Source organism: Snodgrassella sp. B3837, assembly GCF_026535955.1.
Taxonomy (GTDB): Bacteria; Pseudomonadota; Gammaproteobacteria; order Burkholderiales; family Neisseriaceae; genus Snodgrassella; species Snodgrassella alvi_E.
This window is the reverse complement of the sequence record NZ_JAFNPI010000019.1, coordinates 121,626-179,296: the sequence shown is the minus strand read 5'-3', so window position 1 is coordinate 179,296 and position 57,671 is coordinate 121,626. Positions and strand designations below refer to the sequence as shown.

The 57,671-nt window shown below is 42.2% G+C and carries 50 protein-coding genes and 1 tRNA gene (2 of these 51 cut by a window edge); 22 read left to right on the top strand and 29 right to left on the bottom strand.

What is annotated here, in order from left to right; all coding sequences use genetic code 11:
* The 5 genes from J3U67_RS07720 to J3U67_RS07700 all read left to right on the top strand — a co-directional run.
* A protein-coding gene (locus tag J3U67_RS07720; RefSeq protein WP_267404609.1) for an SdrD B-like domain-containing protein crosses the window boundary here: on the top strand, positions 1-2,096 show its 3' portion. Its footprint begins 676 nt before the window's first position; the window shows 2,096 of its 2,772 coding nt (coding positions 677-2,772); its start codon lies beyond the left edge, outside the window; the stop codon is at positions 2,094-2,096.
* 538 nt (positions 2,097-2,634) lie between these two features.
* Entirely contained in the window at positions 2,635-3,504 is an 870-nt protein-coding gene (locus J3U67_RS07715; protein WP_267404606.1) for a L,D-transpeptidase family protein, read from the top strand.
* Between the two features lie 1,141 nt (positions 3,505-4,645).
* Positions 4,646-5,506: a rhodanese-like domain-containing protein gene (locus J3U67_RS07710; RefSeq protein ID WP_267404603.1), complete on the top strand. Its 861-nt coding sequence runs from the start codon at positions 4,646-4,648 to the stop codon at positions 5,504-5,506.
* 131 nt (positions 5,507-5,637) lie between these two features.
* A complete protein-coding gene (locus J3U67_RS07705; protein ID WP_267404601.1) occupies positions 5,638-9,339 on the top strand; it encodes an Ig-like domain-containing protein in 3,702 nt (1,233 codons plus the stop codon).
* Between the two features lie 48 nt (positions 9,340-9,387).
* The gene (locus tag J3U67_RS07700) at positions 9,388-13,059 is read left to right on the top strand and encodes an RHS repeat-associated core domain-containing protein (protein WP_267404599.1); all 3,672 of its coding nucleotides are present in this window, start codon (positions 9,388-9,390) and stop codon (positions 13,057-13,059) included.
* A 347-nt stretch (positions 13,060-13,406) separates the two neighbouring features.
* Here J3U67_RS07700 and J3U67_RS09245 read toward each other — a convergent pair whose 3' ends face one another.
* A complete protein-coding gene (locus J3U67_RS09245; protein ID WP_367645572.1) occupies positions 13,407-13,493 on the bottom strand; it encodes a hypothetical protein in 87 nt (28 codons plus the stop codon).
* Here J3U67_RS09245 and J3U67_RS07695 point away from each other — a divergent pair.
* From J3U67_RS07695 to J3U67_RS07680, 5 genes are all read left to right on the top strand, one after another.
* Positions 13,479-13,688: a hypothetical protein gene (locus J3U67_RS07695; protein WP_267391383.1), complete on the top strand. Its 210-nt coding sequence runs from the start codon at positions 13,479-13,481 to the stop codon at positions 13,686-13,688. The genes J3U67_RS09245 and J3U67_RS07695 overlap by 15 nt on opposite strands.
* A 105-nt stretch (positions 13,689-13,793) precedes the next feature.
* Positions 13,794-14,030, top strand: a complete 237-nt coding sequence (locus J3U67_RS09240; RefSeq protein WP_367645573.1) for an RHS repeat-associated core domain-containing protein — start codon at positions 13,794-13,796, stop codon at positions 14,028-14,030.
* Positions 14,031-14,041: 11 nt separating this feature from the next.
* Positions 14,042-14,233: a hypothetical protein gene (locus J3U67_RS07690; protein WP_267391382.1), complete on the top strand. Its 192-nt coding sequence runs from the start codon at positions 14,042-14,044 to the stop codon at positions 14,231-14,233.
* A gap of 113 nt (positions 14,234-14,346) precedes the next feature.
* Positions 14,347-15,207, top strand: a complete 861-nt coding sequence (locus tag J3U67_RS07685) for a lyase (RefSeq protein WP_267404597.1) — start codon at positions 14,347-14,349, stop codon at positions 15,205-15,207.
* Positions 15,208-15,592: 385 nt separating this feature from the next.
* A complete protein-coding gene (locus J3U67_RS07680; protein ID WP_267391380.1) occupies positions 15,593-15,916 on the top strand; it encodes a hypothetical protein in 324 nt (107 codons plus the stop codon).
* Between the two features lie 82 nt (positions 15,917-15,998).
* Here J3U67_RS07680 and J3U67_RS07675 read toward each other — a convergent pair whose 3' ends face one another.
* A complete protein-coding gene (locus J3U67_RS07675) occupies positions 15,999-16,748 on the bottom strand; it encodes an amino acid ABC transporter permease (protein WP_100156280.1) in 750 nt (249 codons plus the stop codon).
* A 238-nt stretch (positions 16,749-16,986) separates the two neighbouring features.
* Between J3U67_RS07675 and ribF the strand changes: the two genes are divergently transcribed.
* The 6 genes from ribF to J3U67_RS07645 all read left to right on the top strand — a co-directional run bounded on the left by ribF (position 16,987) and on the right by J3U67_RS07645 (position 23,866).
* On the top strand, positions 16,987-17,916 hold the full coding sequence (gene ribF / locus J3U67_RS07670; RefSeq protein ID WP_100139729.1) for a bifunctional riboflavin kinase/FAD synthetase: 930 nt from the start codon (positions 16,987-16,989) through the stop codon (positions 17,914-17,916).
* An 84-nt stretch (positions 17,917-18,000) separates the two neighbouring features.
* Positions 18,001-20,781, top strand: coding sequence for an isoleucine--tRNA ligase (gene ileS, locus J3U67_RS07665; RefSeq protein ID WP_267391378.1), 2,781 nt, complete (start codon positions 18,001-18,003; stop codon positions 20,779-20,781).
* A gap of 104 nt (positions 20,782-20,885) precedes the next feature.
* On the top strand, positions 20,886-21,371 hold the full coding sequence (gene lspA / locus J3U67_RS07660) for a signal peptidase II (protein WP_267391377.1): 486 nt from the start codon (positions 20,886-20,888) through the stop codon (positions 21,369-21,371).
* Between the two features lie 43 nt (positions 21,372-21,414).
* Positions 21,415-22,356 carry a 4-hydroxy-3-methylbut-2-enyl diphosphate reductase gene (ispH, locus tag J3U67_RS07655; RefSeq protein ID WP_267391376.1) on the top strand — a complete coding sequence of 314 codons (942 nt, stop codon included), beginning with the start codon at positions 21,415-21,417 and terminating at the stop codon, positions 22,354-22,356.
* Positions 22,353-23,057: an ABC transporter ATP-binding protein gene (locus J3U67_RS07650; protein WP_267391375.1), complete on the top strand. Its 705-nt coding sequence runs from the start codon at positions 22,353-22,355 to the stop codon at positions 23,055-23,057. The genes ispH and J3U67_RS07650 overlap by 4 nt, the downstream gene beginning before the upstream one ends.
* Positions 23,057-23,866: an ABC transporter permease gene (locus J3U67_RS07645; protein WP_100139733.1), complete on the top strand. Its 810-nt coding sequence runs from the start codon at positions 23,057-23,059 to the stop codon at positions 23,864-23,866. Before J3U67_RS07650 ends, J3U67_RS07645 begins: the two co-directional genes overlap by 1 nt.
* A 133-nt stretch (positions 23,867-23,999) precedes the next feature.
* Here J3U67_RS07645 and iscX read toward each other — a convergent pair whose 3' ends face one another.
* The 11 genes from iscX to J3U67_RS07590 all read right to left on the bottom strand — a co-directional run bounded on the left by iscX (position 24,000) and on the right by J3U67_RS07590 (position 31,422).
* On the bottom strand, positions 24,000-24,194 hold the full coding sequence (iscX, locus tag J3U67_RS07640) for a Fe-S cluster assembly protein IscX (RefSeq protein ID WP_100152239.1): 195 nt from the start codon (positions 24,192-24,194) through the stop codon (positions 24,000-24,002).
* An 80-nt stretch (positions 24,195-24,274) separates the two neighbouring features.
* A complete protein-coding gene (gene fdx / locus J3U67_RS07635) occupies positions 24,275-24,616 on the bottom strand; it encodes an ISC system 2Fe-2S type ferredoxin (RefSeq protein ID WP_100139735.1) in 342 nt (113 codons plus the stop codon).
* 75 nt (positions 24,617-24,691) lie between these two features.
* On the bottom strand, positions 24,692-25,318 hold the full coding sequence (locus J3U67_RS07630; RefSeq protein ID WP_267391374.1) for a glutathione S-transferase family protein: 627 nt from the start codon (positions 25,316-25,318) through the stop codon (positions 24,692-24,694).
* A gap of 53 nt (positions 25,319-25,371) precedes the next feature.
* Complete coding sequence (hscA, locus tag J3U67_RS07625; protein WP_267391373.1) at positions 25,372-27,240, bottom strand: Fe-S protein assembly chaperone HscA; 1,869 nt, start codon at positions 27,238-27,240, stop codon at positions 25,372-25,374.
* An 86-nt stretch (positions 27,241-27,326) separates the two neighbouring features.
* Positions 27,327-27,830: a Fe-S protein assembly co-chaperone HscB gene (gene hscB / locus J3U67_RS07620; RefSeq protein ID WP_267391372.1), complete on the bottom strand. Its 504-nt coding sequence runs from the start codon at positions 27,828-27,830 to the stop codon at positions 27,327-27,329.
* A gap of 157 nt (positions 27,831-27,987) precedes the next feature.
* Entirely contained in the window at positions 27,988-28,308 is a 321-nt protein-coding gene (gene iscA / locus J3U67_RS07615; protein ID WP_100139739.1) for an iron-sulfur cluster assembly protein IscA, read from the bottom strand.
* 43 nt (positions 28,309-28,351) lie between these two features.
* Positions 28,352-28,618 carry a TraR/DksA C4-type zinc finger protein gene (locus tag J3U67_RS07610; protein WP_267404594.1) on the bottom strand — a complete coding sequence of 89 codons (267 nt, stop codon included), beginning with the start codon at positions 28,616-28,618 and terminating at the stop codon, positions 28,352-28,354.
* Between the two features lies 1 nt (position 28,619).
* Positions 28,620-29,003 (bottom strand): Fe-S cluster assembly scaffold IscU, encoded by a 384-nt coding sequence (gene iscU, locus J3U67_RS07605; RefSeq protein WP_025330175.1) that lies wholly within the window; start codon positions 29,001-29,003, stop codon positions 28,620-28,622.
* Between the two features lie 135 nt (positions 29,004-29,138).
* A complete protein-coding gene (locus tag J3U67_RS07600) occupies positions 29,139-30,353 on the bottom strand; it encodes an IscS subfamily cysteine desulfurase (protein ID WP_100139741.1) in 1,215 nt (404 codons plus the stop codon).
* Positions 30,354-30,391: 38 nt separating this feature from the next.
* Positions 30,392-30,862, bottom strand: coding sequence for an Rrf2 family transcriptional regulator (locus J3U67_RS07595; protein ID WP_100139742.1), 471 nt, complete (start codon positions 30,860-30,862; stop codon positions 30,392-30,394).
* 197 nt (positions 30,863-31,059) lie between these two features.
* Complete coding sequence (locus J3U67_RS07590) at positions 31,060-31,422, bottom strand: winged helix-turn-helix transcriptional regulator (protein WP_267391363.1); 363 nt, start codon at positions 31,420-31,422, stop codon at positions 31,060-31,062.
* A 104-nt stretch (positions 31,423-31,526) separates the two neighbouring features.
* Here J3U67_RS07590 and J3U67_RS07585 point away from each other — a divergent pair, with 104 nt between their 5' ends.
* Positions 31,527-32,066, top strand: a complete 540-nt coding sequence (locus J3U67_RS07585; protein WP_267391362.1) for an NAD(P)H-dependent oxidoreductase — start codon at positions 31,527-31,529, stop codon at positions 32,064-32,066.
* A gap of 85 nt (positions 32,067-32,151) precedes the next feature.
* Here J3U67_RS07585 and pip read toward each other — a convergent pair whose 3' ends face one another.
* Positions 32,152-33,093 (bottom strand): prolyl aminopeptidase, encoded by a 942-nt coding sequence (gene pip, locus J3U67_RS07580; RefSeq protein WP_100152244.1) that lies wholly within the window; start codon positions 33,091-33,093, stop codon positions 32,152-32,154.
* A 101-nt stretch (positions 33,094-33,194) separates the two neighbouring features.
* A complete protein-coding gene (serB, locus tag J3U67_RS07575; RefSeq protein ID WP_267391360.1) occupies positions 33,195-34,037 on the bottom strand; it encodes a phosphoserine phosphatase SerB in 843 nt (280 codons plus the stop codon).
* A gap of 308 nt (positions 34,038-34,345) precedes the next feature.
* Between serB and J3U67_RS07570 the strand changes: the two genes are divergently transcribed.
* On the top strand, positions 34,346-36,391 hold the full coding sequence (locus J3U67_RS07570; protein ID WP_267404592.1) for an OPT family oligopeptide transporter: 2,046 nt from the start codon (positions 34,346-34,348) through the stop codon (positions 36,389-36,391).
* 234 nt (positions 36,392-36,625) lie between these two features.
* Here the strand turns inward: J3U67_RS07570 and J3U67_RS07565 are convergent.
* Positions 36,626-36,701, bottom strand: a tRNA-Glu gene (locus tag J3U67_RS07565).
* Positions 36,702-37,260: 559 nt separating this feature from the next.
* On the opposite strand from J3U67_RS07565, the gene J3U67_RS07560 reads away from it, so the two are divergent.
* Positions 37,261-37,491, top strand: coding sequence for a hypothetical protein (locus tag J3U67_RS07560; protein ID WP_267391299.1), 231 nt, complete (start codon positions 37,261-37,263; stop codon positions 37,489-37,491).
* Positions 37,492-38,469: 978 nt separating this feature from the next.
* Here J3U67_RS07560 and J3U67_RS07555 read toward each other — a convergent pair.
* From J3U67_RS07555 to J3U67_RS07530, 6 genes are all read right to left on the bottom strand, one after another.
* Positions 38,470-38,769, bottom strand: coding sequence for a hypothetical protein (locus tag J3U67_RS07555; protein WP_267391298.1), 300 nt, complete (start codon positions 38,767-38,769; stop codon positions 38,470-38,472).
* A 375-nt stretch (positions 38,770-39,144) separates the two neighbouring features.
* Positions 39,145-40,731: a hypothetical protein gene (locus J3U67_RS07550; protein ID WP_267404589.1), complete on the bottom strand. Its 1,587-nt coding sequence runs from the start codon at positions 40,729-40,731 to the stop codon at positions 39,145-39,147.
* A 231-nt stretch (positions 40,732-40,962) separates the two neighbouring features.
* On the bottom strand, positions 40,963-41,547 hold the full coding sequence (locus J3U67_RS07545; protein ID WP_267391295.1) for a hypothetical protein: 585 nt from the start codon (positions 41,545-41,547) through the stop codon (positions 40,963-40,965).
* Positions 41,548-41,859: 312 nt separating this feature from the next.
* Positions 41,860-43,218, bottom strand: a complete 1,359-nt coding sequence (locus tag J3U67_RS07540; RefSeq protein WP_267391294.1) for an ATP-binding protein — start codon at positions 43,216-43,218, stop codon at positions 41,860-41,862.
* Positions 43,215-43,877, bottom strand: coding sequence for a response regulator (locus tag J3U67_RS07535; RefSeq protein ID WP_267391293.1), 663 nt, complete (start codon positions 43,875-43,877; stop codon positions 43,215-43,217). Before J3U67_RS07535 ends, J3U67_RS07540 begins: the two co-directional genes overlap by 4 nt.
* A gap of 5 nt (positions 43,878-43,882) precedes the next feature.
* Positions 43,883-44,581: a VIT1/CCC1 transporter family protein gene (locus J3U67_RS07530; protein ID WP_267391292.1), complete on the bottom strand. Its 699-nt coding sequence runs from the start codon at positions 44,579-44,581 to the stop codon at positions 43,883-43,885.
* A 143-nt stretch (positions 44,582-44,724) separates the two neighbouring features.
* Between J3U67_RS07530 and J3U67_RS07525 the strand changes: the two genes are divergently transcribed.
* On the top strand, positions 44,725-46,341 hold the full coding sequence (locus tag J3U67_RS07525; protein WP_267391291.1) for a phosphoethanolamine transferase: 1,617 nt from the start codon (positions 44,725-44,727) through the stop codon (positions 46,339-46,341).
* Positions 46,342-46,369: 28 nt separating this feature from the next.
* Here J3U67_RS07525 and J3U67_RS07520 read toward each other — a convergent pair whose 3' ends face one another.
* The 3 genes from J3U67_RS07520 to J3U67_RS07510 are packed head-to-tail and all read right to left on the bottom strand — an operon-like array spanning position 46,370 to position 52,330.
* Complete coding sequence (locus J3U67_RS07520) at positions 46,370-48,607, bottom strand: DEAD/DEAH box helicase (protein WP_267391290.1); 2,238 nt, start codon at positions 48,605-48,607, stop codon at positions 46,370-46,372.
* A complete protein-coding gene (locus tag J3U67_RS07515) occupies positions 48,607-49,920 on the bottom strand; it encodes an ATP-binding protein (protein WP_267391288.1) in 1,314 nt (437 codons plus the stop codon). Before J3U67_RS07515 ends, J3U67_RS07520 begins: the two co-directional genes overlap by 1 nt.
* A 7-nt stretch (positions 49,921-49,927) precedes the next feature.
* A complete protein-coding gene (locus J3U67_RS07510; protein WP_267391286.1) occupies positions 49,928-52,330 on the bottom strand; it encodes a TerB N-terminal domain-containing protein in 2,403 nt (800 codons plus the stop codon).
* 411 nt (positions 52,331-52,741) lie between these two features.
* On the opposite strand from J3U67_RS07510, the gene J3U67_RS07505 reads away from it, so the two are divergent.
* A complete protein-coding gene (locus J3U67_RS07505; protein WP_267391284.1) occupies positions 52,742-53,644 on the top strand; it encodes a recombination-associated protein RdgC in 903 nt (300 codons plus the stop codon).
* An 89-nt stretch (positions 53,645-53,733) separates the two neighbouring features.
* Entirely contained in the window at positions 53,734-54,300 is a 567-nt protein-coding gene (gene dcd, locus J3U67_RS07500) for a dCTP deaminase (RefSeq protein ID WP_100139758.1), read from the top strand.
* Between the two features lie 46 nt (positions 54,301-54,346).
* Here dcd and J3U67_RS07495 read toward each other — a convergent pair whose 3' ends face one another.
* The 4 genes from J3U67_RS07495 to J3U67_RS07480 form a co-directional block, all read right to left on the bottom strand.
* Positions 54,347-54,691 carry a DMT family protein gene (locus J3U67_RS07495; RefSeq protein WP_100139759.1) on the bottom strand — a complete coding sequence of 115 codons (345 nt, stop codon included), beginning with the start codon at positions 54,689-54,691 and terminating at the stop codon, positions 54,347-54,349.
* Positions 54,692-55,024: 333 nt separating this feature from the next.
* On the bottom strand, positions 55,025-56,131 hold the full coding sequence (locus J3U67_RS07490; protein ID WP_267404587.1) for a class I SAM-dependent methyltransferase: 1,107 nt from the start codon (positions 56,129-56,131) through the stop codon (positions 55,025-55,027).
* Positions 56,132-56,278: 147 nt separating this feature from the next.
* A complete protein-coding gene (locus J3U67_RS07485; protein ID WP_267391281.1) occupies positions 56,279-56,971 on the bottom strand; it encodes a Bax inhibitor-1 family protein in 693 nt (230 codons plus the stop codon).
* Positions 56,972-57,181: 210 nt separating this feature from the next.
* Positions 57,182-57,671, bottom strand: partial view of a 7-carboxy-7-deazaguanine synthase QueE gene (locus J3U67_RS07480; RefSeq protein WP_267404584.1) — the 3' portion only. It continues 125 nt past the right edge of the window; the window shows 490 of its 615 coding nt (coding positions 126-615); the start codon falls outside the window, past its right edge — the gene reads right to left on this strand; it ends in the stop codon at positions 57,182-57,184.

Here is a 57,671-nt window from a genome sequence, read left to right as displayed (position 1 = left end):
CTCAGCCGAAGATTGTGGAAAATAAGAAAAATCTTTTGGTGGATTTTTCTATTCTGGGCAGCTATATCAATAATCAGCCTGCAGATAAAAGTCTATTGCTGAATTTTGGAGATATTGCTGGAGGTTCTTCTACAGTAGGCCGCTGGAATATGATTGCCACACTGTCGGGGACATTTACGGATTTTAAGGCCACGTTTACACATGCGGATACACTGGGTGGGGCAGTGACCAGTCTGTTGAAAGCCACGAATACCCACTCCTTAATTCATGATGTAAAAGCTGATTTACCGGATAGCGATGATGTCAAAGATTTTCTGGCTCGTGATGGTGATGTAGTACGTCTGTATGAATCTAGTGGCCTGAACTCAGATGTGTCTGAGCAGAGCAGTCAAGCTTTATTGCAAGCAGGTGATAAAGGCTATCAGCTTTCTTTTCCTGCTACAAAAGGATTTGTTTATGCCAAGGTGGCGGATCCTTTTCAGGGTAGCAGACAGCCAGACGATGTGGTACGTTCGGATGGTAAACACTTGCTAAGTGATAATGTCTGGTTATCCAAATCGCGTAATAAGGATATGTCTTGGTCTTATTATGTGAATGTGTTCGATTCTGATTCTACCGGTCAGTATAGTTTATTTAAGCATAATGCTACGTATGCTCAGGGGCTGATAGCCGGTACAGTCTACAATGATGTAAATGCTGATGGCCTGCTAAATCATGATGAAAAGGGTTTAAGCCATATCAAGGTTGTTTTATCAGGGCAGAATGTGGCCGGTAAGCGCATTGAACAAGTGGCCTACACTGACGAATCAGGCAGGTTTAGTTTTGATAAGTTAGCGGCCGGTGATTATTCTATCTGGGTTGACGATGTTGCAGATATGATCGACGGACCAGCTGTGGCAGGTAGTGCCGGTGGTCAGGCTCTGGCAGGTAAAATCGAGCATATTGTTCTGCAAGACAATATGCATGCTGAGAATTATCTGTTTGCTAAGCAAGCTGCGGTTCAGCCGCCTGTGGCTGGTGATGCAGATATTGCTGTGAATATTGAGACAGTAGAGTGGAATGATAAACTGCCTGCGGATACGGCACAATTTTTACTGACTGTGTCGAACCAAGGGCCGGAAACTGCACGAAATATTCATGTGCAGCCTGAATTGTCATCTGATTTGGAAATTACTGAGCAAAAAGTTTTGTCTGGCAATTTCAATTCTCTGAAGCAGCGTATCGATGCGCTTGGCGCCAATGAAGCGGTTACGATGCTATTTACTGTGCGAATGAAAAATGCTGATGGTAAGGGTGAATTTACTGCACATATCAACAGTGATTCAGCTGATCCTGATATGAGTAATAATGTTGCATCTGCTGCTGTGGCTCCAGGTAAGACAGATGTTGCAATCAGTGCTGAAGCCGTTGAATGGAATAATTCTTTAGATCAAGATACCGCTCAGTTACTCGTCACAATCAGTAATAATGGACCATTAAGTGCACGTAATGTTTATCTCCAACCTGAGTTACCAGATAATCTTGAAATTACTGCTCAGCAAGTACTGGCTGGAAATTACAATACTCAGGAAGAGCGTATCGATGATCTAGCCGCCGGAGAAAGCACCACGTTGTTACTGACGGTTAAGGTGACCGGATCCGATAAGGTAAGCCAGTTTACGGCTCGGATTAAAAGTCAGACGGAGGATGCTAATTTAAATAATAATGAGGTCAGTATTCCTGTGATGCCTGGAGCAGCTGATATTGCTTTGGAGGTTGAAAAAGTAGAGCTTACTCCGGCATTACCGGCTGACTGTGTGCAATTGCTGTTGACTATCACCAACAACGGTCCTGCGGATGCGCGCAATATTTCTCTGCAATCGCTATCCGATGATGTACAAATCACGAAACAGAAAGTAGTGATGGGCAATTATAATGAGTCTGCAAACCGGATTGATAAACTGCCTATAGGCGAAGAGACGATTGTTCTGCTGACAGTCAAAATTACCAGCGCAAGCGGTAAAGCTGATTTTAAAGCACGTGTTCAGGGGTTGTTAGCTGATCCGAATAAGACTAATAATTTAGTTACCTTTCCGGTTTCTTTAGAAAAAAAGTAAGAGACAAGCGATAACATCCTTATTAGTAGGTTTCTGGACAGCGCATCACGTTATGTGTCAGCTGAACAGGAAGTAACAAACAAAAGCATTACCAATGGCTTATAGGCTGCGGGTAATGCTTTTTTATTTCTTATTGCTAGTAATTTTTATGTGTGAAATTATCAAGAAACAACAGATGTTTGTTCAGTAGTTTTTAAATAGCAAATTGAAGCTGAAACTGCATAAAATATTAGCTAATCTGTTCTAAAAAATTAATTAGTTGCCGAATGTTAACAGTTTCTGTTTGATTAAATACAAGTTTAGCATTAAGTTATTATAGATTGCAAAAAATCAGCTAACAGGTAAGTGATTGACTATTAGAGTTTAATGCTGAATAGGATGCCAAATAAATTGATTTATTTTTACATAATATAGTAATATCAGTTGAATAAGATACTTTTAATCTTAAAGCGCTGACGAAATCATATAAATCAGTTGTTTAATAATCAGCCATCAGTTTAAACAGTCAGATTTCTGTTGAGAAAATCAAAGATAATATATGTCAAAATTAATAGGAAACCTGCTTTGCCTCTACAGCCTGATATTTTTGGTTGCTGTAGGGTTTGTTTTATTGGTTTCGGCTGTAGTGAGAAAACGCAAAAACAATTTTAAATTCAGGAATAATAAAATCTTTGGTTTTTTTGTGGGTGGCTGTTTAATTGCTTTTATTGCTGGGGTTGTGCTGGTGTTGAAGAATAATTCGCTATACATTGATTCTTTATCAGCAATTAATCAGGCATTGAATCGATACCATCATGTACAAGCAGTAGAATATCCACTTCAAACGAATCTGGCCAATTATCCAGTACGCGGGGATAATATTTATTTGCGTCTTTTTAAGCAGGAAGGGATTCTGGAAATCTGGACTCAACATAAAAATCAGCCATACAAGCTATATAAAACATGGAAAATTTGTACTTTTTCTGGTGGACTGGGACCTAAAAAAGCAGAAGGTGATGGCAAAAGTCCGGAAGGCTTTTATGCAACCCAGAAAAATCTGCTCAATCCTCATAGCCGTTATCATCTGTCTTTTAATATTGGTTTTCCAAATACTTACGATCAAGCAAATGGTTTTAGCGGTAGTTATATTATGATACATGGTAAATGTGTTTCTGCAGGTTGTTATGCCATGACAGACGCAAGTATAGAAGAAATATATACTCTCGTCAGCTTGGCATTAGACCGGGGGCAGAAGCAGATTCCGATACATATTTTTCCATTTATGATGAGTCCATCTAATATGAAAAAAAATCAGGATTCAGAATATTTTCCTTTCTGGCAACAATTGAAACCTGCATATGATATTTTTGAGACCCAGCGACGAGTACCAGATATCAGCGTTGAAAGACGGCATTACGTTGTCCAATAATTTTATTCTGTTGTTACTTTAATTCGCCTGTTTAGAAAAACATTTTCATTAGGTAACTTAATTATTATCCAGATATATTTTGGAAATTAATAACATAATTAAATTTAGCTAGTTGAAGAAGATAAAGATATAAACATCTCTAGAGGTGCAAATAATGGCACTTGAAGCAGAAATATTTATAGATAACTTCCTAATTTGTTGTATGGAAAACATAAGTATCATCTAATTACTGGTAATAAAATAAGGCTTTCTTGGCTTGGTTAAAACATTAATACAAATTATTTGCCTAAAAATATTAGGTTATGCTAATATTAAAGGTGTGCAAAAGGAAGTTATTATCTAATTTGCAAAGTTATTAACTGTTTATAAAATTTATTGGCTATATACAGTCGTATGAAATCCGGGATTCAGTATTCAGAACAAGATAGAGCGCAATCACAAAGCTCTGAAACCTTTGAATCTGAAATCCGAAAACCTTAGTTTGGTTATACATAGAGTATCTGTACAATTGCTTTATCGTGATTTGCCTTTGTGGCTCATTAATGCGAGCAGGAGAATTGATTGTTGCGAATAATGGAGCTACGCAATTAAATTAATATTTCATTGCTCTATATAGCTAATATAGAGAAACTACTAAAAATAGAAAAATTTTGAATTTAATAAATAGATTAAAAATATTTGTATTTTAACGGCAACCTTAAAATAGAGGTTGAAAGTTTTTAATGACAATTAATCTTATCTGGATTGTGTTAATAGTTAGTTAATGCTTTTGGAATAAATATTATTTGTTTATTTTATAAAATATAGCTAATTAAAAATGCTATTCGAAAATATTTAAAATTTTTCTAGGTGGTTGCTAACGTGCAATCGCTCTAATTCTGGCCACCAGTGTAGAAGTTTTACGCGATTCAGAAATAAAAGCGCTTGTATATTGAATTCAAATGATAATTATTAGTTGAATAATGATTACATATTAGCAATAAACCATTTTAACCATTGTCAAATCAAGCTAATTGGTAAGTATTAATATTTCAATTAGATGAGAAATACTATTTAGCTTGATTATTCAGCTACAACACCACGATATATCGTTGTGGCTATAATTTTTGAATGATAAATAAATAAAAATACAGATATTGCGATGCTGAAGTTATCACAGATTATTTATATCGCTGGAATTTTATTTTTTTTCAGTGTACGAATATTGGCACAGGAGCTATCTGCCTGTCTCAATGATAAACCAGATTTGGCACAACAGCCTGTAGCCGTAAACTGGCCGCAAAACCACGTTAAACAACCACTTGATCATAAATACTGGCTTAGCATAAAAGTATTAAGTCAGCCGCAATGGCAGGATGCGGTGTGGGTGGATATCAGAACTGGGGCAGTGCAAAAAGAAACAGGGCTGAAAATGCTGGCTGTACCGCTTAGTCGATTGTCTAGTGCTGATTTTTTAGCTGATAAAACCGTGATTTTGGTTGGAACTGGATTTGATGAATTACAGATAAACCAAACTATTAAAAATTTAAGAAAAAAAGGTTTTAACCACGTATATGCTTTAAGAGGAGGATTTTTTGTCTGGGAAAAAGTACAAAATCATAATAAGCCCAATCTGCAGGAAATCTCTGCACTGGAGTTTTTATCCGGTGGTCAATCCATACAATGGCAGGTGATTAGTATAGGTTTGCATTCATTACAACTGAATACTTTACCAGAACTACCTGCTAAACAATTTAGTCTTGCCCAGATATCTAGTCCAGAACTAAAGCAATACATCAGCCAAAGTGATAATCGCAATGATGCCTTTATACGCTATGTACTGGTTAGTCCAGATGAACAAACGCTTAGGCTATTGCAGCGGCAAATGAGTTTTGCAGAAAACGACCATATTGTCTGGTTGCAAGGCGGATTAGCGGCTTATCAGCAATATATACAACAACAAAATAATTTAATGAATCATGCTGGACAAAGTTTATCCAGACCATGCCGCATAACTATTTAATTTATTTAAGGAGTATTCGAACTCATGAGGGGTACACAATGAATATTTATCAATACTGGAAAAAAAGGTTTTTCGGTTTAAACATAAAAAAAGAGCCAAAACATAAAAATAAGCAGAGAAAAGCATATGCAATGGTTGTCTGTGCATTATGCACCATTGCCAGTGCGGCAAGCTATGCCGGTACCGACACAAAACTGAAAGGTGATGATAAAGTCAGTGGCGCATTACCGATTGGTTTTGAGTTTAATTATTATGGCAAAAAATATAATAAATTTTATGTAAGTACAAATGGATTACTGCAATTTTCGAATCCAAGCAGCGGTTACAATAACTCTTGCTTACCTGCAATCAATAATACACTGTTTGTATTCTGGGATGATTTAAGAACTGATGTATACGGCCAGCCTGCTGGTACCATTAAATACGAAACACAGGGTGAAGCGCCAAACAGAAAACTCATTGTGCAATGGACGAATCAGTATTTTTATAGTTCAAATCTGCCTATGGGTACCTTTGAAGCGATTCTTTATGAAGGCACAAATCAGATTAAATATCAGTATCGTACTTTAAATATTGATCTAAGCAAAGGCGAGAGTGCAACAATTGGTATTCAGGGCATCACGCCAAAGAACGTTCAAGTAGGTTGTAATAAAGCCAATATCATTAAACCAGAACAGGCTATTTTATTTACGCCTAATAATGATTTAAGTGAATATACCAAGAATGAGAATGCTGAATACAATTTTATCGATATTTCTGATTTAACGCCGGCTGCACCACAACCTGCTGCTCGTTATACAAATCAGGCACCAAGCTGGACATGGCAGAATATCAATACACTTGATACATGGGAAATTGAAATTCAGGATGCTTCTGGAAATACCGTCTATAAAAAAATACTGAATAAAGTAAATCAATATACTTATGATGCAGGTTTACAAAATGGACAGTCTTATCGCGCCCGTGTACGCGGAAGTATTAATCGAGGTGCTACCTGGGAAATGTGGTCTTCACCCTCTGAGCTCATTACCATAGATACGACCAAACCGGTTGTGGAACTGAACCAATTCAGTCGTGTTAATGACAAAGCAGTGAGAATTGGTTACAGCAGCAGTGATAATCTGAGTGGTATAGCCTCTATACATCTGCAAATTGCCAATAATCCAGATTTCAATAATCCTATTATCGATCAGGATATTAATCTGCAAAGCAATAATGTGCAGATAGATAATGTGCCTGCTGGTGGCATCTTATATGCTCGTCTGAATGGTTTGGATAAAGCAGGCAACAGCTCAGGCTATACTCAGGCATCTGCTATTACGGTTACACCTCCAGTACTTATTAGCCCCGTCACTCAGACAAAGGTTAAGAACGCAGCATTAAAAGTTCAGGGTACTGCTGAGTCTAATGCAAAAGTACAGTTGTATCTGAATGATAAACCAGTGGGTGAAAAGGTTACCGCTGATGCACAAGGCTATTTCACTCAGGATGTTCTCTTGCCGAAAGAAGGTAGTTACCGCTTACATGCTGTAGCGCAGAATGATGCTGGCAGCAGTGAGCCCAGTGCACCGGTGCAGTTTGATTTTGCTTTACCGACACCCACTGCAATCATTACTACTCCCAGTGATAATCAAACACTTGCTGCTCCGGTTGATATTCAGGTAGATGCTGCAGATGAACTTGGTATCGAAAAAGTAGATTTATTGATAGATAACAAACAGTTTGCTACTCTGTCAGAACGCCCCTATCAGGCACACTGGCCTCTGACCATGGAGGATAATGGCAGCCACAAAATCAGTGCAAAAGTGACCAATACCAGCGGCAAAACAGTGACCAGCACCCGTACGGTCAATGTCAAAATTGAACCACCGGCTCCGCCTCCCACACCTTATACCGGTAAAATTACCGCAATCAGCCCTGCGGTTAGTTATGGCCCGCAGCCAGTAACCATTAGCGGGCAGGCTGTTTATCGTGCTGAAAATACGATAGCTGCAAACGTACCGCTAAAACTGGTTTTGAATGTAAAAGGGTTTGAGCGCAGAATAGCTGTTGCCACTGATGAAAACGGCCATTTCACCTATACCTTTACCCCGCAGGAATCTGACTCGGGTACATATCAGGTTGGCATTATTCATCCGGATGAAAAAACTGTTACCAGTCAGGGCAGTTTTGATATCAACCGCATCGCATTTAATATACAAGGCTATCAGCTAAAAGCGCCGCGAACCATCACCACACCCATACAGGTTAATGCTACAGCGAGTACCGGTGCTAAAAACCTGCGCTGGGTATTGGCTGCTGAAAATCAGCCAGATGGCGTATTGCCTCAGGGCGTGAATATTGAATCTGAAGCTGTAAATATTGCCCCCGGACAGAGTCGCACGACAACAATTAAATTCACCGCAGACGATCATGCAGCCGAAAAGGGCAGCCTGTATCTGCTTGCCTATGCCGATGATTCAGGAGATCTGGTACGCGGTAAATTACAGATTAATTATGAGCTTGGTCAGCCAATGCCTGAATTGTATGCATCGCCTACCTATATACAGACCGGCTTGCAGCAAAATACCAGCTCCACAGCCAAAGTCAGCGTTGGCAATAAAGGATTGGCAGCGGCAAAAAATGTTCAGGTAGAGCTGGTAGATGAGCAGGGTAATCCCGCTCCGAGCTGGGTATTTATTGCCAGCGATAAAAATATTAATGAAATTGCGGTTGATGAAAAAGTACCGGTACAAATCATGGCTCAGCCGGACAACAGCATCCCTGACGGCATTTACAACTTTATTATCAGAGTATCCAGCAGCGGTAAAGTAGCAGGCACTATTCCGGTAAGAATTTCCGTCACCCAGAGCGGACAGGGCGTAGCTCACTTTGATGTGGCTGATATCTATACCGCCACCCTAGATGCAGACGGACAGCCCATCAAAGGCGTAAAAGGAGCAACCATCAAGTTGCAGAATGATAGTGTATTAACAGAACAATATACCTTCAATACAGACAAAGATGGTATCGCAACCTTAAACAAGCTGCCGGCAGGCATCTATCGCTATCGCGTCAGCGCACCTAATCATATGGATGCCAGCGGCCGTATAGTGGTTCAGCCTGATAGCACGACTAACCAGCATGTGTTTCTGGAGTATCAGACAATCAATGTAGAGTTTGGCGTGACTGAAACCTCCATTAAAGATGTGTATGACATTAATGTTAATGCCACCTTTAATACGCAAGTACCGGCACCTGTCATTATGCTCGAACCATTGTCTATTAATCTTGGTGCAATGCAGGTTGGAGAAGAAAAAACGGGCCAGATTACAGTCAGCAATTATGGTCTGGTACAGGCTGACCATGTGGTACTGAATTTGCCGAAAACTGATGCCCACTTCAAGTATGAATTTTTTGGTGAAGTGCCCAGTGTGCTCAAACCAAAAGAAAAGGTAGTGATTTCCTATAAAGTGACTGCTCTTGATCCGAAACAGCAGGCGCCGGCAGAAACCAGAATTGCTTCGCTATCAGACTTGCTACGTGCTGCACCAGAAGAAGACGACTGCACATCCTACGAAGCTAGCTATGAGGAATCACATCAGAGTGAGTGTCCCAGCGGTGACATTTCCAAAGGCAGCAGCAGTGGACGTTTCTATCAGTACACCGGTAAAAAATGCTCAACCAAGGGCAGTGGTATCGGCTGGGGAGGCGGCGGTTCACTTGGAGGAGTGGGCGGCGGGACTTTCGGAAATGGGGCTGGAGCGGGTTCGCCGGAGGCGATGCCAATAACGCCTGGCTGTACCCCGGATGCGCCCTGCGCTTCAGGCGGTTCGAAAGATGGTTCGTGCTAATACCAACAAATAAAACAAAATAAATAAATTAAACACAAGGGTCAAAAAATGAAAACAAACAACCGACCCGGGAACAGCCTGAAGGAGCGGCTGTTCCGGGTAATCAGCTACATACTTATGCTGGTAATGGCATTGCCGCAGATGGCTTATGCCCGCATCAGCGGCAATGACGAAAAAATATCTGGCATCAGTCATGCCAGCGTCAGACTACCGAATACCGAATATACCGAAAACACCGTAGACATGCGGGTAAAAGTATTAGGTGGAGAAGTCAAACTCAACCGCACCTGGGAAAATGGACGTTGGTATCTCAATCCAGCCTGGGCCGAACTACGCTTCGTATTAGATCCGCTCGACAGCAGCGTCAAAACCATCGATCGTGCCGGTACCCTGTATCAGCGCAGCGGCGAAGCCGACTTATATACCTACAAACAAGTATCCATCAGCAAAACCGAAACCGGCTGGCGCTGGACGGATCCAGAGGGTAACTGGATAAACTATGACAGCAAAGGCCGGCCACTGGCCTATGGCAATGCCAGCAACGTACAAGTTAGCTTTGAGCTAGATAAAGACGGGCAGCGCAAAGCCATAAAAGATAACAACGGCGAACTCGTATACAGCCTAGACTATGACAATCAGGATCACCTAATCAAAGCCACCGACCGCAGTGGCCGCAGCGTCAGCTACAACTGGTCCGGAGACCGCCTGACCCAAGTAACCGACGTCATGGGCAACGTCTGGAAATATGGTTACGACAACAACGGCCAGATAAACCGCCGCACCGATCCCGATGGTGGCGTCACCAAAATTGATTACATCGTGTCCGTACCCTCATCACAGTTTGTCATGGGCAGCGGCCGCAATGGTGGCGTAATATCACAAAGTGCCGTAGTAAGCACCGGCGCAGCCGATCATGAAAACAAACTGGCACGCGTAGGCAAAATCACCAGCAAAACCGGTGCTGTGACTGTTTATAATACCGAATACAATCGCGTCAACAAACAGTACACCATCACCGTCAACGATCCGGCCGGCCAAAAAACCGTCACCGTATTTGACAGCAATGGACGCGTACTGACCGAAAGCATAAACGGCCATCTTACCGCCCGCTATGATCGAGACAGTGCCAACAACATCGTCAAATACACCGACGAACGCGGGCAGATTACCACTACCCAGTACAACCAAGCTGACTATCCAGTTAAAATCACCTATCCGAATGGCGCAGTAGAAGAATATCAATACAATCAGGCCAACAAACCGGTCAAACAAATCAACGCCAAAGGCGACAGCATCACCTTTGAATACAATGCAGCTAACCAGCCGACCAAAATCACCTATGCTGCCGGCAAACCCGAGCAACGTATCGTCAACTTCGAGTATGACAACCTAGGTCAGCAAACCAAAGCCACCATAGGCAATAATCAAAAGAGCATCAGCCTGCAGCAAAGCTTTGACCGCTACGGCAACATAGCCAGCTATACCGATGGCAAAAGTCAACAGTATCAGTACAGCTATAACATACAAGGTCAGCCAACCGAATTACAGAACCCATTACAGCAGAAATGGCTATTGGGTTACAACGCTGCCGGTTACACAACACAGGTAACCGACCCGCTTAAGCACACCTTTACCATGAAAACCGATGCCCTCGGCCGAATAGTAGAGATGACCGATGCGCAAGGCAACAGCACCCATTACAGCTATCAAAATACAGCAACAGGGCGCGAAGTAAAAACCACCGACGCATTGAATCAAGTTACCACCCAGCAGTATGACCAGCTCAACCGCCTGATTAGAACCATCACCCCATCCGGACTGGTAAGTGAACAGAGCTACGACAGCAACAGCAGAATCAGCCAGTATAAAGACTACAACGGCAATCAGCTTAGCTACGAATATGGCGCACCCGGCACCAGTCAGGCTGGACTCCTGACCAAAATAAACTACCCGACCTACAGCGAAAGCTACGATTATGACAACATGGGTAACACCATCAGCGTCAACCAGCAGCTGGACAGCAATACCCAGATAAGCAGCCACAGCAGCTATGACCAACTAGGCCAACAAATCAGCCGTACCGATGCTGCCAACCGCACCAGCCAAAGCCAATACAACGCACTGGGACAAATCACAGCCGACATAGATGCACTGTCAGGTAAAACCCAGTACCAGTACGACCTGTCTGACAACCTCAGCACACTGACTGATGCCAAAGGCAACCAGTACCACTTTGAATATGATCAAAATAACAACCTGCTCAAAGAAACCAAAACACTGGGCAACGACGTCGAATACAGCTACAACGCAGCCAATCAGCTGACCGAACAGAAGCAGGCCAACGGCAACCGCATACAGTATCAGTATGATGCAGCGGGAAACATCAGTCAGCAAAACTACATCGCAGCCGGTACCGACACCGCCGAACAGACAGTCAACTACCAGTACGATGCCAACAACCAGCTGACAGATGTACAGCAAAGCGGCAGCACCAATAGCCATTACACCTATCAGCGCGATGCCCTGGGACGAATCGTTGAAGAAAACATCAGCTATGGCCGCATCAGTAAAACCTTAAAATACAGCTATGATACAGATGGCAACCTAGCCAGCATCACCTATCCCGATAACAGCACAGTAAACTATCGTTATGCCAACGGCCAGTTACAGCAAGCCATACTGCCAAACGGAGAAGAAATCAACTGGCGTGATTACCAATGGAATCAGCCTAAACGTATCACCTATCCGCAAGCAGAACAAACCAACAGCTATGATGCCTTACAGCGTCCAACACAAATCAAACTGGTTAGCAAAGGACAAACCTTACTCGAACGCCACTACAGCTATGACAAAGTCAGCAACATCAGCAGTATCCAGACAGAAAAAGGCAGCAGTAACTACCAGTATGACCAACTGGATCGCTTAACCCAAGTCAAACCGGAACAAGAAAGCCAAGCGCAACGAGCAGAATCGTACAGCTACGATGCCGTCGGCAACCGCACCGGTAGCTCCCAGCAACCAGGTGAGTGGCAGTACAACGACCTCAACCAACTCATCAAATGGGGGGAAGGCAAACAACAGACCAGCTTAACCTACACCACTAACGGCCAGTTGGCGACAGAAGAAAGCGCCAATAAAAAACTTAGCTACAGCTACAACGCTGCCGAGAGACTGAGTAAAGTCAGCAACGACAACGGAGAAATAGCCAGCTACCAGTACGACCCGTTTGGCCGTCGCATCAGCAAAACCGTAAATGGCAAAACCACCTACTACATCTACAGCAGCGAAGGGCTGATAGCAGAACTGGATCAGACAGGACGGATGCAAGTAGCGTACGGCTGGATACCGGACAGCGATTGGGGCACCAGCCCCTTATGGCAGGCGAATCTAAACGAAGGCCAAACCCTAAAAAATGCCAGCTATCACTACCTGATAACAGACCATCTGGGCACCCCACAACTAGCAATAAACAGTGCAGGCGAACAGAGCTGGAAGATTACCAGTGATGCATTTGGCAACAGCGAACTGGATGCAAATAACCAAATCACCATGAACCTGAGGTTTCCGGGACAGTATTACGACGAAGAGACTGGACTATCGTATAACTACTTCAGGGATTACGACGCGAAGACGGGGAAATATATTCAGAGTGACCCGATAGGGTTAGCAGGAGGAGTAAACACGTATGGATATGTAGGTGAAAATCCGCTTCTATATTGATGTATTCGGATTATTTTATTGGGATTGCGTTCTGAATAAATTTAAAAAAATCATTCTACAAATAAATTAGGATGCGCAATAATGATGTCTAGAAAAGGAACTATAAGTTGCGGGTAAACTAAAATTAGAAAATGTATATTATTAAATTCAATAATAAGAGTAGTTCTTAATATATTTTAAATCAATCACCTATGAATTTGAAAATTCGTTTAAAGCATTGGAAAATCTATTAAATTTTACTAATAATAAATATTTCATAGACGAATCAAACTCTGGTATAAATATGTGTTCTAAATTGGCTAGTCTCTCAAGAAGTGATAAATTGTATGAAAATATCAACATTTGCTTTACTCTCCTCCACGTGATTTACAAAGTTCAGAATATAAAAAGTGATATCGTGAATGCATTGGAACCTTATAATGAAAAAAAATCATGCCCAAAATATTAATAATATTTCTATAAATTCAATTTCTTCATTAACAAAGTTATTAACAGAAATGGAAGGCCAACTTTCTGATGAAGAATATAAGATTTTGAAAAGAGGTATTGGTATAGTGATTGGGGAACTTCAAATAAGAGTTTTAAATTTTATTTATCAGCAATATCCAGAACTAAGTGATATAGATTAATTTAAATCGATATAAGTATATGTAAATTCATCACTGTTTAAAAATGCAGTGATGAAGGGTTTATTTATATCTAAAAAGTTAATGATATTATTAGTAATAGTATAAATTAGGCATGAATTTTACAACTACTTCAGGAATTTCGATGCGGAGACGGGACGGTATATCCAGAGTGACCCAATAGGGTTGGTTGGGGAAATAAACACGTATGAATATGTAGGTGGAAATCCGCTGGTATATAGTGATCCGAATGGGGAGTTTGTTCCACTAGCTTTAGGTATTGGAATAAGAATTGGTATTGCAGTATTGAGATTAGTTTCGTCGGACAATCGAGCAAGAATGTGATTTTTGGGTTTATGCCTAAAAATTTACATAAAAGTAAGGAAAAAGAATTTAGTAAAAACCTTGGTCTTTGTCCAGAGCATGTATATGCAGCAGCAAAAGAAAATGTTGCAGATACTAAAATTATAGAAATAGTTGGTGAAGGGCAAAGTGCTGAAATTTTAGCTGGAAATAAAAAATCAGATCGATGCGATGTATTAGAATAATTAATTGATGAAGGTATAATAGCTAAAGCAGAAGCCAAATCTACAGAAAAAGCAAGGGGATGTAGACATTCAAAAGCAAGTAAAGATAAACTACGTAAAAAAATGGATAGATGATGACTAGATCTGCATATAGTAAAAAACAAGAAAATATTGAATTTCAATACTGGCAGAGATGTAGATTTTTACCTGAAGATAAATTAATTGCTTTACTTAGTCATAATAATTTTAAATTGAGTTTAGAGGCTGCAAGAGTATTACTGTTAAAAGGTGGTAGTAGAGTTATCAAAGTTGCTCAAATAAACTGTTTTAGTAATAATTATAGGACTAGAGCATTAGCTGCTTTTATTTTAGGAGAGATCCACTTATCTACTAAAGAAGAAAAACAAGTTATAGATAAACTGTCTGATTTAGCTCTGACAGATAAATCAGCTACAGTAAGGTCGTATGCTGTGGTCTCTTTTGGGCGTCGTTGTAACGAGGCTAAAAAAAATTTTTCAGATTCTTTGATATCACTCGCTGAAAATACTATTTTAGATAAATCCGTAAATGTAAGACAAAGTACAGCCTTTATACTATCAATGTTTGATAATAAGGCCTCAATACCATTATTAATTAAGTTGTTAAAAGATAGTCACAGTGAAGTTAAGGATTGGGCTGCTTTTGCAGTAAATGTTAATGGATATGATACACCTGAAATTCGAAATTGCTTTGTATTATTATTGAATGAAAATAATTTTGATGTACGATATGAAGCCATAATCGGGCTGTCTAAAATGAAGGATAAACGAGTTACTGAGGTGTTAATGAAGGAATTAAGTAAAGACGTAGTTTATGATGAAATGGTGGAAGCAGCTGGGTACTTAGGCAATGTTGCCTTACTACCTATTCTCTATGAAATAAAAAAGAAATGGGGACTTTTTGATGAATTAAATACTTCTATAAAAATATTGGAGCATTTGAAAACAAAATTATAGTTTCAACATATTATATAAATTGATAATAATCGGTTATTATTAATCTTTTTTCTATATATCTCAAAAGCCTTTTTTATTATACTTTTTAAGTAAAATATTAAATTATCCATGTATAAAAAATATTTATTCAAAATTTTTCGTGAATCAATATTTTATAAAGTAATAAATAATTGCATTTAACTTGGATAAAAATTAGTAATTAGTATGTTGTTTTGATATTAATATAAAGTATTAATTCATTTATTTAAAAAACATAATCTGATTCATAAACAGAGTGATAAATTTTTAATTACTAGAATAATTTAAATTGTAAATTTATCCTAGTTTGGATAGAAGGCGTTTCACCTGCAGCCCTGCCTGTAACGTCTGGCTGTACCCATATGCTATGTGCAGTACAGGCGGTGCGGGTAACGGAGCACGATCACAAATTCCAAAACAGAAATATCTAGGTGTGATATTTGATGGTGAACATGCACCTATCCGCTCTGATTTTATATCACGTTATTATAAAATATTGCATAAAGCCAAAAAATTAGCTATTAAATCGCGTGATAAACATCATTGTGAAATTTTATTTAAACGTAAACTTTATAGGAAATATTCTCATCTGGGGCGTAAAACTTTTGTGGCTTATGCTAGACGTGCTGCTCAATGTTTTGATGATTGCAGAATCAAACGACAAGTTAGAAAGCATTTTAAAAAAATTTGATTTTTTTGTGCTAATAAAAAAAACAGAGCTATTTTTTTAAGTAACTCTGTTTTTGTAGACAATTGGCTATAAATTAGAAAATCTAATGCTGATAACCTTTATTGTATCTTTTTTCCAGCCATGAAAAAAACCAACTCAAGGCTATGGTCATAATCAAATAGATTATGGCGATGGTGTAGAGTGGGGTTTCGTAGTTTAGGTAACGTCCGGCTGCGGCGCGGGCGGCAAAGGCTAGTTCGGCCACAGCGATGGCTGAAAGCAGTGAGCTGTCTTTAAGAAGAGTAATGAATTCGTTCCCAATGGGTGGCAGCATGCGCCGGATGGCCTGTGGCAGGATAACGTAGCGCATGGCTTGTGTATAGCTGAGACCTAGTGAGCGGGAGGCTTCAAATTGGCCGCGGTCGATAGACTGAATGCCAGCGCGGAAGATTTCGGTGATGTAGGCGCCGGAGTTGACTGACAAAGCCAGTGTGCCGGCAATCAGTGCACCATAACTGCGTCGGAGTTCTACGGCAAGATCTCCGCTGATAATTAGGCCATCAGTTGGGTTGATGAGCAGTGGAAACCAGACGAAATACCAGATGAAAATTTGAACAAATAGCGGTGTACCGCGAAAGATGGTGACATACAGCAGCGAAATTTGCCGCAGTGTCCATACCAGTGCGCGTATGGGCAGGCCGCCCTTTTCGAGGCGGATGATACGCGTGAGGGCGAATATCAGGCCGAGTAAGGTGCCCATAAATGTGGAAATCAGGGTGACGCCTAATGTGGTGAGCGCACCGTAATAAAACATTTCACGGTATTCGTAGATGATGTCGAAACGAAAGGCCATTGTGTTACCTAATGGTGGTTTTTGGGGTATTGCTGCCGGCTGGGCTAAGCCTTGGCATTATGTGGGCGCTATTTTAGCAAGAAATGCTGTTGTAACTGTATCAAATTTTGTTTGCCGTTGAGTATAAAGCGGATTTGTTGGTTGCAGAGGTTGGAAAATGCTGTTTAATTACGCTGGCTAAGGTGAGCTGAAGTGTTTACAATGATGTGTTTTATTATTTGATTCGTTCAAGAATTGTATGCAAGTTTGGTTGGGGAGCGGGCTGCGGCCGGATTGGTCTGGTGGTACGGCAGTAACAATCGGTAATTTTGATGGTGTGCACTGTGGACATCGCCATATTTTGCTGCGCTTGCGTCAGGAAGCTGATAAACGAGGGCTTGCTTCGGTGGTGATGATATTTGAACCGCAACCTCAGGAGTTTTTTGCGCAGCAGGCAGGTAAGTCTTTGCCTTACCGGTTGTCGCCGCTGCGGGATAAGCTGAATTTGCTTGCTGAAAGTGGTTGTGTGGATGCGGTGTATGTGCTGCGGTTTAATCAGCAGTTTGCATTGATGCAGCCGATGGATTTTATCCGGCAGATGCTGATTGAAAAGTTATCAGCACGCTATTTGCTGGTGGGTGATGATTTTCGTTTTGGAGCCCATCGCAGCGGTGATTTTGCTTTATTGCAGGCTCAGGAGGCTTTTGTAACAGAGAGAACGCCATCTGTTGTGGTTGAGGATGTACGTGCCTCGAGTACGGCAGTTCGTATGGCGCTGGCTGCTGGTAACTTGGCTTATGCGCAGTTGCTGCTGGGACATGAGTATGTGCTCAGTGGTCGAGTGAAACATGGCGCCAAGCTGGGTCGCGAATTGGGCTGCCCAACGGCAAATGTGCATCTGCCGGCTTTGCATTATGCGCTGAATGGGGTTTTTGTGGTGGATGTAACAGGTGCTTTCGGACGTAAACGTGGTGTGGCCAGTTTTGGTAAAAATCCGACGGTTTCTAGGGGTAGCCAGCAGAAGCTTGAAGTACATATTTTTGATTGTGCTGCCAATTTGTATGGTCAGCGCTTAGGGATACATTTTCTGCATAAGTTGCGTGATGAGCTGAAGTTTGATTCTTTGGCAGCGTTGCAGGCTCAGATTTTTGCTGATATGGATGCGGCACGAATATGGCAGGCTGCCTGAATTGCTAAGTAGCTTTCGGGTGGCCGTAAAATAATACTGATTTTTAGATTATTGAATTAACGGATATATTTTAAAGAGAAAGTCATGACTGACTATAGTAAAACTGTAAATTTGTTGGACACGCCGTTTCCAATGCGCGGTAATTTAGCCAAGCGTGAAGGTGGCTGGCTGAAATCATGGTATGAACAGAAACGTTATCAGAAGCTGCGTAAGCTGGCTGCTGGACGACCGAAATTTATTCTGCATGATGGCCCACCGTATGCGAACGGTGATATTCATATCGGCCATGCAGTGAATAAGGTATTGAAGGATATTATTATCCGCAGTAAGACGCTGGCTGGTTTTGATGCGCCATATGTGCCGGGCTGGGATTGTCATGGTTTGCCGATTGAGCTGATGGTAGAAAAGAAGCACGGTAAGAATATTCCGGCTGCTAAATTCCGTGAGCTGTGCCGTGAATATGCGCGGGAACAGATTGCGCGCCAGAGACAGGATTTTATGCGTCTGGGGGTGCTGGGCGACTGGGAGCATCCGTATCTGACGATGGATTATCAGACTGAGGCGGATATTGTCCGTACACTGGGAAAGATTCAGCAAGGCGGCTATTTGTATCGGGGTGAGAAACCGGTGCAGTTCTGTTTGGATTGTGGTTCTTCGCTGGCAGAAGCTGAAGTTGAATATAAAGATAAGGTTTCTTTTGCGATTGATGTGGCGTATCAGTTTAAGGATAACGCGGCGCTGGCTGCTGTGTTTGGTCTGAATGAGATTTTAGGCGAAGCCTATGCGGTTATCTGGACAACTACGCCGTGGACTTTGCCGGCCAGTCAGGCAATTTGTGTGGGGCCGGACGTTGTTTATCAGTTGTTTGATACGCCAAAAGGTAAGCTGGTGTTGGCTAAAGAGCTAGCTGAAGCAGCTTTGGAACGTTTTGGTTTCGATGTGGATGATACTGCGGTACTGGCTGAAGTTGTAGGACGACAACTAGAGAATCTGCATTTGAATCATCCATTTCTGAATCGAGATATTCCGGTTTTACTGGGTGAGCATGTGACTACTGAGGCTGGTACAGGTCTGGTACATACGGCACCTGCACATGGTCTGGACGATTATTTTGCCTGCTTGCGGTATGGGATTCAGTTATATAACCCAGTGAATGCTGAGGGACGATATATCAGTGATGTGCCCAGATTGGCAGGGATGACGGTCTGGGAAGGTAATCCGGTGGTGATTGATTGGGTGGCCGAAGAGGGCAGATTACTGTCGAATGGAAAAATTACTCATAGTTATGCGCATTGCTGGCGCCATAAAACGCCTTTGATTTACCGTGCTACTGGCCAGTGGTTTATTGGTATGGATAAAGAAGGTACGGATGGGAAGACTTTGCGTGATAAGGCGATGGACGCGGTAGAGGTGACTGAGTTTTTTCCGGCATGGGGACGCGCGCGTCTGGAGGCAATGATTGAAGGTCGTCCAGACTGGGTGGTATCTCGCCAGCGTTACTGGGGCACGCCAATGGCCTTTTTTGCTCATAAGGAAACTGGTCAGCTCCATCCACGTTCGGCTGAATTGCTGGAAGAGGTGGCTAAGCGGATTGAGCAGCATGGTATTGAGGCGTGGTTTGCGCTGGATAAGCATGAGCTTTTGGGCGCAGATGCGGATGAGTATGATAAATTGCCAGATACGCTGGATGTTTGGTTTGATTCGGGCAGTACGCATTACGCAGTACTGCGTCAGCGCTCTGAGCTGGCATGGCCTGCAGATTTGTATCTGGAGGGCTCTGATCAGCATCGCGGCTGGTTTCAGTCTTCGCTGCTAACTGCCTGTGCTACAGTTGGCAGTGCGCCGTATAAACAGTTGCTGACACATGGTTTTGTGGTGGATGGCAACGGGCAGAAAATGTCTAAATCTGTGGGTAATGTGGTATCACCACAGAAGGTAAATGATAGTCTGGGTGCAGATATTCTGCGCTTGTGGGTGGCTTCTACTGATTATTCCGGTGAGCTGGCAATTTCAGATGAAATTTTAAAACGAGTGTCAGAAAGCTACCGGCGTCTGCGGAATACGCTACGTTTCCTGTTAGCGAATTTGAGTGATTTCAATCCGGCTACAGATGCGGTGCCAGTGGATGAGATGCTGGAGCTAGACCGTTATGCACTGGTTTTGGCACAGCAATTGCAGCAGCGTGTGGCTGATGATTATTTTGCCCGTTATGCGTTCCATTTTGCGGTACAGGATATTGTCCATTTCTGTTCAGAAGATATGGGTGCGTTTTATCTGGATATTCTGAAAGACCGTTTATATACAATGCAGGCTGGCAGCCATGGCCGACGTAGTGCGCAAACTGCTCTGTATCATATTACGCGTAATCTGGTGCTTCTATTGAACCCAATTCTTTGCTTTACTGCTGAGGAAGCTTGGGCAGTATTGAGTGGTGATGAAGAAGATAGTGTACTGTACCATACGGGGCATGAATTCCCGCCTTTAGCTGATGTAGATAGCTTAACACTGAAATGGCAGGCGATCCGAGCAGTGCGTGATACGGTGAATGTGGCTATTGAATCGTTGCGTGCAGATAAGAGTGTAGGGTCTTCTTTACAGGCTGATGTGGCGATTAAGGTGCCAACAGATATGCTGCCTTATGTGGCAGCGCTGGGTGATGAATTACGTTTTGTATTGATGGTAGCGAAAGTTACCGTAGAAGCTGGAGAAGAGTTATCTGCCACTGTATCGGTGGATCAGGGTACAAAATGTGAGCGTTGCTGGCATTATACTGATGATGTGGGCTCTGACCCTCAGCACCCGACTATTTGTGGTCGCTGTGTGCAAAATGTCGATGGTGCCGGTGAAAAGCGTTTGTATGCCTGAGACTAGGTAACGGCTGTAATGTTGTCGTTTTTTTAGGCTTGATTTGAATGATTCAGGTGTGGCAGATTTAGTCGGTCACGCCTGTTCTGGTTTTAAGGATGGTTATGCAACGTAAAAAACTGTTTTTATATGGTGCCATTATCGTACTGGGTCTTTTGGCAGACCAGCTAACGAAATATCTGATATTGCAGAATGTTCATTATCTGGAACGAATTGCGGTAATACCGGGATTTTTTGATTTGACGCTGGCTTATAATCCAGGCGCGGCATTTAGTTTCCTTGCAGATGCGGGTGGATGGCAGAAGTTTTTCTTTATGGGACTGGCGCTGGTAATTTGTATTTACCTCCTGCGTGGGATTATCCGTGATGAATTCGGAACAATAGGTAAAGTGGCTGCTGCGTTGATTATCGGTGGTGCGGCTGGTAATGTTGCTGATCGGTTGGTGCATGGTCATGTGGTTGATTTTCTGTTGTTTTACTACCATAATTGGTTTTATCCGGCGTTTAATGTTGCGGATAGCCTGATTTGTGTCGGTGCGTTTTTGCTGGTGCTGGAAAGTATTTTTCATCAGAAGAATAAGGCAGCTTGATTGGTTTAATTTTGGTGAAATCAGCCAGCTAACGGGAAGTTGAATGAGCGACAAAAAGATTTTACTGGCTAATCCGCGTGGATTCTGTGCTGGTGTTGACCGAGCCATCAGTATTGTAGAACGGGCTTTGGAAGAATATGGTGCACCGATTTATGTACGCCATGAAGTGGTACATAATAAGTTTGTTGTTGATAATCTGCGTAACAAGGGCGCAGTGTTTATTGAGAGTCTGGATGATGTGCCACCTGATGCCACGTTGATTTATTCGGCACATGGAGTATCGCAGGCGGTACAGCAAGAAGCGGTGGCGCGTGGTTTCCGTATTTTTGATGCTACTTGTCCTTTGGTAACGAAAGTCCACAGACAGGTATCTCGTCTTGATGAGCAGGGATATCAGATTTTGATGATCGGGCATAAGGGTCATCCGGAAGTAGAAGGTACGATGGGGCAACTGCCGCCGGGGGCAATGCTGCTGGTGGAAACAGTTGCTGATGTGGCAGGTTTACAGGTCCGCAATGAAGAAAAGCTGGCACATGTGAGCCAGACAACGTTATCGGTAGATGAAACCAGCGGTATTATTGCTGCGTTGAAACAGCGTTTTCCTCACATTAAAAGTCCGCATAAAGAGGATATTTGTTATGCAACCACCAATCGTCAGGAGGCGGTAAAGAAGTTAGCCGCTACTTGTGATGTGGTAATTGTGGTAGGGTCTCCTAACAGTTCGAATAGTAATCGTTTACGCGAAGTGGCAGCTTTGCTGGGTGTTGATGCTTATATGGTAGATAACGCCAGCTGTCTGCAGACTGAGTGGTTTTCCGGCAAGCGCCGTGTTGGCGTTACTGCCGGTGCGTCAGCACCGGAGGTACTGGTTAATGATGTTGTACAGACGATTGTTTCCTGGGGATATCCAACAGTTACCGAAGGTGAGGGTGTGGAGGAAAATATTATGTTTGTGCTGCCGAAAGAACTGCGTGGTTCGTCATGAATACGCCAATTTTATCTGGTGAGGGTGTGTGTCAGCGCGCCCATGATGATGGCAGAATGTTATTACAGGATATCGATTTTCAGCTCAGAGCTGGGGCACGTGTGGCAATCAGCGGTGCATCCGGAGCAGGAAAATCGGTTTTTTTACGTACAATTTCTTTGCTAGATTTACCTGCTGCTGGTACGTTGTATTGTCAGAATCAGCCTGTGAATTTGAATGCACATAGTATTGCACGGCACCGTAGCCAGATTGCTTATGTGCGTCAGCAGGCGGTATTGATTCCGGGTACGGTGCGTGATAATTTGCAGTTACCTTATACTTTGCATCATTATCAGCATTTGACGTTTCAGCCGGAACATGTGCTTCAGGTTTTGCAGAATCTGGGTAAGGATGAGCATTTTCTGGAGCGTGACGGTACCGATTTATCGGGTGGTGAAGCGCAATTGGTTTGTCTGCTGCGTATTTTACAGTTGAATCCTCCGGTATTGTTGCTGGATGAACCCACAGCTTCTCTGGATGAGGATTCTGCACGCACGGTACAGAAACTGGTTAATCAGTGGCAACAGGCAAATCCGCAGGCTGCCTATATGTGGGTTTCGCATAGTGAGCAACAAGTTAGCGAAGTGGGTGATGAAATCTGGTATTTTGATGCCGGACGAATAACGCACATCAAGCATTCGGTAAAGAATGGGAGGCAATAATGCAAGGAACTAATTATATTAGTGTTGCTGAGCTGGCTCTGGCTTCTTTGCTGATTTTGGTGAGTGCCGGTGTATCATTATGGCTAAAGCTAGGGTTAACGAAACGGATTTTGATATCTGCTGTGCGTGCTGTGGTGCAGTTATCCATTGTAGGCTTGTTGCTTAAATGGATTTTTGCGGCTAATCAATGGTATTGGGTACTGCTGATTATTGCTGTGATGACCTTAATAGCCGGATTTTCGGCGCGCTCTCGTGGTAGCTATGTTTATCGTGGTCTGACTCGTGATGCACTGTCTTCGGTGTGGTTGGCTTCTTGGTTAAGTGCGGCAGTAGGACTGTATGCGGTGCTTCATATCCATCCATGGTATTCGCCGCAGTATGTCATTCCGATTTTGGGTATGGTGCTTGGTAATTGTTTAACTGCTGTAGCTTTATGTCTTGACCGGTTAACACAGGACTTACGCCAGCAGCAGGCTAGGGTAGAAGTTTTATTGTCCATGGGCGCCAGTGGCTGGGAAGCTTATCGGGATACGGCACGATCTGCCGTTGTCGCTGGGATGTTGCCGACGATTAATCAGTTGAGTGTAGTAGGGCTGGTGAGTCTGCCGGGAATGATTACCGGACAGATTCTGGCCGGTGCTTCACCTGATCAGGCCATTCGTTTTCAGTTACTGACCATGTTTCTGATTTGTGCTGGTTCTGCCGGTGGCTGCCTGCTGTGTGCGATTTTTGTGTATCGCCATGTGTTCAACCGCTGCTGGCAGTTTTGTAGCTGGCGTTTGCAACGGCGTAATACAGAAAAAGCTTAGATATTTGGATAATTTATTTTTAGCCAGAACATTTGCCCTTAAGGGTGGCTATAGTGTTCTGGCTGTTATCAGTTGAGTTTGTTGTTTAAAATGTCATGATAGATATGGTTTGATTGCTGGTATGCTTTTCTGCTCAGTCAGTTTCATCTATCCATGCTTGCTGAATGGCTTCAAGTACGCGCTCACCGCAATGCTCTGGCTGGTCATCAAAGTCTGGTAAGGCCAATACTAGTTCACGCAATCGAGTAAAGCGGATGGTGGTAGGATCGATGTCTTCGTGACGGTCTGCCAGTTCTTCGGCAATCTGATGTATATCAGTCCATTTCATGATGTGATTCTGTATTAATTGTTAAGAATTAGTAAAAAAAATAGTGATGGCAAGCGGTAATTTTGAGCTGTGCTCTGATATCAGTGTTCTTCACGTGCATGGTTAATAGTGTATTTGGGGATTTCAATGGTTACATCGCTATCTGCCAAACGAGCCTGACAGCTCAGACGTGAATCGGCTTCGAGCCCCCATGCCTGATCGAGTAAATCTTCTTCCTGTTCGCTTGGCTCAGGTAGGCTGTCGTAGCCCTGACGCACGAGCACGTGGCAGGTGGTACAGGCGCAGGATTGCTCGCAGGCGTGTTCAATTTCAATATCATGCTCAAGTAATGCATCACAAATTGAGGTGCCGGACGGAATATTGTCTAAAATTTTTCCTTCAGGACAAAGTTGTGGGTGAGGCAGTACAGTAATTTTGGGCATGGTAGTTCCGTCATTCTAAATGATGCAAGGCGTGGCTGGTGTCTATTCTTGCTACCAGCCACGCCGGAGTGAGTATTATATCAAGCCTTGTGCTTTCAGCACTGTGTTGACACCATTGTCAGCGCTTACCCGCTGAGCAAAAGAAGTCAAATGCTGATATTTGCTAAGATCAATTTTACATCTCTGAGCCCATTGCATTTCAATGAAAATGTAAACATCGGCAATACTGATGCTATTACCTGTTAAATAATCTTGCTGAGCCAGCATTTTATCTAACGATGCAAATGTGTTTTCAACATCACTACTAGCATAAGCAATAAGACTGTTCTGAGCAGCTTCACCATCAACCATTCTGGCTGCCCCGAATAGAGGCTTGAATTTTGTATGCAGGTCACTATTGGCAAAAGCCAGCCATTGCCGAGCTTTGGCACGTATTTTAGGGTCAGTAGCTGATGCAGCGCCATAGATACCTTTATCGGGTGCTAAATCATTAATATAATCAATAATAGCTATATTCTGACTTAGTGCCCAGTTTCCATCTACAAGTAAAGGTACCTGACCTTGCGGATTCAGAGCCCGATATTCTGCAGATTTTATTTTATCGCGACTTACTGCTTCTGCTACATAATCCAGTCCACTCCATTGTAGAGCTACGTGGGGGACAAATGAACATGCACCTGGTAGGTAATATAGTTTTAACATTGTTTTATCTCCTGTGTAAGTACAGATAGTTTTTAGCTGTCTGTGGTTGAATTCTATATATCGCTAACGTTTTTGCCTTGTAAGGCACGCTGTATATTACGGTTCATGCGTCTGGCAGCAAACTCATCTGTGGCATGGCTAAGCTTTTGTATGCCATCACGGATGTCCTGTGCATTGCCAATTTCCATCTGGTGTCTGATTTGTGCCAAGGCTGTGTCGATGATTTGCTGTTCGGCAGCACTGAGTAAATCAGCATCAAGATTTAGGGCGCTGCTGACTGCGCCAATAATGCTTTCAGCTTCTACTATTGCTTCCGCACGGGCGCGTTGCTGCGCATCAGTCTGTGCATGGGTAAAGCTGTCTTTTAGCATCTGAGTAATAACTGTGTCATCCAATCCGTATGAGGGCTTAACTTCAATATGAGCCTGTACGCCGGTAGTTTGTTCTCTTGCGGAAACAGATAACAGGCCATCGGCATCTACCTGAAAGGTCACCCGAATGCGTGCAGCACCGGCAGCCATTGGCGGGATACCGCGCAGAGTAAATTGGGCGAGACTGCGGCAATCCGAAACCAATTCACGTTCTCCCTGTACTACATGAATCATCATTGCGGTCTGGCCGTCTTTAAATGTAGTGAAATCTTGGGCGCGGGCGGTAGGCAAGGTGCTGTTGCGCGGAATGATTTTTTCAACCAAACCGCCATATGTTTCCAGCCCCAATGAGAGGGGAGTAACGTCCAGAAGCAGCCATTCATCATCATTTTTATTTCCGGCCAGTACATTGGCCTGCATGGCAGCACCGAGCGCAACTACTTCATCGGGATTGAGATTATTCAGTGGCGTTTGGCCAAAAAAGGTAGCTACAGCCTGCTGTACATGCAGCATTCGAGTGGCACCGCCAACCATAATAACGCCTTTTATATCGTTTTTGCTGATATTCGCATCACGCATAGCCTGTTTAACCGGCTCCAGTGTTTTGGCTACCAGTGGTTGTGTAAGCTGATGGAACGTATCTCGGCTAATATCAGTGACTATTTGTTGACCATTGGAAAGCGTAGCAGCTATGGTGGTGGATTGTTCAGTCGTTAAGGATTCTTTAGCTGCGCGCGAAAGTGATTGCAGTAGGGCGCTGTCCTGTGCATTAAGCTGAGACAATTTGTTTTGTTCCAATAACCAACAAAAAAGGCGCTGGTCAAAGTCATCCCCACCTAAGGCACTGTTGCCATTGGTGGCTTTTACTTCAAATAAGCCACGGCTTAATGTTAGAACGGAAACATCAAATGTACCTCCGCCAAGGTCGTAAACAATAAACGTTCCTTCGGCGGCATTATCCAGACCATAGGCAATGGCAGCGGCAGTAGGTTCATTAAGTAAACGAAGGACGTGCAAGCCGGCTAGGCGTGCTGCGTCCTTGGTGGCCTGCCGCTGGGCATCATCGAAATATGCTGGTACGGTAATTACAGCGCCAGCCAGTTCACCACCCAAACTATTTTCTGCCCGTGTTTTCAGCACGCGCAAAATGTCCGCAGAAACTTCTATAGGTGTTTTATTACCGGCGCGGGTCTGAATACTGATGATGCGTTCTTCATCGGTGAAACGATAGGGCAGGTAATGGGTTTCAGGCTGATTTCTAATGTCGTCCAGACTTCGGCCAATAAGGCGTTTGGCCGAACTAATGGTATTGGAAGGATCAATGCGCTGGGCTTTTAATGCATCTGTACCTACTTCTGGAGCACAATTCTGCTGATAACGGACTACTGAAGGCAGAGTAATTCGCCCTTGTTCGTCTGCTAAACATTCTGCATGACCGCTGCGTACAGTGGCCACTAGACTGTTGGTGGTGCCTAAATCGATTCCCACGGCACGTCGGTGCTCATGCGGGGCGGCAGAAAGGCCGGGTTCGGCAATTTGCAATAAAGCCATAATTTGAACTAAGTCCTGATTTTAGATGTTACTTATATGATTTAAACTTATTTTAAATCATATTTCTGACGCTGAAGTTAACGGTGTCAGAGCAATGCAGCCTGTATTTCGGCATTTAATTTGTATAAAAAACGCCCCTGACGCACCAATTCAGCTGCCTTATCCGCCTGATTCTGCGCAAAAGCGGTATCAAGTTTTTGATATAAATGGTTTTGTTCCTGCTGAATGGTTGTTGCCAATTCATGTAGAGTAGCTGTATCCGCCTCAGCTCGTGCATCTTCCAATGTTTCGCGCCACTGCATTTGCTGTATCAGAAATTCGGCTGGAAAATGAGTGTGTTCCGGTGCATCTGCATCTATGCCCTTCTGTTGTAACAGATAGGCCGCACGATCCAAGGGATTGCATAGAATACGATAAGCTTCATTTACCGTGGCTGCCATCATCATGGCCTGCTTCTGCTCAAAGCTGCTGCTGGCTGCAAATTTGTCAGGATGACATTGTGCAGCCAGTAAATGATAATTCTGTTCGAGCTGTTTAATATCAATGTTAAATTGTTCGGGTAGCTGAAACAAAGCAAAGTATTGGTTCATGTATTTCACCTTGTGGTGATAACAGGATAGAAGCAGAAGTCACATCAAAGTAATAAGGCAAATTTGGGATTGTTAATCTGCTTTTTCTGCAGTCAATGTCTCGTTGTGATGCGATACAAGGTAGTAGGTGATCGCTATTGGTAGCAATATTTCGTACTTATACGTGAAAACTTTCGCCACAACCACACTCATCTTTTGCATTGGGATTGGCAAACTTAAATCCTTCCTGCAAACCTTCTTTAACAAAATCAAGCTCGGTACCATCCAGATAGACATGGCTTTTGGGGTCAACAAAGACTTTGACACCATGTTGCTCAAAAATTAAATCTTCCGGCTGGATTTGGTCGACAAATTCCAGTGTATAGGCCATACCTGAACAACCGCTATTCTTGACTCCTAGGCGAATACCTTCGCCTTTACCACGTTTGGTCAAATAATTACTGATGTGCTGGGCGGCTTTTTCAGTCAGAGAAATCATATTCTCTCCTGTCAGAACTGAGACCTGAATGAGCATTAGTCATTCAGGTTTGATTACGGTTACGGTTAAAACGGCGTTTATAGGAAGAGAGAAAAGAGCGTTTAACGGCGATTTTTTCCTCACAATTACTACAAAAACGCGTGCCAGGATATTGAAACTGGCGTTCGGGTGAAATGGGTTCGTTACATTCAAGACAAAACTGATTGGAACACATTCTGATATTGTTTAGGCGTACTGCATTAACCTGCTGATTATCATTTTTTTCCGTAGTGGATTCATCATTGTTTGCGGTACTGCTTAACATTGTCATATCACTCGTTATGTTTTTTTCGATAATCTGCTACAGCAGCCTTGATGGCATCTTCGGCCAAAATTGAGCAGTGGATTTTCACCGGTGGCAATGCCAGTTCTTCTGCGATGGCACTGTTTTTAATGGCCAGCGCCTCATCCAAACTTTTGCCCTTTACCCATTCTGTAATTAGGCTGGAAGAGGCGATAGCCGAGCCACAACCATAAGTTTTGAATTTAGCGTCTTCGATGATACCGTTATCGCTTACCTTGATTTGCAACTTCATTACATCGCCACAGGCCGGTGCACCCACCATGCCAGTGCCCACGCTCTGGTCCCCCTTTTCAAACGAACCAACATTGCGTGGATTTTCATAATGATCAATGACTTTATCGCTGTAGGCCATGATATGTTCCTTTAACAATTATTATGCTGAGAGGCAAAATCCTATTCTGCACATCAAATAGCCCTCGGTTTAGAGGGAATGTTGCCTTGTACGGGATTACTAAAGCAGAAACCGAAGGTTACTATTGCACGCAGATTAATGAGCTGCCCACTCCACACTACTTAAATCAATACCTTCTTGATGCATTTCCCACAACGGTGACAACTCGCGTAATTTACCGATTTTGGATTTTATCAGTTCGGCAGCGTAATCCACTTCTTCTTCAGTAGTAAAGCGCCCAAAAGTAATACGCAGCGAACTATGCGCCAATTCATCATTACGGCCAAGAGCGCGCAGCACGTAGCTCGGTTCCAGACTTGCTGAAGTACAAGCAGAACCGCTGGATACCGCAATATCCTTCACCGCCATAATCAGGCTTTCACCTTCCACAAAATTAAAGCTGATATTCAGATTCTGGTAAACACGATGTTCAAGGTCGCCATTAATATACACTTCCTCAACATCTTTGATGGCATTAAGAAAACGGTCACGCAGAGCTTTAGCATGCGCATTATCTTTATCCATTTCCAAACGTGCCAGACGGAATGCTTCACCCATACCAACAATCTGATGAGTAGCCAGCGTGCCAGAGCGGAAACCACGCTCATGACCACCACCATGCATCTGTGCATTCAGACGTACACGCGGTTTGCGCCGTACATATAAAGCACCAATCCCTTTAGGACCATAGGTTTTGTGAGCCGACATACTGAGCAAGCCAATTTGATTGGCTTTTACATCAATATGTACTTTGCCGGTAGCCTGCGCGGCGTCAACATGAAAAATTACGCCTTTTTCGTTGCAGATTGCTCCGATAGCGGCAATATCCTGAATCACGCCGATTTCATTATTCACCCACATTACACTTACAACAGTTGTATCTGGGCGGATTGCTGCTTTCAGTTCATCCAAATCAATTAGACCGTTTTCTTTTACGCCGAGATAAGTGACCTCAAAACCTTCACGTTCCAGCTCACGCATCGTATCCAGTACAGCTTTATGTTCAGTTCTGACCGTAATCAGATGTTTGCCTTTACTGGCGTTGAACTGAGCGGCTCCTTTCAGTGCCAGATTATCCGATTCAGTGGCACCGGACGTAAAAATAATTTCTTTAGAATCAGCACCAATTAATGCAGCAATTTCATTCCGGGCATTTTCTACTGCTTCTTCTGCCTGCCAGCCGAAACTGTGGCTGTTTGAAGCGGGGTTGCCGAAGAATTCAGTCAGATAGGGAATCATTTTCTCTGCTACACGCGGGTCTACTGGCGTGGTGGCTGAATAATCCAGATAAATAGGAAGTTTTACGGTCATTGTCGTGTTCTCTTTAAATATCTATCACAGCGCTGGTTTTAGTGCAGATTAATCAAGGTAATCGGCTGCTCAAGGCTGCTTTTTTGTTCATTACTGATATTTCGGTAAGATTGTTGATTGAGGATACATTGCAAAGTAATTCCGCGCAGATAATCGTCTATGGTTTTATTTAGGTTGACCCATAAATCGTGAGTCAGGCAAGGCGTACCATCCTGACAGTCTGCATGGCCGCCGCACAATGTTGCATCCATCGTGTCTTCTGCAGCCGCAATGATATCGGCAATATTGATATGGTCGGCAGCGTGGCTTAAAACATAGCCGCCACCCGGACCTCGGATACTTTCTACTAGCCCTGCACGGCGTAATTTGCCAAAAAGCTGTTCCAGATAAGATAAGGAAATACGCTGGCGCTCACTAATCGCAGTCAGGTTTACCGCACCAGATTGCGCATGCATGGCTAAATCCAGCATGGCAATAACAGCAAAACGCCCTTTGGTGGTTAAACGCATGGCAAAACCCGAAATAGATTGACAATGGCTGAATTATCTAATACCCGACAATTTTAGTCAACTTTATTCATGGCTAAATCAAGTAATTATGCTAGAGCCGAAACCAGCCAAAATAAAAGAATCAAATTGAAACCAACCCATTCAGATCGTATAAACCGGCCAGAAATCATAATTGAAAATTATTTATCTGCTCAAACCTAAAGCATTTTTTGATTTTCATCATTAATCAGTTCGGCCCAGTTACATAGAGACATTAAAATCGGGCTAAGTAAATGACCTTTGTTGGTAAGTGCATAGCTCACTTGTACGGGAGGTTTATCACCTTTCACCGTTCGAGTAATTAACTCATCCTTCTCTAGCTGTTTAAGCTGAAGGCTTAGCGTCATTTCAGTAATATCTGGCATATTTTTTCTGAGTTCACTGAATCTTTTTGGTTGACTACGCAAATAATAAAGAATCACACCTTTCCATTTACCGCCAATTAGATTCATAGCTAAACTAATATTGCAATGATAGCGTTTACCACGATGGGTAATTGCACAGGAATCATCTGTATGCATGATTTTTTTCCTAACTCTCATATTTGATAGTTATAGTATTTTTTTTAAATTCTACTAAAATTATTTGAGTACATAAAATTTTTATAGTTTATTGAGGAAAAATCATGACCCTAATGATACTGGCGCACCCGGATTTTAAAAACTCCATTGCAAACAAAACAATATCCGAATCCTTAGCTGTTAGACTACCGGATATAGAGATTAGAAATATTTACAATTTATATCCTGATTATCAGATTGATGTTGATGCCGAGCAACAAGCTTTGCTTCGTCATGAGCTTATTATTCTTCAATACCCAATGTATTGGTTTAATATGCCCGCTATATTAAAAATTTGGTTTGATCAAGTGTTCACTTATCAATTTGCCTATGGTTCACTAGGAAACAAATTGAAGGGTAAAACATTACTCGTCTCTATGACGGTTGGTCAACCAGAGATTTATTTTCAAAAAGTAAATCATTTTCTCATCGATGATTTTTTACAATCAGTAAAACAATCTGCGGAATATACGCAAATGAATTACCTTGGGTATACTGCCTTATATGGCATTTCTCCAGTATCGGGTATAGCAAAAAATGCCATAGCAGCAAAAGCTGAACAACACAGTGGCAGTTTATACAGTCTGATTCAGAAATTTTGCTAAGCAAGATAAAGTTAATTTTGATCAACATAAAAGGCCTGATTCGAATCAGGCCTGTTTAATTAAAGCTTAATCTTGTATAGGTTAACTATTGATTAGCAAAAGCGTCTGTAGCAGCCACCAATGCCGCTTGATTGGCTGGTTCAAATCCAGAATGTCCCGCTATGGTGACCACCAGCTTGGCATGAGGCAAAGCCTGTTTTAACTCCCAAGCACTTTCAAATGGTGTGCACATATCATAGCGCCCCTGAACAATCACCATCGGAATATCAGCCAACACTTGAATATTTTCTAGTAAAGCAAATTCACTCGCCAGCCAGCAGCGATGAACAAAATAATGATTTTCAATGCGAGCGATTGCTAATGCTTTATAAGAATCGTCATATTCATCCACACCGGCTTGATCTGGTTCCAAATGAACAATATTGCTTTCCCACTGTGCCCATGCTCGAGCTGCATTAAGCTGGGAGGCTTCATCGGTATAAGGATGGCAAAGCAACTCATGGTAGGCATCAATCAGATTGTGTTGTTTATCCACAGCAATCGGAGCAAGATAATTTTTCCATGCTTCAGGAAAAAAACGATTGGCACCCTGCTGATTGATCCAATCCATTTCATGTGGACGGCATAAAAATATTCCTCGAAGTACTAGCTCGGTCACTCGATGCGGATAAGTTTTAGCATAGGCTAATGCCAACGAACTGCCCCAAGAACCGCCAAAGACTTGCCATCGCTCAATCTGAAGCATTCGGCGTACTTTTTCTATATCTTCTACCAGATCCCAAGTGGTATTGTCATCAATACAAGCATAAGGTAGGGAGCGGCCGCAGCCACGCTGGTCTATTATAATGATGCGGTATTTTTCTGGATTAAAAAAACCTCGGCAAGCTGGTGAAGCTCCTGCACCCGGTCCGCCATGCAAAAAAATTACCGGCTTACCGGCCGGATTACCGCTTTCTTCCCAGTAAATCTGATGAATTGCAGAAACTTGCAATAGGCCAGACTGATATGGCTCAGCTATCGGGTACATAAGTGTATTCCTAAAAATATTTATGTAACTAAGTGATTATTATTAATTCTAAATTGATTGCAAACAGTTTTTAGTATAAGCCTGTAAGATAAAACTAAATATCAGCGAAACCATTTGCGCACCGCATCCAAACCACCAAAGCGTACACTGATGGTAGTAGCAGCCTGAGTTTTTGGTTTTGCATGATAAGCTACACCAAAACCGGCAGCCTGTAACATCGGAATATCATTGGCACCGTCCCCCATAGCCACAATCTGAGATTTAGCCAATCCTAACTTTGCTGAATATTCTGCCAGTAAATCAGCTTTAGCCTGTGCATCGATAATACGGCCGGTTAGCTCGCCAGTTAACATATCGTTTTGCACTACTAATTGGTTGGCATATGTGTAATCAAGCCCGTATTGCTGTTTGAGACGATCAGTAAAGTAAGTAAAGCCACCTGAAACCAGCAAAAACTTTACCCCATATTCTCGACATTGCTGTAACAGCCATTCGGCTCCCGGTGATAATTTCAAAACTTCGTCATATACTCGGTTAAGTTCAGTAACCGGTAACCATTTTAACAATGCTACCCGAGCACGTAATGATTGCTCAAAGTCAATTTCTCCGCGCATTGAGCGTTCAGTAATGGCTGTTACTTCTGCCTGCAGACCCACGCCGGCCGCAATTTCATCTACACATTCAATCGTAATCAGGGTTGAATCCATATCGCTGACAATCAGTCCCAAGTCAGCAAAACACTTATCCGGTAGAATAGCAAAATCAATATGCTGTGCCAGTAGCTTAGCTTGTACTGCCTCTTCAAGCTTGAATTCTTTCTGTACTGGTAAGCGTAATACTGATTTATTGAAACTGTACTCAGGTGAAATAGGCATAATTGCATCTAATGCAGACAAATCACAGGAAAGCAAATCAGCGTGCTGTAAAACCAGAACGAAACTCATGACAAATACACAGCTTGATAAAAATGCCCAGTATAGACATCAGTATCAGGCTTGACAACAAACGGCTGGAAAAGAGACGTTTTCAATAAATAATGAAATATCACCAGCTGATTTAAACCTAATTAACCTAATAAAAAATAAAATAAATATTATTTACATTGGATTCTTAAAATCTAATGAAAAAACACAGACCAGTTTGTACAATGCAGCTTTTTGTCCAAAATAGCGGCGGTAAAAGAATAAATTAATATCCAGAAATTTCAGAATTATTGCTATTATTCCAGTCCGCATCTTTATGGAGTTATTACATGCAACACCCCTCAACCACCTCATCGGCGGTCGATCAATACCGGGAATTAACCATTCGCGGCATGATCTTAGGTGCACTCATCACTGTTATCTTTACAGCATCTAATGTATATCTGGGGCTAAAAGTCGGCCTGACATTTGCATCATCCATACCAGCAGCCGTGATATCCATGGCTGTACTCAAATGCTTTCAAGGCTCAAATATTCTTGAAAACAACATGGTACAAACACAGGCTTCAGCCGCCGGAACATTGTCTTCAATAATTTTTGTCTTACCCGGCCTGCTGATGATTGGCTACTGGCAAGGCTTTCCCTTCTGGCAGACCACTTTAATATGTGTGGCTGGTGGTATTTTGGGTGTTATTTTTACCGTACCCCTGCGTCATGTACTGGTTGTTAAAAGTGATTTACCTTATCCAGAAGGCTTGGCTGCTGCCGAAATACTCAAAGCCGGAGATCACAATCAGCCGCAGAACGATGCTGATGCTCAGGAACCACAAAGTGGAGTAAAACAAATTGTTACCGGCGGTATACTATCAGGTATATTCAGCTTTTTGGTCAGTGGATTACGCATAATTAGCGAAAGCGCTAGCGCTTGGTTTAAAGTAGGGGGCGCAGTTTTTCAGGTACCCATGGGATTCTCACTTGCTCTACTGGGTGCCGGCTGGCTGGTAGGAATTACCGGTGGTATAGCCGTCTTATTGGGTATGTTTTTCTCATGGGGCATAGCCGTACCGTATTTTACCAGCACCACACCCATGCCTGAGCATGCAAGCATGATTGATTTTGCCATCAATTTGTGGGTTACCAAAGTTCGTTATATTGGCGCTGGGGCAATCGCCGTGGCAGCAATCTGGACTTTAATCACCCTGTTCAAACCGATGCTAGAAGGCATGAAACTATCTTTTCAGGCTTTTAGTTCAAGCTCAGATAGCGCACAGACACAGGAACGGGTGAATCAGGATTTATCTCCCAAAACCATGCTACTTATTGTGCTTGCTACATTGATTATTCTGGCAGCCACCTTTTATAGTTTTATTTCCTCTGTGCATATATCCGTTGGACTTGCCTGTGCGCTGGTAGCTTGTGCCACAATTATGGCATTTATTATTGGTTTTCTTGTGGCTGCGGCCAGTGGCTACATGGCCGGCCTGATTGGTTCTTCTTCAAGCCCAATATCCAGTATCGGAATTGTTTCAATTGTTATTATATCTTTAGTATTCATGGTAATTGGCCAGTCAAGTGGCATCTTTGCTATGGCAGGTGGCAACCAGTTTATGACCGCACTGGCGTTGTTTACAGCATCTGTAGTCATGGCTATTTCTACTATTTCAAATGACAATTTGCAGGATTTAAAAACCGGCCATCTTGTGCACGCCACTCCATGGCGTCAACAGGTTGCCCTGATTATCGGCTGTATTGTTGGTGCCATTGTTATTTCGCCAGTACTGGAATTGCTATATAACGCTTATGGCTTTACTGGCGCGTTGCCAAGAGCAAATATGGATGCAGCACAGGCATTGTCTGCGCCGCAGGCTACGCTGATGACTACTATAGCCAAAGGTATTTTCTCCCATAATCTGGAATGGACCTATATTAAAATAGGTGTCTTCCTAGGTATATTTCTTATCCTTCTGGATTTAGTAGTCAAAAAACTGCGCCCGGGCTGGAGTGTGCCTCCATTGGCAGTAGGTATGGGCATTTACCTGCCTGCTTCTGTAAATATGCCCATTTTTATTGGCACCGTACTTTCATACTTCTGTATGCGTCACATTAGAAATCGATACAGCGACCCTAAAACACAGCAGCGTGAGCTAAAAGCCACTGACCGCCGTGGAACTTTACTGGCAGCTGGCTTGATTGTTGGTGAAAGTATTGTTGGCGTGGTCATGGCCATGGTAATTGTGGTTTCCATTGCGTTAGGTGAAGGAGAAGCGCCGCTGGCTCTGAATTTGCATAACTGGGATAAAATGAGTGAGCTCTTGGGACTGGTATTCTTTGCTTGCGCTATCATTTTCTTGATAAGACGCATTATTAGAAAATAGAAATCAAAGAATTAACAAAAAAAACAGCGTGTTAAAACGCTGTTTTTTTGTTACGGTAGCTTAATTAGACTGCCTCTGACCAAGATATAATCCTAGTCAACAACATAAAGAAAATAGTTAAGGAATGCAGTAATTAAAAATAAATATAATTGGACTGATAAAATTTTGACCAATACTTAAAGAAAATTGAATAATCAGATTTATAATCTGAGCAATTAATTTAGCTTCGCAATTTGGCACGCCTACAGGGATTCGAACCCCGGTTGCCGCCGTGAAAGGGCGGTGTCCTCGGCCACTAGACGATAGGCGCGTGCATAATAAGCGTGCGAATTATCCCTAAGTGGGCATAGATATGTCAAATTGTGTGAGTGAGTGGATTTTTGCTAAAATATCAACATAACAGTATATTTATCAAATAAAAATGTACTGAACTTTATTCAATTTACTTTAAGTGCATCTGTGGTTTTATTCAAAATTGGATATCAATAAAAATAGTATTTTTTAAGCAATGTCAAAATTAATTTGAATAAAAATATTCTTTATTTCTAAATCTAATCAAAACAGACTTAATTTACATGTATTAAATTATTTTTATAAATTAAATAATTCAAAAGGGCAAAATAAAAATTTTACTTTGAAACAAGAAAATTAATTTATTTTCAATTTATCTGTTAGTAATGGAAATTACTTAATTATTGATGGTAATATTGTATTATGGTAATGGATTCAGGTTTCATTCATACCGTTATATAAGGGACTTAAACAAATTAATAAGTAAAGGTGATGATTTTGTCTGTTATTTGAATTACAGTAAGCCACAAATTCAATTAACAGGTTAAATATTATCTGGTGACAAAGGATTAAAGGTAATGAAAAACGGTTTTGCCTCTATTGTTCTGGCTATATTGTTATCTTGCTCTTTAAGCAATGTTTTTGCTTATAAACCTTCGCAGTTTGATAAAATAAGGCTTAAAGAAAATTGCAAAAATGAGCAGGAGTCACCTTTTAAAGATTTTGCCGGTACGCCCAGTTGTGACAAGCTGAAAAAAATTGAAATAGAGGAAAATCAGCCTACCTATCGGGTAAAGCAAGAAATGTAAGATTTGTTGTCTGCAAAGCTTTATGTTTTGGATAGTCTAAGGCGGAAATATAAATTCCATTAACTCTGATTTTCATGATGGCGCTGCTTCTTTGTTGCAAAATGCCGCGGCTGTGACCATTATTCGCAGCAATTTATTAGCTCTGAACAGAAAAAAATATCAGCTATGCGGTAATTAATTATCAGCTCGGTTGTTTGTAGTGAAAAAGCTCATGCTCTGCATGAAATAGCGCATACGCTGGGTAAGCTGTTGGCCGAACGCGATGCGCTTGGCAGTATGGCATTGGTGGATGTTAAGGAAATGCTCCAGTTCAATGGCTATCTCAGTGCGCTGGTTGATGGTTTGGTGTAGTGTATTGCTGAGAATAAGGGCAATGTGCTGGTATTGAAGCAGAATTAACGTTTGGTTGAGTAAAAACACCCCTTGGAATGCGTTTTTATTAGAAAGAATGTTTAGATAATAGTTTTGAAACGCTGTTTATACAAATGTGATTAATTTATAGAGTTATTAAAAAGTATAGTTCAAATTTATCCGTTATAATTTATTTCTATCAAAACGAATAATACTAAAAATTTGAAGAATTATCCTTTCAAGCTGAAATGATTTAGTTTCGGTTTAAGTGTATATTTGTCATTTTCTGTTAATATAGAACTTATTTTTTAACTCTGTGTATAGACATCAAAATAGAAATAATATTTTTATAAAAAAATTTAGTTATTATTTAAATATGTTATATGCCTAATTTTATAAACTATAAATTTGAAAAATATTTTTCAATTTATAACTTTTATTTTACTAAGAGCATAGTAATGTATTAATCTTTTGAAGCTTCCTCATAATCCATAGTAATTTTCATGTAGCATAAATACTTTGCTTTCTCAAAATTAAGCCTATTTTTTAATACTAAAGCATTATAATATTCATCATCTGGGTATTGTAATTTATTTAAAAGACTAGTTGTATAGGTAGTAAAATTTATCAATGCTCTATCACAAAGAAGATAAGGAAACATCTCCTCATTGAAAGGAAAATATTTTTTATAAGACAAAATTTGTCTTCTACTTCGCTATATGGTTTTGTTATGTAATCATTTATATCATACATTAGATATTGATTTATAGTCTTATAATCACCTTGCTTATAAGCATTTAAAATATTTTTTTCATCAATATCGATTTTATGAAACAAATCAACCGCAAATTGCTTTGCTTGTTGGGGTGTCATGCTTGAATAAAATTCTGGCTTTTTCTGTTCTATATCTGCATCTTTTTCTTGCAATTTTAATTTACTTTGATTTGATGGATTAGTATGATTTAAGTTATCTTCTTCTGACCAAACAAACTTATTTAGCCCACATAATAAAAAAATTAATAAAAAAACTTTTTAAACATTTCTATCTAATGTATTTGGTATAAATAGCAAAAATTTTTATTATAATACATTATAATTAAATTTTTTAATATAATCTCACTAAAAATTTATATGGCTTACATCGCTATAAATTTTAATACTGCTTAATTATTAGTTATCATCTGTTTTACCTTTAAAAGTTTCTACAAATTTCTATTTTTCGATGCTTGGATTACTGGTTTTTACCTTTTGTTTAAATTTATGCTTCAGCTTTATATAGATTTGGCGCATTCAGTAGTTTGTTTAAGAAAGCATATGTATAAGGCGTTGTTGAATTTCTTCATCAGGTTCAATTTTGGCCAGTTTTTTTAAATTTATTAAGATTTCATTTGACCATTGTTGGCGCTCTAAAGCTTCTATGGCATTTAAGGCCATTATTCGGTTTCTGATTAATGGACTTTGTAAGCCTATTAATATTAATTCTTCAGCTAAACCAGGAAATCGGTCTAGTTCTTGCAATATGGTATCAAGCACATCGTGTACCGCATACTTACTGTCAGTAAATATTTTTAATGATGGACCAGTAGGAATGGTAGAAAAATCATTTTGTTCTTTGGCCAATTGTATTACTTGTTCTATTTTTTGTTTGTCTTCTGTTTGCATTAAGAATAGCCATTGATTGGTTTTATATTTTTTTTGACGGTTGAAACGTATTTGCCATGAGTCATATCCTAGTTGTGAATAAATATACGCTGCATAATTAAATTTTAAATCGTTCTTATCTTGAAGATTTTTTTCTATTAGAGGTATCCAATGTTTTTGTTGAATAATTTGTTGTGCTTTTTCTGTGATTATTGTTTTGATGTTTCTATCCCAGTTTAAATTGCTGTCATCAAGCTCTGTGGTAATAAAGTCAAGGATGACGATGACAGAATGGAGAATTTTTATATCTGTTAAGGTATGTTTGGTTAAATGTTTGAGGTAATTTAAACATACTAATCCACTATCTTCATAATCATATATATCTTCTGCTGGGCCACCATTAATTAATGCTAGGATGATTTGGGCTGCGCTGCTCAGAAATGATGTATCCACATTGTTTTGTTCTAAAGCAATTTTTAATTCACCCGCTTTGGCACATGAGTAGGCGAGATATTCGTTCATAACTTTGTTTTTATATCCTTCTCTTAAGAGCCAGTCTTTAGTTTTTGCTGATGGGTTTTCAATCAGATACCTCACTACGTTGATGCGACCCCATCCATTTACTTTTTTGGCTAATGATAAAAGATTTTTTTCTATTTCTTCAGGATTTTTAAGGGTTTTAGTTAAGGCAACGGCAGAATATAAGGTAAATTCTTCATGCATGCCTAGTAAATGAAATAATTCAGTTTGTTCTATAGAATATGAGCCTAGTAGGGCTATGGAAAATTTAATGACTTCTCTGTCAGGACTATTAAGAGTCAGCCAGTAAAAAAATGAATAAAGCTTTTGTAAGTTAATATCTTCCTGAGGTAATTTTTTTAAAAGGCTATCAATTATGGTTAAAGTGGTTCCTTTTTTTACTAGTGAATACAGTTGGCTAATATCATGCTCATTGATCTGTTCAGACAAGGATTTAAGGAGAGACAATATTTTATTTAATTTTTTTTCATCTGCGCTATAAGAGCAATGATAAATGGTTGTTCCGTCCTGGGCTCCTGCTATCCATTTGATTTCATCTTCGTTTTGCGATTCATCTGGTAGTTTTTGTGCTTCCTCAGGCAGAGTATCTGCATCTTTATAGGGCAAGAGAATCTTATAAATACTTGGTAGTGATTTTTCCCAGACGATGGGGTATCCGTTAGCATCGTTAGCTATATGATTAAAGATATTAGTATATTTATTGTCCATTTTTTAATAGCTAGATAAAAAGAAATAATTTGTATATACTATATAGAGAAACAAAACAACAAGGTGTTGGCGCACCTTGTTGTATTACGTTTTTTTAAAAGTTGTTAAAAACGTAAATGATCAACGATATGAAATTATTAATTGAATTTATGAGTTTTGCTAATTCAACAATAATTTGTATAAACATTCTTCCTCCTTTCTTTGAAATAAATGTTAGTGGGATTGGGGCTGTTAATTATCATTAGCCCCCACTTGTTCAGCTCTTTCTTTAAATCGTTCGTAGAGCGTTTTTAAAGTTCCTTGGTTAAATTCGCCTTTTTCATTTAATTCTTTCATTACTTTGACAGGATTTCTCATCAAAATATAATGAAATGGACCGGTATGGCCTTCATAGTTTTTAATAAATCCGTATTCAACAAGTTTGAGCATTCTGCCTTTCCATGTGTCTTGTGCCCTTTGACCTGTAAAACCGGCTTCCTTGGCAAATAATTCTGGGTTATCAATTTTCATAAAACTGAAATCCGGTAATCTGGCCCATAAACAAAAATAAGTATGTCCTACTGGTTTTCCCTTAGTTAATACATCCAATATTTGCATGGTAATGGGTAATACTCTCGGAATAGTAGAATAGCCAATCATTTTCTTTCTATCCCAATAATCGTTGTTACTAAAAGATACTGGGTCAATTTCTACGAACTTTTCCTGTGCAATAGTTCTTGGAGTTTTTCTAAATTTTTTGTTGACAACTTTTTCTGTTTGATTTTTGTTTTCGCTATCCTCCTTCTTTTCAATTTTGGTTGGTTTTGTGCTGTCCATGGCCTTCCTTTCATGTTTCGAATTTAACATATATAACTAAAATATTTTTGAGAATTTTATTACTTGTGTTGCATGATATTTTGATTTAAAAATTTATGAAATGCAACAAAATTTTCAAAAATATTATTTGAAATGTATTATATGTTGCAAAATATTTAAATAAAATTCAAAAAAAACAAATAATTAAAATATTATATATGTACTATAGTTATCTATTATTCTTAGTAATATGTTCTTATTGGTTGGGAGAGGGGTATGGGGAGAGGGGATAAAGTTGAGAATGAAACTAATTTTTATGCTAAAGAGATATATTCATTTATTATATATTGTGACTAAGAATTTATTCTTAAATAATAGATTTTTATTAAGGATATTTATTTTCACCTTTAATCCATGCAATTGAGCCACTCCATCAACAATAGATAACCCTAGCCCGCTGCCGCTGCTTTCCTGTCCGGCCGGTCGGAAAAACCGTTCGCGCAGGCGTGGTAGGTTTTCGGGGGCGATGGCGTTGCAGGGGTTTGTGATGGTGATACTGTCGGCTGCTAGGGTGAGGTTGATGGTGCTGTGTTCGGGGCTGTAGCGGATCGCATTATCCAGTAAGTTGCGGATAAGTATGGTCAGCAGGGTCGGGTCGCCGGTCAGGGGTAGTATGTATGCTGTTTCGGACTGATACTGGCGCTGGATGCGACAATGGCGTTCGCGTGCTTGAAGACTGACGCTTTCAATGGCTTCATTAGTGATTTCTGTCCAGTTTACTGCGGTGGTATAAGGCGGGGCTGTGAGAGGGTCGAGGCGGGAAAGAGTGAGGAGCTGGTCGACCAGATGGGTGGTGCGGTCGATGCTGTGTTCGATGGTGCGTACGCGTTGCTGTTGGGCATCGCTGAGGCTGGTTAATGCCAATACTTCTGTTTGTACTTTGAGGGCAGCCAGCGGGCTGCGCAGTTCATGTGCGGCATCAGCAGTAAAACGCAGCTCACGGGCTCGGGTTTGTTCAATACGCTGGAGTAAGTCGTTCAGCGCGTTAATCATGGGTTGTATTTCGCTGGGAACGGCGCTGGTAATGGGCGTGACGCTATGCGGATCTCGCTGGTATAGAGTCTGGGTTAATTTTTGCAGAGGTTTGGTGCCTCGACGGACGCCCCATACTATGAGCCATAGCAGCAGAGGGATGGCAAGGATAGATACGGCCAATTGTGACCATACGGCGCGTAAGACGGTTTGCAGGCGTTCATGCATGCTGAAGGATACAGCTACTTGAAGTTGCTGCTGAGGGTTATTCAGGTAAAAGAGGCGCCATGCGTGACTTTGCCACCATTCCCCCTGATTGATGAAGCCTTGGTAGTTGTTGCGGTATGGGATGCTGTGACCGGTCTGGTCTGCGTTGATAAGCTGTCCTTTGTACCAGATGGCATAGCCGGATTCTTTGCTGTCGATGAGTCCTCGTTGTTTTTGTGGTATTTCCGGCAGGGTTGGGTAATGACTGGTATCAAGGTTGATGGGAGTATGCATCAGCCGCTGTGCGAGCTGGCTCATTTGAGTATCGCCGGCTTCGTCTATTTCATGCATGACGGCTGCTGCGCTAATAAAGGCAGTGACTAGCCACAAAATGGGCAGGGTGGCACCAAGATAGATAAGTAATCGCCGGCTGATGGCGGTGGTGGGCTTCATGGTGCCTCTCCGAGCTGATAGCCAAGACCGCGGCGGGTGCGGATGATGCTGGCACCGATTTTTTTGCGTAAATGATGTACGTGAACTTCTACGGCGTTGCTCTCAACTTCTTGCTCCCAGCTATAAAGTTTGTCTTCGATCTGAGCCCGCGTAAATACGCGCTGGGGGTGAGTAACGAGTAGTTGCAGCAGCAACCATTCGCGCTGGGTGAGATTTAGTGGCTGGCCATATAAGCTGGCGCTACAGCTGTTGAGACTAAGGATAAGCTGGCCAAAGCTGATTTGGGTCTGGCTGATGCCTTGACTGCGCCTTATCAAGGCGTGAAGGCGGGCAATGACCTCATCTAAGGCAAAGGGTTTGCATAGGTAATCATCTGCTCCGGCATTGAGACCAGCTAGCCGGTCTGGCAAGGCATCCCGTGCAGTAAGAATGAGTACGGGAGTATTGATTTCCTGTTCGCGCCAGTGTCTGAGTACGTCCATACCGTCTGTTTCGGCTAGACTTAAATCGAGTATAACGGCGTCGTATGGAGCAGCGCTCAGCGCTTGTTCACCCAGACGTCCGGAAGCAAAGATATCACAGGCCATGCCATGCTGGTGTAAGCCTGCATGCAGGCCATCTGCAATATCGCTGTCGTCTTCGAGTATCAGTATGCGCATGCTTTTTATATTGTTATGCCGATTATTCGACCGATCATGCTGGTAAAAGCGAGTGCCAGAGCACCGAGGATGATGATGCGGATGACTGCCGGTCGTTTGGGTGCCCCACCTAGATGGGCTGAGATGCAACCGAGGATGCCGAGACCGATTACGGTGGTGACAGCCAGTGTGCTCATTAGCCAAACGGTTGAGCTTAGTAGTGATAGTAATACGGGTAGTAGGGCGCCGCAAGCAAAAGAAAAGGCAGAAGCCATCGCTGCTTGCAAAGGGTTGGCTTTACTAACTTCGGTGATGCCGATTTCTTCGCGGGCGTGGGCTTCGAGGGCGTTGTGTTTGGTTAATGCTTCTGCTACTTGCTGTGCCAGTGTCTGATTTAAGCCGCGCTGCCTGTATATATCAGTAAGTTCTGCCAGCTCAATTTCGGGATAGCGAGTGAGAGAGTCGAGTTCTTTGCGTAAATCGGCAGCTTCAGTATCGCGCTGGCTGGATACGGAAACATATTCCCCGGCGGCCATGGAGACAGCACCGGATACAAGGGCAGCAATACCGGTAATGAGCAGGGTCTGGTGGTTTGGTTCAGCAGCGGCCAGACCCATCAACAGGCTGGCTGTAGAAATGAGGCCATCATTGGCACCGAGTACGCTGGCTCGCAGCCAGTTATTACGGTTGGAAAAATGTTTTTCTTCATGCCAGGATTGATTCATTTGTGGCTCCTGATATGTACAGGTTAATGCTTTTTGTTCTATACCGTATCACATCGCTATGGGGTGTGGGTACGGTTTACCTTAAGCTTCACTTAAGGCTGTTTTTTTACACTTGCCACTGTTTGGTTAACAGGGGCTAGCAAATGCAGTCTAAATGGGTTTTGAGCAGTAATCGAACGGTGTTATTGCTGAGTGTTTATATTTCTGTAGTTTTGAATTTCGGCTTCTGGAAATATCTGGTGCAGCATGTTAGTTTTAATCACAACATCATATTATGGTTAACTATACCCTTTTTTCTGCTGGCGGCGATGAATTTCTGTATGCAATTGCTGTTTTGGCCTTATTTGCATCGGGTGATGGTGCCTTTGTTGCTGCTACTAGGTTCGGCAGTAAGCTATGCGGTAATGATGCAGAATATTTATTTTGATGCGAATATGCTGCAAAATATTATTCAGACTAATGTTGGTGAGGCTGGAGCTTGGTTGACGCCACAATTTTGGATGTGGCTGGGGATAACGGGTTTGTTACCGGCACAGTGGTATTGCTGGGGGATAAAGATTGGCTATGCTCGTCCTTGGTTTCGTGAGCTAGGTGGGCGTTTGTTGGTGATGGGTGGTTCTCTGGCTATGGTGGCAGCGATTATTTTTCTGGCATATGGTAGCTATATTTCTTTTTTTCGTAATAATAAGGCTGTGAATCATCTGATTGTGCCAACAAATATTGTGGGTGCGGCATTGAAAACCGCTTATAACGCTTATGATGCGCACCAGCCGTTACAGAAAATTGGGCTGGATGCCCGTCATCAGCAACAGGGGCCGAAGCGGTTGCTTGTGGTGGTGATGGGAGAAACCACGCGTGCACAAAGCTGGGGCCTGAATGGTTATCAGCGCCAGACTACGCCGGAGCTGGCGGCGATGGGAGAGCAAGTAATTAATTTTCCGCAAGTCACTTCTTGTGGTACGGCAACGGCGATATCTTTACCATGCCTGTTTTCCAATATGCCACGTCAGCACTATAAAGCCAATTTGGCTAAACATCAGGAAGGTTTATTGGATGTTTTGCAGCGTGCGGGTGTGGATGTGCTGTGGCGTGATAATGATGGCGGTTGTAAAGGGGTGTGCGAGCGCGTCCGCCATGTGGATGTACGAGATTGGGCACCGAATCTGGAATGCAACGGTGATGGGTGTTTGGATGAGAGCCTGTTGCTTAATTTACGGGCTGCGATTGCTGATTTACCGGATGATGCCGTGCTCGTACTGCATACCATGGGTAGCCACGGACCAGCTTATTATCAGCGTTATCCAGATGCGTTTCGGCGGTTTACGCCTACCTGTGATACCAATCAGATTCAGCAGTGCAGTAATGAGGAATTGCGCAATACTTATGATAATACGGTACTGTATACGGATCATGTGCTGGCTGAATTGATTAAGCTGTTGCAGCAGGAAAAGGGACTGGCCAGTGCCATGTGGTATTTTTCTGACCACGGTGAATCTTTGGGCGAAAATGGAATGTATCTGCATGCCACACCATACGCAATCGCGCCGGCGGAACAGACCCACGTGCCGATGGTGTTTTGGGCTAATCAGGATTTTGCCCGTGTCAGCCATTTGGATATGGGCTGTCTGCGCCGGCATGCTCAGCAGCAGGCCTACTCACACGATAATATTTTTCACTCAGTGCTTGGATTGATGGATGTGCACACTAATGAATATCAGTCACAGCTTGATTTATTTGCAGAGTGCCGGTCGAAAGAGTAAATGATTCGGTTGAGTTGATAGTAAATGTTTAGGTTTGGTCGGTTTCGGGCTGGGTGGGGATAAATTGCTGTAGCCATTGGTGCGTTGCAGTGGTATCAAAGGCCTGACTGGCATAGCTCATTAATAGGAGGTTATCCGGCAAGTACGCATCATATTTTTCCAGTTTTCTTTCCGGTACCTGCTCGGCCAGTACCCACGCTTCATCCTGCTGGGCTTGTGCCAGATGTTGCAGGATAGTTTTTACTTGCTGAATGGAGGAATTTGGAATGGTAATGAAACCAGCATTTATGTCTGGCTCTAGTTTTTCACGTTTAAGCAAGGCAAAGAGGGTATTGACGATTTTATCGCCTTTCCATGGAAATAAATAAACTTTATTACCAAGCTGGATGAGGTTTTCTTTATGCAGTTTTAGAGCTTTGAATATTTGACAGCTTCCTGTAAATATTTTTTTTGTGGTGTCGTCGGTGAAGTCTGCTTTTCCCTGTCCTACCGGTATTCTGAAATCCTCTGCACATAATATTTTGTACATTTCTTCTCGAATCGCATCATGGATATTCAGACTGCTGCTTGCAAATCTGGGGGGATTTCCGGCTTTGGTGTGCCGAACCAGAATAACTTTGTCTTCAGTGTTGATATCAATGATTTGCCAGCGCTGTCCGGCGAAAATGATATTTTGATTTACGGTCAGGAATCCTAGCATCGGTATGGAACCAAGAATTTTATTTTCTGTTATCAAACGGTATTCTTCGGGAGTGTGAAAAACGCTGTAAAATGTATAGTGGTTGACGAGTTTTTCGCCATTCACGCCTAAGACCAGAATATTGTTGTGTGTTTGGGTAATCAATTGTTGTATACCCATGTGGCTGAGCAGGATTTTAAATTGATAGGTGGTAATGTTCTGAAATGGGCCTTCTTTACATAATATATGATACAGCTGTTCGGTTCTGACACCTCCCCATTGTGCCAGTGTGGCCAATATCTGGTGCAAAAGAGTGGAAAAATGTAGTAATTTGGGATTGGCTGGCTCAAACCATTTACTGCTGATTAGCAGGCGTACCATGGCCAGTGCCTGTATTAGCTCCAGATGTAATAAGTCCGTGATATCTGATTTTTTTGTGACTTCCCGTTCAGTGATCAGCATGCGTAATACAGCAGCATTACCACGCCTGCCGCTGCGTCCTACACGCTGGCGCAGACTAGATACGGAATGGGGACAACCTATCTGGATAACCGAATTGACTTTACCGATATCAATCCCCAGCTCCAATGTAGAGGTGCAGATAGCTGTGGTGGGCAGTTTGTCCTGCTGTAAACGTTTTTCTAGCGTTTCACGCAATGATTTGTCTAAAGAACCATGGTGAGGAAAGAATTCATTGGGCAAATTGTTTTGCTCACACATATCGCTGAGTCTAACAGCGACAGACTCAGTATTTGCGCGGGTGTTAGCAAATACCAGATGATTGCTGTTGCGGCATAAGCGGAACAGATCTTGGCACATCTGAGAAAGGGCAGAATAGGTGGGGCTTTTGTCAGGAAGGTCTTTTGTACGGGTGGCCTCTTGTGGTTCTATATAGGTTCTGAGCTGCAGTTTTATCAGGGAGCGGGCTTGTGTCTCGCGAATAATCTGGCATTGCAATCGCTGGTTGGGGCGTAGTGATGCAGGTACGCTTTCTATATTGCCTAACGTGGCACTAAGGGCGATGCGAGGAATTGTTGTTTGTAATTTGCCGAGCAAATGCTCAACACGAGTGAGCAAGGATAGTAATTGCTGCCCTCGCTCACGCCCGACAAAAGCATGGAATTCGTCGATAATGATATATTGCAGTGACTTAAATGCAGTGCGGAACCAGCCGGAATCATTTATAAGAAGTGCTTCCAGCGATTCAGGAGTCATCAGAATAATTCCGGATGGTGATTTTTTCAGTTTGTTTTTTTTGCTGGCAGGGATGTCGCCATGCCACGGTGTCAACTGCATTGATACTATTTCTGCCAAACTGTGCAGGCGTCGGTACTGGTCGTTGATCAGTGCTTTTAACGGACTAATACATAGAATACTGATGCTGTCTGTTATATTCATGCATTGGCTGCAGGCAGGTAAAAAAGCTGCTTCTGTCTTGCCTGCAGCAGTGGAGGCTGTGATTAAGACATCAGTCTTGGCGGCCAGAATGGGTGGAATGGCTAGTTGCTGGATTTCGCGCAGGCTCTGCCAGCCCTGCTGGTATATCCATTTTTTTACTTTATGATTAAGTAATTGATAGCTGTCCATTACAGTTTGAAATCAGTCAGTTCGTCATCTTCTTGTGCATCTTCTGTGTACTCCATATCGATATCAGAGTCTTTTTCTTCTTCCACTTCCACAGAATCAAGCAGTTGCTGCCATGAAATATCAGGGTTTTGTTCAATAACAGCCAGCATATCTAGAAATGCTTTGATGGTATTGCGCGGGGTACGGAAATAAGCGTCGCCGATGGTTTGGCTGCAATGCACCAAAAAAGTTTGCAATGATTCATCTGGTACTAGATAATTGCTGGTGTCGCCGTAGGCGTAAACATGGCGCAGGTTTTTTAGCAAAATGTACAGCTCTTCCGGTGTGAGGCTGGCCAGATGCAGGGCGGGGGAGGAGTAATCAATCACGCCGGCCTGTTTGGCAAAATTATTGTCAGCCAGCCGTGATTGCAATGCTTCATAGCTATACAAACCTTTGCGTGGATCTAGCAGGAATTCTGGTGTGCCACCTAATAAAAAGCCAATGTATTCCGCATTACCTTGCAAACAATCATTTAACATGCGCAATATTTGTTCATAATTGGATTTTCTGGCCTGTGAACTGTTGAGTTTATACAGATTGACCATTTCATCTAAATTGACCAGTAGTCCGCTGTAGCCAGCCTGCCGCACAAACAAGCTCATGATTTTCAAGGAGTCGTAAAAAGAAGCATCCGAAATAATAGTTCGGACACCCAGATCGTTACGAGCTTCTATTTTGCTATTGTATTCAGCGCGCAGCCACTTAATCGCACAGGCCTTTAGTTGCTCATCTTCCTGTTCACTGGCTTTCCAGTAGGCTTCGATAACTTTGGCAAAATCGTAGCCGCCGACCATTTCCGAAATGGCTGACAGTCTCTGGTGCAGAATTTTTTCCACACTGCTGTCTGTGCTATCAGCCTCTTTTTGCACCTGTGTGATAAATTTCTCTACTACACTGGTCAGAGCATTGCCATCAGGTTTATTGCGAGTAGCCATGTTTATCATGAGCTCAGAGTACAGATTTTTGGCCTGCCCATTGGTGGCATGGAGGCGCCGGTCAGGAGATAAATCGGCATGTACTGTGACAAATTTGTTCTCGAGCGCAATTGCCCGCACCACGCTCATAAAAAAAGTTTTTCCTGATCCATAATCACCAATAATCAGTCTGAATGCTGCTCCACCATCCTCGATGCGTTTGATATCTTGTATCATGGCTTTCAATTCATTCACGCGTCCGACCTGTATATGCTGTATGCCGATTTTAGGGGTAACGCCGGTTTTCAGTGATTGAATGATGGCATCTCTTTCTTTTGCTCTGATTCGCTTTTGCATCTTTATTTTATCCTTGTAGTTCAGCGACTATTTCAAAATCAATATAAATATCATCATCTTCCCCAATCAAAGGGGCTTCTACGCGTTCGTATGCCCAGTCATTGATGGTTTCGATGGCTCCGTCCGGCAATAAATCAAGCTCTTTACACAGTCCAATATATTCATTACGTGACCAATGTTCCTGCGTAATCAATTTATCGAACAATTGTTGGTGAGCATTATCAAGCATATGCTGGTTTTGAGGCACGGGTGGAGGAGGCTGGGGTTCATCGTCTTCATTGTCAGAGCTAAAAATAGAGCCCAGTAACGACTGCACATCGCTCGTCTGGCTTTCATGTAGTCTGAGCACAGCTGTGTCTAAAAGGGTATTTTCCGATTCAACTGCAGGTTTGGTCTGTTTCGAAATTGTTGTTGGCTGAGTGGCTACAGGCGGAGCAGTGGATACTGATAGATTATGGATATCGCTAGCTACTGTGGATTTGTCCAGACCCAAAGCAGTATAAAGTTTCTCAAGCTGTCTGATTTCCTTGTTTTCAATTACGCCATCAGCTATTGCAATGGAAATTAGCAAGTTACTAATTATTTTTTTCTGGTTTGAATCAAGTTTCTCGATTTTATCTTTTAAACCCTGCATTCCATAAGTATTATTTAGGCACCACAGTAGAAAAGCATGTAGATACTGTTTTTCTGCATCTTGCAAAGATTCATTCGAATCAATAAAACGTGCGAGAAGTTCTTTTTCTTTAGCATGAACCACCCCATCAATATTGGCTACAAGCACCCCCAGCCTTAGCAGCAGCTCGGTATTTCGGAACTCATTACTTGGCTGAAAACCAGTACCATTGTGTGCCCGATACAATACAATTAGTCCGTCAGGTTTGATTTTAATCTGCTGAACACGGCTGTCTGGCACAAGCACTAGTTTGAATCTGTTTGCTACCCGCTGCATCAGCTCATTTTCTTTTTTATTGATTGCTTTGTTTAAATCGGTATGAATATTTTTCCAGAAGTCCTGTACGGAGGTTACACCATTATGCTTGTTCAGAACCGTATCTACCCATTGCTTGAACTGATTCAGTACAGGGAAACCAGAAGCATTCAGTAATTCATCCGGCAGAAGCATTAAAGCAGCAAAATCGTCACGGGAAGAATTTTCTTTGGCTAAATAGCGGCTGAATTCACCAAGTAGTTCGGTGCAATGTTCTGCAATGGCGATTAAGTCTTTTAAGGGTTTTTTTAGAATACTGGGGTCAGGTAGATCAGTATTATTCCATTGATGCAGGCCACTGGAGCGATTTGCAGCGCGATATTCGATTTTTAAACTGGTTTTATTAGGGCAAACCAACATTCCATCGGCAAAATATTCCTTAAATTTGGCATAAAATAGCTGCTGAAATTCTTCTTTACAGCGTCGCGCAGCTGTTCTGAAATAATAATCGTCGGAATAGCGTACCCAGTCCAGAGCCAGACTGGCTTTTATTGGTTTCTCATTTTTTACCGTTACCGCCAGAATCAACTTGAAAAATAATTCATTGGAAAAATGAAATAATTCATTTTTCAGGTGATTAGTGACAGCAGGCCGCAAATAAATCATCAGGGCTAGTAAATTACCTGAATAATTATTAAAAGAGTGATTGCCGTTGTAAATTCGGCGTAAGCGCACTATTTCATGAAAAATATCGAGATATTCCTGATTATCAATGGATTGAATAGCATTTTTACAAGCCAGAATACGTCTTTCCAGACCGAAAAAATAAAGAAATATATAACCGATTGGCATGTTTGGATGTGTCCGTTCTGATGCCAGCCAGTCGAGATAAACTCCTCGGCATTGCTGAGACAGCCCCGAATAACTAGGCCAATAGCACAATGAAGCATCGGAATAAATTTCTTTGCAGTTATCCAGGTTGCTGGGCAGAAAAGCCGGCAGATTAGGGTCGATCAGACAATCTTCCGAACTGTAACCATCCAGTCCTTTCAGGCTTTGTCCATAGAAAATAAAGCCTTTAGATAATTTCCTATTATGAATAGAAACCGATTCTAATGCTCCTAGCCACCGGCCTTTTTTTGCACCAGCGGTAGTGGTTCGCGATTTGTCTTTGCCCGAGCTGATAACAAAAGTAGTAAGCTCATCATCTCTGTCTGGAGTAACGGTGTTTTTATGACCTTTAATCTGGGTCAGTAATTCTTCAATCACGGCACTGGCATCAGTCTGACTGGACTGTTGTACCGGCTGATTACTTTCTTCTGTCTGCATAGCACATTTGTTAGCAGCCGAAGATTTTCTGGCAGCAGAACGCTTATCTGAATGAGGTTTACGTGGTCGAGATACTGGGGGCGTGGAGTTATTTATATTGGATAGAAGCACAATCAAACTGATAACGACAACGATACAAGCTAAAAATGCCATTTTTAAAACGCCATCCCACTTTATAATTCAAAGGTTAAAAAATTACATCACCGCAACCATACCACCCAGATAAAATTAACCATAAAAGACAAATTTATAGAAAATATGCTTTTGATAGTACGACATGATTTATGCCTTCGCCAAGTTTATTGTTCTTATAATTTGGAAAAAAAATGGTTTAGGAAGTAAGTGTTGCATCTACACAAAACTTTAATTAAACATGAAAAATGTAAATTAATAATTGAAGCGCTACAGAATAATATTCGAACATTATTGACTGATATTTGCATCGCTTTGCTCTGGTTCACACCTTAAAAATTAATTACCTTATCAGCGTCCAGCTTCAGGACGCTGTGGTGCAAGCTGCCGTATAATCTCCTCTTTCTCAGTTGAATGTGAAAGACATAACGCATGTGGTTTAAGCAATTAACTATTTACCCGCTTAATAAAGAGAATTTACCGGCTCTGGAAACTTTGGCAGACAAACTCGCTCAAGCTGAATTCAAGCCATGTATGGGGCTGGACTGGGATAGCATCGGATTTGCCAGCCCAGTATCATTTAGCCCGGAAATGGTGTTTCCGGCACAGAACACCTTGCGTATAGCATTAAAAAAAGAAGAAAAAGTATTACCGGCTGCAGTGGTACGCGATATTTTGGAAGAAAAAATCAGTGAAATCCGGGAAGCAGAAGGGCGTAATGTTGGCCGCAAGGAAAAGATGGAACTAAAAGAAACCATCACAGATGATTTACTGCCGCGTGCCTTTACCAAAAGCAGCAAAACAGAAGCGTTAATTGATACGCAGCGTGGTCTGCTGCTGATTAATCAGGCCAACACCAATCGCGCAGAAATGCTGCTTACCAAATTGCGTGATGCATTGGGCGGTTTGGAAGCTAGGCTACCGCGAACCCAGCAATCGCCGGGCAGTCTGATGACAGAGTGGCTGCTGAATGGTGCTGCAGCCGGCCATTTTGAGCTCGATAGTGATTGTGAACTGAAAGGTCTGGGTGATGCTGCACCGGTGGTGCGCATCAGCCATCAGGATTTGACTGCCGAAGAAGTGGTTAATCTGGTGAAAAACGGTAAAGTCGTTACTCAGCTGGGGCTAAGCTGGCAGGATAGAGTGCGCTTTGTGCTCACACAGGATTTTACTCTGAAGCGCATCCAGTTTCTGGACGTGATTCAAGAAGAAGCAGCTGGTCAGGGTGATGATATACAGAGCATAACTTTTGCTTCACAAATTCTGATGGCTGAAGCTTTGGGCGATCTGCTGGCTGAGCTGGTTCATCATCTTGGTGGCTGGATGGCCGATTAAATGTATATGCAGGCGTAAATTGCCGCAATAGGCCTGCAACAGCAGCAAAGGCTTCGGTATAATGCGCTAAATTTATCAAGGGTATCGTCATGAGTATTAAATCAGACAAGTGGATCTGCCGCATGAGCGAAGAGCATGGCATGATTGAACCATTTGAACCGAACCAGATTAAACAGGTAAACGGTGAAAAAATCATATCCTATGGCACTTCAAGCTATGGCTACGATATCCGCTGTGCCCGTGAATTCAAGATTTTTACCAACATTAACAGCACCATTGTTGACCCGAAAAATTTTGATACGCGCAATTTTGTTACCGTTGAGGATGATTTCTGCATTATTCCGCCCAATTCATTTGCGCTGGCTCGTACAGTGGAATACTTCCGTATTCCGCGCAATGTGCTCACTGTGTGTCTGGGTAAATCCACTTATGCGCGTTGTGGCATCATCGTCAACGTTACGCCGTTTGAACCGGAGTGGGAAGGCTATGTCACTCTGGAGTTTTCCAATACCACGCCTCTGCCAGCTAAAATTTATGCCAACGAAGGTGTAGCGCAAGTGTTGTTTTTTGAAAGTGACGAAGAGTGCGCTACTTCTTATAAAGACCGTGCCGGCAAATATATGGGACAAACCGGCGTGACTTTGCCGAAGGCCTGATAGGCGAATTTAAAAAAAGGACGCAGATGCGTCCTTTTTTATTAAATTATCGTTTAAAAGCAAAATAAACTGCGCCAAGAATGAATGCAAAACTGATCAGGTAATTTAGGCGGAATTCATCTTTTAAATACAGTATTGCAAACAGTGTAAATACTACTAGTGTAACAACCTCTTGGATAATCTTTAGCTGAAAAGGTTTAATACCCCATTGTGCGCCAAGATGATTCGCGGGCACTGCTAGACAATATTCAAACAGTGCAATACCCCAGCTGATAAGAATAATTTGCCACAGCGGAAAAATGTTATTGCTTGGCTTAATGTGCCAGTACCATGCGGTTGTCATCACTAGATTGGAAGCAGTCAGCAGACCGATAACGATTAAATAATGCATAGTAGTGTAGGTGGATCATCCAAAACGATTTAAGACATTGACTGTAATATAATATGAATTTAGCTGATTTGCAGAAAAGAATAGCAATTTCACTCAGAGTAATCTCGATTGGAATAATGGATTAGTAACTTTCTGTTGCTGAGTAAAAAAGTAGCAGCTACCCAATTGCTGAGTTATCGGAATAGGTTTTATTCTGATTTAATGTGCAACTGGGTTTTTGCTAAGAGATTGGTATAAATAAAGCGGTTTATAAAAATAGATTAAAATCGAGAAATTAAAAACACTAAAATTTATGCTATTGAGTTAAATTTGTTTCTCGTTTTAGTTACAGTGTTATTGTGCTGATAACTGCCATAGGGAAGTAATTTCGCGGTTGCGTGCATTGGCTAGTGGAAGATGGTGCTGGTGAGCTTTTGGGTGTGTTGGTTGAATATCGGTTTTTTGTATCACTTTTAAGCCGGCTGATTGTATCCACTGCGGTAAGGCTTCTGTAGGTCGTAAACCCAGATGTTCGGCAATATCGGACATGATCAGCCATACCTGTCCATTCGAATTCAAGTGGTTGAGTGCCTGACTGAGAAAGGATTGCAGCATTTGGTGTGCCGGGTCGTAAAGGGCAGTTTCAATATCGCTGCTTGCTTTGGCAGGTAGCCATGGCGGGTTGCAAATAATGAGGTCGGCGCGGCCATCTGGAAATAGGCTGGTGTTTTGGATGTGAATCTGTCCAGTTAATCCGAGGCGTTGAATGTTGGCTTGTGCGCATGCTATGGCGCGTGGGTTGTTATCGGTGGCAGTTATATGAGCTATACCGCGCTGTGCCAGTATGGCAGCCAGAACACCACTGCCGGTACCGATATCCCATGCGCTGTGGCAGGGCTCAGGCAGGTGTGCTTCGGCTACTAGTTGTAAATATTCACCACGTACAGGTGAAAAAACGCCATAGGGAACATAGATTTTCTGCCCGTTGAGTGCGGGTATGCTGACGCCTGTTTTATGCCATTCATGTGCGCCAATGTAGCCGAGTAGCAAATGAAGGGGGAGAAGTAAGTTGGTGTGGTTGGGACTGCCATATACATCGGTGATTGCGCCTGCAACGTTAGGTGCACGATTATTGGATATTTGTCCGTCTGGTTGAATTTCTATAAGTAGCTGCTGAAACAGGCGGCTGTGTTGTGCCTGTTGCAGGCGGTGTTTGTGAAAATCGTTGTGCATGCGTGCTTTGCTATGTACACGTTTTTTGATTGCTGCCAGTAGCTGTTTGCCTTGGTGATAATCACCCCGCCAAAGCAGTGCGATATTCTGGCGCATCTGCTGCAAAGCTTGTTCTGCACTGATTTGGCTGATTGTCTGAATTTGGGTGGGTGCCGGATGGCGGCTGTCACCGCCCCACATGGCTTGCATGCTCTGACCATGTTCTGTCCAATGTATGGTTTGGTTCATGTTGATTCTGTGCTTAAAAGTCTATTATAAGAAAATGCTAGGTTAAATGGTGTGTTCTGAGAGGTTTAAACTTTGCTTTGCTGGGTAAAACAAAACTGCCTGAATCGATATGGGATTCAGGCAGTTTTTCATGTTATGTTGGTGATATCAGCGATTGTCCATTACGGCCAACAAAATTTGGATTAGGCTGGTAAAAATGTTGTAAATGGAAATAAACAGGGTTAGGGCTGCGCTGGTGGGGCTATCTTCACCGCCGGCAATGACGGCACGGATTTGCCACATGATAATAAGTGAGCTGAAGATAACAAAACCAGCTGCTATGGTTAATCCAAGTGCAGGTATGTTCATAAACATGTTGACAATCATGCCGATGATAAGAACGACTGCACCTACAGTCAGAAACTGGGCAATGCCATTCATGCTTGATTTAGAACGGTGTGCTATGGTGGCCATAGTGAAAAATACCCCCGCGGTCATCAGGGCAGCCATGCCAACGATTTGTCCGCCGATACTAGAGGCTAGAGCAAATTGTAATATGGGGCTAAGGAAAAATCCGAAGCCGAAGGTGAATACCATCAGTAAACCAATACCCAAGTTGTTGTAACGGTTTTTTTCTATGGCGAACATGAGGCCGTAGGCAAAGATGAAAAAGGCGACGACAGATAGCCAAGAATTGCTAAACAATGCATAGAAATTGACATATGTTCCAGCGTAAGCACCAGCTGCGCAAGGCAGGAATGAGAGACCAAGTAGAGCATAGGCTTTGCGCAGCACTACGGTTTGTGGGTTTTCACTAGCTTGTCCAAGCTGAGTGAAATCATAGCTGTTGCGTGGTTGCATGTGTGTAATTCTCCGTGATTTTGTGGGTAAATAATTTCTCAGGTTGATTATATTGTAACAATTGTTGGCATATATGCACAATGTGGTTGCATTGTAAGTAGTAAAGTTGAATTTTTTAATTTTGAAGTAAATTATCTTGTTTATGATATTGTGTTGGTTTGCTGAATTTCAATGTTTTTTGGGATATTTGATAAAAAATACGTTGAAGATTTAAGCTATATCGGCCAGTTTGTGTGACTGCAAGCTGAGCAGCCATTTATTGTCGTGACGATGTTGGTTGAGCTGACCTAATGCTTGCAAAGTGGTAAGCATGTTGAAGCGACCGTTTTGTTCGCAGGGTGAGAGGAAGTAATGTCTGGCCTGTATGTGTTGTTCGATTTTTAGGCAGAATGCTAGAAATTCGGGATGGTCTTCTACTACGATGCGTACTTCATCAGCCTGATTCTGAGCTGGAAACGGATAGTGCTGGCGGTAGTGAAATTTGGGACTTAGTGAGATGTAGTCTATTTGAGGGTCTATCTTTCCTAGTCCGTTGCTTTCTATGGCAAGGTAATAGCCTAATTGTTTGAGCTGCTGTAAGAGCAGGGGTAGTTTTTTGTTGATGGTGGGTTCACCGCCGGTGATGATAATGTTTTTGCTTTGATACTGTTGGACGGTGTTGAGGATTTGTTGCAAAGACATGCTTTGATAGTGCATGTAG

Bases quoted from the DNA above. Each gene is read 5' to 3' on its own strand.
- J3U67_RS07545 (WP_267391295.1), bottom strand. From the start codon at position 41,547: ATGGACAGCACAAAACCAACCAAAATTGAAAAGAAGGAGGATAGCGAA.
- J3U67_RS07485 (WP_267391281.1), bottom strand. From the start codon at position 56,971: ATGCAACCACGCAACAGCTATGATTTCACTCAGCTTGGACAAGCTAGT.
- J3U67_RS07495 (WP_100139759.1), bottom strand. From the start codon at position 54,691: ATGCATTATTTAATCGTTATCGGTCTGCTGACTGCTTCCAATCTAGTG.
- J3U67_RS07700 (WP_267404599.1), top strand. From the start codon at position 9,388: ATGAAAACAAACAACCGACCCGGGAACAGCCTGAAGGAGCGGCTGTTC.
- fdx (WP_100139735.1), bottom strand. From the start codon at position 24,616: ATGCCCAAAATTACTGTACTGCCTCACCCACAACTTTGTCCTGAAGGA.
- lspA (WP_267391377.1), top strand. From the start codon at position 20,886: ATGCAACGTAAAAAACTGTTTTTATATGGTGCCATTATCGTACTGGGT.
- ribF (WP_100139729.1), top strand. From the start codon at position 16,987: ATGCAAGTTTGGTTGGGGAGCGGGCTGCGGCCGGATTGGTCTGGTGGT.
- J3U67_RS07530 (WP_267391292.1), bottom strand. From the start codon at position 44,581: ATGAATCAATCCTGGCATGAAGAAAAACATTTTTCCAACCGTAATAAC.
- J3U67_RS07695 (WP_267391383.1), top strand. From the start codon at position 13,479: ATGAAAAAAAATCATGCCCAAAATATTAATAATATTTCTATAAATTCA.
- J3U67_RS07570 (WP_267404592.1), top strand. From the start codon at position 34,346: ATGCAACACCCCTCAACCACCTCATCGGCGGTCGATCAATACCGGGAA.
- J3U67_RS07550 (WP_267404589.1), bottom strand. From the start codon at position 40,731: ATGGACAATAAATATACTAATATCTTTAATCATATAGCTAACGATGCT.
- J3U67_RS07690 (WP_267391382.1), top strand. From the start codon at position 14,042: ATGCCTAAAAATTTACATAAAAGTAAGGAAAAAGAATTTAGTAAAAAC.
- J3U67_RS07515 (WP_267391288.1), bottom strand. From the start codon at position 49,920: ATGCAAAAGCGAATCAGAGCAAAAGAAAGAGATGCCATCATTCAATCA.
- J3U67_RS07535 (WP_267391293.1), bottom strand. From the start codon at position 43,877: ATGCGCATACTGATACTCGAAGACGACAGCGATATTGCAGATGGCCTG.
- J3U67_RS07540 (WP_267391294.1), bottom strand. From the start codon at position 43,218: ATGAAGCCCACCACCGCCATCAGCCGGCGATTACTTATCTATCTTGGT.
- pip (WP_100152244.1), bottom strand. From the start codon at position 33,093: ATGTACCCGATAGCTGAGCCATATCAGTCTGGCCTATTGCAAGTTTCT.
- hscA (WP_267391373.1), bottom strand. From the start codon at position 27,240: ATGGCTTTATTGCAAATTGCCGAACCCGGCCTTTCTGCCGCCCCGCAT.
- iscX (WP_100152239.1), bottom strand. From the start codon at position 24,194: ATGAAATGGACTGATATACATCAGATTGCCGAAGAACTGGCAGACCGT.
- J3U67_RS07680 (WP_267391380.1), top strand. From the start codon at position 15,593: ATGTGCAGTACAGGCGGTGCGGGTAACGGAGCACGATCACAAATTCCA.
- J3U67_RS07650 (WP_267391375.1), top strand. From the start codon at position 22,353: ATGAATACGCCAATTTTATCTGGTGAGGGTGTGTGTCAGCGCGCCCAT.
- iscA (WP_100139739.1), bottom strand. From the start codon at position 28,308: ATGATTTCTCTGACTGAAAAAGCCGCCCAGCACATCAGTAATTATTTG.
- J3U67_RS07685 (WP_267404597.1), top strand. From the start codon at position 14,347: ATGACTAGATCTGCATATAGTAAAAAACAAGAAAATATTGAATTTCAA.
- J3U67_RS07600 (WP_100139741.1), bottom strand. From the start codon at position 30,353: ATGACCGTAAAACTTCCTATTTATCTGGATTATTCAGCCACCACGCCA.
- ileS (WP_267391378.1), top strand. From the start codon at position 18,001: ATGACTGACTATAGTAAAACTGTAAATTTGTTGGACACGCCGTTTCCA.
- ispH (WP_267391376.1), top strand. From the start codon at position 21,415: ATGAGCGACAAAAAGATTTTACTGGCTAATCCGCGTGGATTCTGTGCT.
- J3U67_RS07490 (WP_267404587.1), bottom strand. From the start codon at position 56,131: ATGAACCAAACCATACATTGGACAGAACATGGTCAGAGCATGCAAGCC.
- hscB (WP_267391372.1), bottom strand. From the start codon at position 27,830: ATGAACCAATACTTTGCTTTGTTTCAGCTACCCGAACAATTTAACATT.
- J3U67_RS07520 (WP_267391290.1), bottom strand. From the start codon at position 48,607: ATGGACAGCTATCAATTACTTAATCATAAAGTAAAAAAATGGATATAC.
- J3U67_RS07710 (WP_267404603.1), top strand. From the start codon at position 4,646: ATGCTGAAGTTATCACAGATTATTTATATCGCTGGAATTTTATTTTTT.
- J3U67_RS07610 (WP_267404594.1), bottom strand. From the start codon at position 28,618: ATGACAATGTTAAGCAGTACCGCAAACAATGATGAATCCACTACGGAA.
- J3U67_RS09245 (WP_367645572.1), bottom strand. From the start codon at position 13,493: ATGATTTTTTTTCATTATAAGGTTCCAATGCATTCACGATATCACTTT.
- J3U67_RS07560 (WP_267391299.1), top strand. From the start codon at position 37,261: ATGAAAAACGGTTTTGCCTCTATTGTTCTGGCTATATTGTTATCTTGC.
- J3U67_RS07705 (WP_267404601.1), top strand. From the start codon at position 5,638: ATGGTTGTCTGTGCATTATGCACCATTGCCAGTGCGGCAAGCTATGCC.
- J3U67_RS07505 (WP_267391284.1), top strand. From the start codon at position 52,742: ATGTGGTTTAAGCAATTAACTATTTACCCGCTTAATAAAGAGAATTTA.
- J3U67_RS07675 (WP_100156280.1), bottom strand. From the start codon at position 16,748: ATGGCCTTTCGTTTCGACATCATCTACGAATACCGTGAAATGTTTTAT.
- J3U67_RS07715 (WP_267404606.1), top strand. From the start codon at position 2,635: ATGTCAAAATTAATAGGAAACCTGCTTTGCCTCTACAGCCTGATATTT.
- J3U67_RS07525 (WP_267391291.1), top strand. From the start codon at position 44,725: ATGCAGTCTAAATGGGTTTTGAGCAGTAATCGAACGGTGTTATTGCTG.
- J3U67_RS07630 (WP_267391374.1), bottom strand. From the start codon at position 25,318: ATGTTAAAACTATATTACCTACCAGGTGCATGTTCATTTGTCCCCCAC.
- J3U67_RS07585 (WP_267391362.1), top strand. From the start codon at position 31,527: ATGACCCTAATGATACTGGCGCACCCGGATTTTAAAAACTCCATTGCA.
- J3U67_RS07645 (WP_100139733.1), top strand. From the start codon at position 23,057: ATGCAAGGAACTAATTATATTAGTGTTGCTGAGCTGGCTCTGGCTTCT.
- J3U67_RS07590 (WP_267391363.1), bottom strand. From the start codon at position 31,422: ATGCATACAGATGATTCCTGTGCAATTACCCATCGTGGTAAACGCTAT.
- dcd (WP_100139758.1), top strand. From the start codon at position 53,734: ATGAGTATTAAATCAGACAAGTGGATCTGCCGCATGAGCGAAGAGCAT.
- J3U67_RS07510 (WP_267391286.1), bottom strand. From the start codon at position 52,330: ATGGCATTTTTAGCTTGTATCGTTGTCGTTATCAGTTTGATTGTGCTT.
- serB (WP_267391360.1), bottom strand. From the start codon at position 34,037: ATGAGTTTCGTTCTGGTTTTACAGCACGCTGATTTGCTTTCCTGTGAT.
- J3U67_RS07595 (WP_100139742.1), bottom strand. From the start codon at position 30,862: ATGCGTTTAACCACCAAAGGGCGTTTTGCTGTTATTGCCATGCTGGAT.
- iscU (WP_025330175.1), bottom strand. From the start codon at position 29,003: ATGGCCTACAGCGATAAAGTCATTGATCATTATGAAAATCCACGCAAT.